Source organism: Speluncibacter jeojiensis, assembly GCF_029589495.1.
GTDB classification, from domain to species: Bacteria; Actinomycetota; Actinomycetes; order Mycobacteriales; family Mycobacteriaceae; genus Speluncibacter; species Speluncibacter jeojiensis.
In genome coordinates this window covers 114167-171642 of the sequence record NZ_JAAIVF010000001.1, presented here as the reverse complement: position 1 = coordinate 171642, position 57476 = coordinate 114167, and the positions used below count along the sequence as shown (strand labels likewise).

Annotated in this window: 51 protein-coding genes and 2 tRNA genes (2 of these 53 running past the window's edge); 31 read left to right on the top strand and 22 right to left on the bottom strand. The window is 70.3% G+C overall.

All coding sequences use genetic code 11. The features are described 5' to 3' along the window. Window positions 1–1257, top strand: partial view of an MFS transporter gene (locus G4X40_RS00820; RefSeq protein ID WP_277829552.1) — the 3' portion only. The gene continues 237 nt to the left of window position 1, outside the view; 1257 of the gene's 1494 nt are visible here — the last part of the coding sequence; its start codon lies beyond the left edge, outside the window; the stop codon is at window positions 1255–1257. A 60-nt stretch (window positions 1258–1317) separates the two neighbouring features. Here G4X40_RS00820 and G4X40_RS00815 read toward each other — a convergent pair whose 3' ends face one another. Together G4X40_RS00815 and G4X40_RS00810 are read right to left on the bottom strand one after the other, a co-directional pair. Continuing rightward, window positions 1318–2529, bottom strand: a complete 1212-nt coding sequence (locus G4X40_RS00815) for a lipase family protein (RefSeq protein WP_408642082.1) — start codon at window positions 2527–2529, stop codon at window positions 1318–1320. A 145-nt stretch (window positions 2530–2674) separates the two neighbouring features. Beyond that, window positions 2675–3925, bottom strand: a complete 1251-nt coding sequence (locus tag G4X40_RS00810) for an Nramp family divalent metal transporter (protein WP_408642081.1) — start codon at window positions 3923–3925, stop codon at window positions 2675–2677. Window positions 3926–4113: 188 nt separating this feature from the next. On the opposite strand from G4X40_RS00810, the gene G4X40_RS00805 reads away from it, so the two are divergent. The 4 genes from G4X40_RS00805 (at window position 4114) to G4X40_RS00790 (ending at window position 6232) form a co-directional block, all read left to right on the top strand. Further along, complete coding sequence (locus tag G4X40_RS00805; protein WP_277829550.1) at window positions 4114–4674, top strand: MauE/DoxX family redox-associated membrane protein; 561 nt, start codon at window positions 4114–4116, stop codon at window positions 4672–4674. Then, window positions 4671–5438, top strand: a complete 768-nt coding sequence (locus G4X40_RS00800; protein WP_277829549.1) for a DsbA family protein — start codon at window positions 4671–4673, stop codon at window positions 5436–5438. Before G4X40_RS00805 ends, G4X40_RS00800 begins: the two co-directional genes overlap by 4 nt. Before the next feature lie 103 nt (window positions 5439–5541). After that, a tRNA-Ala gene (locus tag G4X40_RS00795) sits at window positions 5542–5614 on the top strand. 102 nt (window positions 5615–5716) lie between these two features. Beyond that, entirely contained in the window at window positions 5717–6232 is a 516-nt protein-coding gene (locus tag G4X40_RS00790; RefSeq protein WP_277829548.1) for an ABC transporter ATP-binding protein, read from the top strand. A 492-nt stretch (window positions 6233–6724) separates the two neighbouring features. Here the strand turns inward: G4X40_RS00790 and G4X40_RS00785 are convergent, their stop codons facing one another. From G4X40_RS00785 to nadE, 4 genes are all read right to left on the bottom strand, one after another. After that, the gene (locus G4X40_RS00785; RefSeq protein WP_277829547.1) at window positions 6725–7669 is read right to left on the bottom strand and encodes an aldo/keto reductase; all 945 of its coding nucleotides are present in this window, start codon (window positions 7667–7669) and stop codon (window positions 6725–6727) included. 97 nt (window positions 7670–7766) lie between these two features. Continuing rightward, window positions 7767–9005 (bottom strand): lipase family protein, encoded by a 1239-nt coding sequence (locus G4X40_RS00780; RefSeq protein ID WP_277829546.1) that lies wholly within the window; start codon window positions 9003–9005, stop codon window positions 7767–7769. Window positions 9006–9051: 46 nt separating this feature from the next. Next, window positions 9052–10134 carry a lipase family protein gene (locus tag G4X40_RS00775; RefSeq protein WP_277829545.1) on the bottom strand — a complete coding sequence of 361 codons (1083 nt, stop codon included), beginning with the start codon at window positions 10132–10134 and terminating at the stop codon, window positions 9052–9054. A 122-nt stretch (window positions 10135–10256) separates the two neighbouring features. After that, entirely contained in the window at window positions 10257–11096 is an 840-nt protein-coding gene (gene nadE / locus G4X40_RS00770) for an ammonia-dependent NAD(+) synthetase (protein ID WP_277829544.1), read from the bottom strand. Window positions 11097–11162: 66 nt separating this feature from the next. On the opposite strand from nadE, the gene G4X40_RS00765 reads away from it, so the two are divergent. Continuing rightward, window positions 11163–11639, top strand: coding sequence for a nitroreductase family deazaflavin-dependent oxidoreductase (locus G4X40_RS00765; protein WP_277829543.1), 477 nt, complete (start codon window positions 11163–11165; stop codon window positions 11637–11639). A gap of 7 nt (window positions 11640–11646) precedes the next feature. Continuing rightward, window positions 11647–12231, top strand: coding sequence for a nucleosidase (locus G4X40_RS00760; protein WP_277829542.1), 585 nt, complete (start codon window positions 11647–11649; stop codon window positions 12229–12231). Here G4X40_RS00760 and G4X40_RS00755 read toward each other — a convergent pair. Continuing rightward, window positions 12192–13250, bottom strand: a complete 1059-nt coding sequence (locus G4X40_RS00755; protein WP_277829541.1) for a phosphotransferase family protein — start codon at window positions 13248–13250, stop codon at window positions 12192–12194. The genes G4X40_RS00760 and G4X40_RS00755 overlap by 40 nt on opposite strands. A gap of 123 nt (window positions 13251–13373) precedes the next feature. On the opposite strand from G4X40_RS00755, the gene G4X40_RS00750 reads away from it, so the two are divergent. Next, a complete protein-coding gene (locus tag G4X40_RS00750) occupies window positions 13374–13967 on the top strand; it encodes a TetR/AcrR family transcriptional regulator (protein ID WP_277829540.1) in 594 nt (197 codons plus the stop codon). Here G4X40_RS00750 and G4X40_RS00745 read toward each other — a convergent pair. Next, window positions 13927–14553: a TetR/AcrR family transcriptional regulator gene (locus G4X40_RS00745; RefSeq protein ID WP_277829539.1), complete on the bottom strand. Its 627-nt coding sequence runs from the start codon at window positions 14551–14553 to the stop codon at window positions 13927–13929. The two genes, G4X40_RS00750 and G4X40_RS00745, sit on opposite strands and share 41 nt — an antisense overlap. A 92-nt stretch (window positions 14554–14645) precedes the next feature. Between G4X40_RS00745 and G4X40_RS00740 the strand changes: the two genes are divergently transcribed. Beyond that, a complete protein-coding gene (locus G4X40_RS00740; RefSeq protein WP_277829538.1) occupies window positions 14646–15215 on the top strand; it encodes an NAD(P)H-dependent oxidoreductase in 570 nt (189 codons plus the stop codon). 24 nt (window positions 15216–15239) lie between these two features. On the opposite strand, the gene G4X40_RS00735 is transcribed toward G4X40_RS00740, so the two are convergent. Genes G4X40_RS00735 through G4X40_RS00720 form a run of 4 tightly spaced genes read right to left on the bottom strand, consistent with a single transcriptional unit; the run spans window position 15240 to window position 21302 of the window. Further along, entirely contained in the window at window positions 15240–16673 is a 1434-nt protein-coding gene (locus G4X40_RS00735) for an HAD-IB family hydrolase (protein ID WP_277829537.1), read from the bottom strand. Further along, complete coding sequence (locus tag G4X40_RS00730) at window positions 16670–18949, bottom strand: glycerol-3-phosphate 1-O-acyltransferase (protein ID WP_277829536.1); 2280 nt, start codon at window positions 18947–18949, stop codon at window positions 16670–16672. Before G4X40_RS00730 ends, G4X40_RS00735 begins: the two co-directional genes overlap by 4 nt. After that, window positions 18949–19821 (bottom strand): alpha/beta hydrolase, encoded by an 873-nt coding sequence (locus G4X40_RS00725; RefSeq protein ID WP_277829535.1) that lies wholly within the window; start codon window positions 19819–19821, stop codon window positions 18949–18951. Before G4X40_RS00725 ends, G4X40_RS00730 begins: the two co-directional genes overlap by 1 nt. Beyond that, complete coding sequence (locus G4X40_RS00720; RefSeq protein ID WP_277829534.1) at window positions 19818–21302, bottom strand: wax ester/triacylglycerol synthase domain-containing protein; 1485 nt, start codon at window positions 21300–21302, stop codon at window positions 19818–19820. The genes G4X40_RS00725 and G4X40_RS00720 overlap by 4 nt, the downstream gene beginning before the upstream one ends. A gap of 416 nt (window positions 21303–21718) precedes the next feature. Between G4X40_RS00720 and G4X40_RS00715 the strand changes: the two genes are divergently transcribed. The 7 genes from G4X40_RS00715 (at window position 21719) to G4X40_RS00685 (ending at window position 28663) form a co-directional block, all read left to right on the top strand. After that, on the top strand, window positions 21719–21952 hold the full coding sequence (locus G4X40_RS00715; RefSeq protein WP_277829533.1) for a redoxin NrdH: 234 nt from the start codon (window positions 21719–21721) through the stop codon (window positions 21950–21952). 81 nt (window positions 21953–22033) lie between these two features. Then, window positions 22034–22522, top strand: coding sequence for a class Ib ribonucleoside-diphosphate reductase assembly flavoprotein NrdI (gene nrdI / locus G4X40_RS00710; RefSeq protein ID WP_277829532.1), 489 nt, complete (start codon window positions 22034–22036; stop codon window positions 22520–22522). Next, window positions 22450–24609: a class 1b ribonucleoside-diphosphate reductase subunit alpha gene (gene nrdE / locus G4X40_RS00705; RefSeq protein ID WP_277829531.1), complete on the top strand. Its 2160-nt coding sequence runs from the start codon at window positions 22450–22452 to the stop codon at window positions 24607–24609. Before nrdI ends, nrdE begins: the two co-directional genes overlap by 73 nt. A 35-nt stretch (window positions 24610–24644) precedes the next feature. After that, window positions 24645–25415 carry an NUMOD3 domain-containing DNA-binding protein gene (locus G4X40_RS00700; RefSeq protein WP_277829530.1) on the top strand — a complete coding sequence of 257 codons (771 nt, stop codon included), beginning with the start codon at window positions 24645–24647 and terminating at the stop codon, window positions 25413–25415. A gap of 17 nt (window positions 25416–25432) precedes the next feature. After that, on the top strand, window positions 25433–26407 hold the full coding sequence (gene nrdF / locus G4X40_RS00695; protein WP_277829529.1) for a class 1b ribonucleoside-diphosphate reductase subunit beta: 975 nt from the start codon (window positions 25433–25435) through the stop codon (window positions 26405–26407). Between the two features lie 34 nt (window positions 26408–26441). Further along, window positions 26442–27812 carry a DUF2252 domain-containing protein gene (locus G4X40_RS00690; protein ID WP_277829528.1) on the top strand — a complete coding sequence of 457 codons (1371 nt, stop codon included), beginning with the start codon at window positions 26442–26444 and terminating at the stop codon, window positions 27810–27812. A gap of 143 nt (window positions 27813–27955) precedes the next feature. Beyond that, the gene (locus G4X40_RS00685) at window positions 27956–28663 is read left to right on the top strand and encodes a hypothetical protein (RefSeq protein WP_277829527.1); all 708 of its coding nucleotides are present in this window, start codon (window positions 27956–27958) and stop codon (window positions 28661–28663) included. Between the two features lie 121 nt (window positions 28664–28784). On the opposite strand, the gene G4X40_RS00680 is transcribed toward G4X40_RS00685, so the two are convergent. Continuing rightward, window positions 28785–29900 carry an HtaA domain-containing protein gene (locus tag G4X40_RS00680; protein WP_277829526.1) on the bottom strand — a complete coding sequence of 372 codons (1116 nt, stop codon included), beginning with the start codon at window positions 29898–29900 and terminating at the stop codon, window positions 28785–28787. 89 nt (window positions 29901–29989) lie between these two features. After that, window positions 29990–31030 carry an ABC transporter substrate-binding protein gene (locus G4X40_RS00675; protein ID WP_277829525.1) on the bottom strand — a complete coding sequence of 347 codons (1041 nt, stop codon included), beginning with the start codon at window positions 31028–31030 and terminating at the stop codon, window positions 29990–29992. A gap of 345 nt (window positions 31031–31375) precedes the next feature. Here G4X40_RS00675 and ctaD point away from each other — a divergent pair, with 345 nt between their 5' ends. From ctaD to G4X40_RS00660, 3 genes are all read left to right on the top strand, one after another. Next, the gene (gene ctaD, locus G4X40_RS00670) at window positions 31376–33100 is read left to right on the top strand and encodes an aa3-type cytochrome oxidase subunit I (protein ID WP_277829524.1); all 1725 of its coding nucleotides are present in this window, start codon (window positions 31376–31378) and stop codon (window positions 33098–33100) included. Window positions 33101–33220: 120 nt separating this feature from the next. After that, complete coding sequence (gene serB, locus G4X40_RS00665; protein WP_277829523.1) at window positions 33221–34450, top strand: phosphoserine phosphatase SerB; 1230 nt, start codon at window positions 33221–33223, stop codon at window positions 34448–34450. Beyond that, window positions 34447–35208 (top strand): aminoacyl-tRNA hydrolase, encoded by a 762-nt coding sequence (locus tag G4X40_RS00660; RefSeq protein WP_277829522.1) that lies wholly within the window; start codon window positions 34447–34449, stop codon window positions 35206–35208. The genes serB and G4X40_RS00660 overlap by 4 nt, the downstream gene beginning before the upstream one ends. 299 nt (window positions 35209–35507) lie before the next feature. Here G4X40_RS00660 and G4X40_RS00655 read toward each other — a convergent pair whose 3' ends face one another. Then, window positions 35508–36185 carry a hypothetical protein gene (locus tag G4X40_RS00655; protein ID WP_277829521.1) on the bottom strand — a complete coding sequence of 226 codons (678 nt, stop codon included), beginning with the start codon at window positions 36183–36185 and terminating at the stop codon, window positions 35508–35510. Window positions 36186–36500: 315 nt separating this feature from the next. On the opposite strand from G4X40_RS00655, the gene G4X40_RS00650 reads away from it, so the two are divergent. Both G4X40_RS00650 and G4X40_RS00645 read left to right on the top strand, forming a co-directional pair. Next, window positions 36501–36986, top strand: a complete 486-nt coding sequence (locus G4X40_RS00650; RefSeq protein WP_277829520.1) for a pyridoxamine 5'-phosphate oxidase family protein — start codon at window positions 36501–36503, stop codon at window positions 36984–36986. Next, entirely contained in the window at window positions 36983–37981 is a 999-nt protein-coding gene (locus G4X40_RS00645) for an NADPH:quinone reductase (RefSeq protein ID WP_277829519.1), read from the top strand. The genes G4X40_RS00650 and G4X40_RS00645 overlap by 4 nt, the downstream gene beginning before the upstream one ends. Window positions 37982–37991: 10 nt before the next feature. Here G4X40_RS00645 and G4X40_RS00640 read toward each other — a convergent pair whose 3' ends face one another. The 3 genes from G4X40_RS00640 to G4X40_RS00630 are packed head-to-tail and all read right to left on the bottom strand — an operon-like array spanning window position 37992 to window position 42007. Continuing rightward, on the bottom strand, window positions 37992–40034 hold the full coding sequence (locus G4X40_RS00640; RefSeq protein WP_277829518.1) for an ATP-dependent DNA helicase: 2043 nt from the start codon (window positions 40032–40034) through the stop codon (window positions 37992–37994). Between the two features lie 9 nt (window positions 40035–40043). Beyond that, window positions 40044–40691, bottom strand: coding sequence for an isochorismatase family protein (locus tag G4X40_RS00635; RefSeq protein ID WP_277829517.1), 648 nt, complete (start codon window positions 40689–40691; stop codon window positions 40044–40046). Next, entirely contained in the window at window positions 40688–42007 is a 1320-nt protein-coding gene (locus tag G4X40_RS00630; protein WP_408642080.1) for a nicotinate phosphoribosyltransferase, read from the bottom strand. Before G4X40_RS00630 ends, G4X40_RS00635 begins: the two co-directional genes overlap by 4 nt. Before the next feature lie 100 nt (window positions 42008–42107). On the opposite strand from G4X40_RS00630, the gene clpS reads away from it, so the two are divergent. The 8 genes from clpS (at window position 42108) to rdgB (ending at window position 48081) form a co-directional block, all read left to right on the top strand. Next, entirely contained in the window at window positions 42108–42404 is a 297-nt protein-coding gene (clpS, locus tag G4X40_RS00625; RefSeq protein ID WP_277831183.1) for an ATP-dependent Clp protease adapter ClpS, read from the top strand. A 63-nt stretch (window positions 42405–42467) separates the two neighbouring features. Beyond that, on the top strand, window positions 42468–43082 hold the full coding sequence (aosR, locus tag G4X40_RS00620; protein WP_277829515.1) for an oxidative stress transcriptional regulator AosR: 615 nt from the start codon (window positions 42468–42470) through the stop codon (window positions 43080–43082). A gap of 4 nt (window positions 43083–43086) precedes the next feature. Next, complete coding sequence (locus G4X40_RS00615; RefSeq protein WP_277829514.1) at window positions 43087–44190, top strand: P1 family peptidase; 1104 nt, start codon at window positions 43087–43089, stop codon at window positions 44188–44190. Between the two features lie 45 nt (window positions 44191–44235). Then, window positions 44236–44904, top strand: coding sequence for a rhomboid family intramembrane serine protease (locus tag G4X40_RS00610; RefSeq protein WP_277829513.1), 669 nt, complete (start codon window positions 44236–44238; stop codon window positions 44902–44904). Beyond that, the gene (gene murI, locus G4X40_RS00605; protein ID WP_408642079.1) at window positions 44901–45713 is read left to right on the top strand and encodes a glutamate racemase; all 813 of its coding nucleotides are present in this window, start codon (window positions 44901–44903) and stop codon (window positions 45711–45713) included. Before G4X40_RS00610 ends, murI begins: the two co-directional genes overlap by 4 nt. A gap of 137 nt (window positions 45714–45850) precedes the next feature. Then, the gene (locus tag G4X40_RS00600) at window positions 45851–46645 is read left to right on the top strand and encodes a cyclic nucleotide-degrading phosphodiesterase (protein ID WP_277829512.1); all 795 of its coding nucleotides are present in this window, start codon (window positions 45851–45853) and stop codon (window positions 46643–46645) included. 13 nt (window positions 46646–46658) lie between these two features. Next, on the top strand, window positions 46659–47453 hold the full coding sequence (gene rph / locus G4X40_RS00595; RefSeq protein ID WP_277829511.1) for a ribonuclease PH: 795 nt from the start codon (window positions 46659–46661) through the stop codon (window positions 47451–47453). Between the two features lie 4 nt (window positions 47454–47457). Continuing rightward, window positions 47458–48081 (top strand): RdgB/HAM1 family non-canonical purine NTP pyrophosphatase, encoded by a 624-nt coding sequence (rdgB, locus tag G4X40_RS00590; protein WP_277829510.1) that lies wholly within the window; start codon window positions 47458–47460, stop codon window positions 48079–48081. Between the two features lie 71 nt (window positions 48082–48152). On the opposite strand, the gene G4X40_RS00585 is transcribed toward rdgB, so the two are convergent. After that, window positions 48153–48515, bottom strand: coding sequence for a DUF3817 domain-containing protein (locus G4X40_RS00585; RefSeq protein ID WP_277829509.1), 363 nt, complete (start codon window positions 48513–48515; stop codon window positions 48153–48155). Then, complete coding sequence (locus tag G4X40_RS22905; RefSeq protein WP_277829508.1) at window positions 48512–49033, bottom strand: transcriptional regulator; 522 nt, start codon at window positions 49031–49033, stop codon at window positions 48512–48514. The genes G4X40_RS00585 and G4X40_RS22905 overlap by 4 nt, the downstream gene beginning before the upstream one ends. Before the next feature lie 148 nt (window positions 49034–49181). Between G4X40_RS22905 and G4X40_RS00575 the strand changes: the two genes are divergently transcribed. After that, a tRNA-Leu gene (locus G4X40_RS00575) sits at window positions 49182–49266 on the top strand. Between the two features lie 12 nt (window positions 49267–49278). On the opposite strand, the gene G4X40_RS00570 is transcribed toward G4X40_RS00575, so the two are convergent. Together G4X40_RS00570 and G4X40_RS00565 are read right to left on the bottom strand one after the other, a co-directional pair. Continuing rightward, a complete protein-coding gene (locus tag G4X40_RS00570) occupies window positions 49279–49404 on the bottom strand; it encodes a hypothetical protein (RefSeq protein WP_277829507.1) in 126 nt (41 codons plus the stop codon). 82 nt (window positions 49405–49486) lie between these two features. Then, window positions 49487–49810: a hypothetical protein gene (locus tag G4X40_RS00565; RefSeq protein ID WP_277829506.1), complete on the bottom strand. Its 324-nt coding sequence runs from the start codon at window positions 49808–49810 to the stop codon at window positions 49487–49489. Window positions 49811–50245: 435 nt separating this feature from the next. Between G4X40_RS00565 and G4X40_RS00560 the strand changes: the two genes are divergently transcribed. Beyond that, a protein-coding gene (locus tag G4X40_RS00560; protein ID WP_408642078.1) for a fatty acid synthase subunit beta domain-containing protein crosses the window boundary here: on the top strand, window positions 50246–57476 show its 5' portion. Its footprint extends 2159 nt past the window's final position; only the first 7231 of its 9390 coding nucleotides appear in the window; its start codon is at window positions 50246–50248; its stop codon lies off the right edge, out of view.

Sequence of the window (57476 nt, the reverse complement as noted above, 5' to 3'; positions counted from 1 at the left end):
GGCGGCCGGCTCTCCGACCTGTTCGGCCGGCGCACCACATTCATGATCGGACTGGTCGGCTTCGCGGTGATGTCCGCCGTGGGCGGCGCGGCCGGCAGCTTCGGCATGCTCGTCGCCGCGCGCGCCGGGCAGGGAGCATTCGCCGCGCTGCTCGCGCCGTCGGCGCTGTCGCTGCTCGCCGTCACCTTCACCCGTGCCGACGAAAGGGCCAAGGCGTTCGGCATCTTCGGTGCGATCGCCGGCGGCGGCGGTGCGCTGGGACTGCTGCTCGGCGGCATGCTCACCGAGTGGGCGTCGTGGCGCTGGTGCCTGTACGTCAACCTGGCGTTCGCGCTGCTTGCCCTGATCGGCGCCTATTACCTGCTCGACCGCACGCCGTCGGAACATCGTCCGCGACTGGACATTCCGGGAACCCTCGCGGTGTCGGCGGCGCTGTTCTCGGTCGTCTACGGCTTCTCGCACGCCGAATCGAGCGGATGGGGCAACGCGGTCACGGTCGCGTTCCTGGCTGCCGGTGTGGTGCTGCTCGGGGTGTTCGCCTGGCTGCAGCGGCGCGTCGAGCACCCGTTGCTGCCGCTGCGGATCATCCTCGACCGCACCCGCGGCGGGGCCTACCTCTCGGTGTTCCTCACCGGCTCGGGCATGTTCGCGGTGTTCCTGTTCCTGACGTTCTACCTGCAGACCGTGCTGGGATACACCCCGATCGTCACCGGATTGGCCTTCCTGCCGATGGTCGCCGGGATGATGGTCGCGGCGACGTCGTCGACCGCGGTGTTCCTGCCGCGCATCGGGCCGCGCGTGCTGATGACGGCGGGCATGGTGGTGGCCGCGCTGGGCATGCTGATGCTGACCCGGATCGGGCTGGACAGCACCTACGCCGTGCACATCCTGCCGGGTCTGGTCGTGACCGGGACCGGCATGGGCATGGTCTTCGCGCCGAGCATGCAGAGCGCGATCACCGGTGTGCGGCCGGAGGATTCGGGCGTGGCGTCCGCGACGGTCAACACCATGCAGCAGGTCGGCGGGTCGATCGGCACGGCGCTGCTGAGCACGATCGCCGCGACCGCGATGAGCGACTTCATGGTGGGGCGCGCGCCGACGCCGCACACGGCGGCGCTCGCGGCCGTGCACAGCTACACGACCACGTTCTGGTGGGCCGCAGGAATTTTCGCGGTCGGCGCGGTCGTCGCGGCGGTGCTGGTGCGGCCCGGGCTGCTGCCGGACGCGCCGGAGGGGGCGGTGGCGGCCGCGCACTGACGCGGACGCTGCGGCGGCCGGTCCCGACACGGGGCCGGCCGCCGTCGCTGCGGGTCGGGCTCAGCAGTTGGACGGCGGTGCCGCGCCGTCGAACCGGCCCTCCATGTAGGCGATCGCCTGCGGCAAGCCGATCACCCCGGCCGGGCCGTGGTCGAGCCCGGGCAGTCGCGCGTAGTCGACCCGGTCACCCGCCCGGCACCAGTGCGCGACGGTGCGGTCGACGGCGCCGACCGGGACGAGCACGTCGGCTCCGCCCTGCCAGACGAAGGTCGGGGCGGTGGGCGCGCCGGGGTAGTACTCGAGGCTGTTCTCGGCCAGGACCGCGCGGGCCGACGGGCTCATCAGCGGGTCGGTGGTGGTGGAGAGTTGCTGCGCGTCCTTGTTCGCGCCCACGTCGATGATCTGCTGGGTGCACATGTTGGCCATCTCGTTGCGCAACGCGACGCCCTGCGGGTTGAGCTGGCTGCTCAGCGGCACCTGCTGCGGGTAGGCCCGCTCGAGTCCGATCGCGGCGGCGAAGCCGAGGCCGAACAGCGGGTGCGGGGCGACGCCGAGTCCGCGGGCCATGTCGATCATGTTCGCGGGGATCCCGCCGGCCGCGACCCCGGCGATGCGCAGGTCCGGGGCGTAGGTCGGCGCCAGCGCGTCGGCCCAGGCGGTGGCCATCGCCCCGCCGGAGTACCCGGCCAGCCCGATGGGACTGCCGCCGAGACCGGCCTGCGGCAGCGCCTCGGCCGCGCGGATCCCGTCGAGCACGATCTGCCCGCCGAGTCGCGCGGCGCCGTACTCGCTCTCCGGCCCGAGGTGATCGGGCACGGCGACCGCCCAGCCGCGCAGCAGCATCGCGGTCAGCGCCGGCGCCTCCTGGACTGTGCCGCGGAGCAACTCGTGCGAGGGAGCGCACTCGAGGCCCAGCGAGTTGATCATCGCCTGGTAGGACATCAGCGGCCGGTGCGCGGCGGGCATCAACGGCACCATCAGGGTGGTCATCGCCGCGATCGGTGCGCCCTGGGAGTTGCTGGAGCGGAACAGGATCTGCCACCCGTTGGCCGGTCCGTAGCGGCCCACGTCGACCTGCCGCACGCGCAGGATGTCGCCGTTGTGGTGGGCGGCGAGATCGGGCGGGGCCGAGTAGAACGGATCGGGATCGGGCGCCGGGAGTATCGGGGTGGCCGCGTCGGCCGGCGGGGGACCGCTCACGGTCGAGAGCATCATCGCGAGTGCCGTCGCGACGGCGAACAGAAGTGGTAAACGCCTGATCCTGGTTCTCATCGGTGTCGATCCCCGTCGCTGTTGGACTGATCCGTGCGCGATCGATAAACCCGCCATCGAAAAACCGGAGTGCTGAACTCTCCCCTGATGCGTTCTGCCTTTCCATTGGTAGACCCGTGGCACCGTCTGCGTCAACGGTGCCTGGTCAGCCGCCGGTGATCGTCAACCAGATCAGTGCGGCGTTGAGCAGCACGATCACCGCCGTGGTCGCCCACACCGCGAGCGTGGCGGTCGGGCTGTTGCGCTGCGCGCCCATCAGGGCGGACGACGAGGTCATCCGGGCGAGCGGGACAAGCGCGAACGGGATGCAGAAGCTGAGCACGACCTGGCTCACGACCAGCGCGAGGGTCGGGTCGACGCCGATCCCGAGCACGATCAGCGCGGGGATCAGCGTCAGGGTCCGACGGGCGAGCATCGGGATCCGGGCGCGCAGCAGGCCGTGCATGATCTCGGCGCCGGCCGCGCAACCGACGGCGGTCGAGGCCAGCCCGGACGCCAGCAGTCCGACCGCGAAGACGACACCCACCGCCGGCCCCAGCGTCGCCGAGATCGCCGAGTGCGCCCCGGCGATCGTGTCGGTGCCCTGATGGCCGCGCAGTGCCGCGCCGGCCAGCACCAGCATCGCGATGTTGACGGTGCCCGCGACGGCGAGCGCGGCGACGACATCCCACTTGGTGGCGCGCAGCAGCCGGCGCAGGGCGGGCTCGGTGGAGGGGGAGCCGTGCCGGTCGCGGGTCAGCGCCGAGTGCAGGTAGATCGCGTGCGGCATCACGGTCGCGCCGAGCATGCTGGCCGCCAGCAGCACGGTCTCGCGGCCGGCGAAGCGGGGCACCAGCCCGCCGAGCACGCCGGTGGTGGACACGTGGGTGAAGGCGAGTCCGCTGACGAACCCGAGCGTGATGACCGCCAGCAGGCCGATGACAACGAACTCGAACTGTCGCTGACCGCGGCGGTTCTGCACCGACAGCAGCACCATGGAGACCGCGCCGGTGATCAGGCCGCCGACCACCAGCGGTACCCCGAACAGCAGGTTCAGTGCGATGGCTCCACCGATCACCTCGGCGAGATCCGTTGCTGCGGCGGCGATCTCGGCCTGGGTCCAGAATGCGATCCGACCGGGCTCGCCCAGTCGTTCGCCGAGCAGTTCCGGCAGTGAGCGACCGGTGACCAGCGCGAGCTTCGCGGACAGATACTGCACCAGCACCGCCATGGCGTTGGCCATCACCAGCACCCAGATCAGCAGATAGCCGTACTTCGCTCCGGCGGTGACGTTGGCCGCGACGTTGCCCGGGTCCACGTAGGCGATCGCGGCGACGAAGGCCGGACCGAGCAGTGTCGCCAGGCGCGCGCGGTCGGCGGCCCGGCGCGGTCGGCGAACGGTCTGTGAGGTGGTCACCGCTGCCTTTCGGTCTGATGTGGTGCCGATGGCGCGGCGTGGTGGGGTGGCTCTGCGGTTTGCCTGGCCTCAGACCAGAGTTCGGTTAACCGAACTCTGTGATTCGACCATAACGCTGCCGTCAAGTCGGGGAGGCGGACGGGCCTGGTAGCGGCGGTTCTGCACGGTTCGCCGGTATCCTCGACCCGGTGTGGATCCGGATTGTGAGCGTGCTGGCCCGGCTCGGGCTGGCCGCGGTGTGGCTGACGTCGGGGTGGATCAAGGCGACCGACCCCAACACGACCGAGCTCGCGGTGCGGGCGTATCAGATCCTGCCCGAGTCGCTGGTGCATCCGGTCGCGCTCGGGCTGCCCGCGCTCGAGCTCGCACTGGGCCTGCTGTTGCTGATCGGCCTGGGCACCCGGGTGGCCGCGACGATCTCGGGCGTGGTGCTGCTCGGACTGATCGCGGCGATCGCGTCGTCCTGGGCGCGGGGCCTGTCGATCGACTGCGGCTGCTTCGGCGGCGGCGGCGCGGTCGCCGGGGTCGACGGCTGGGACTACGCCTCCGAGATTGCCCGTGACCTCGGTTTCTTTGCGCTCGCGGTGTGGCTGATGTTCTTCCCGCACGCCCCGTGGTCGCTCGGGCCGCGCTCGCGCCCGCGGGTTCTCGCGACGGACGATCCGGAGGTCGGGGGCTCGGCGGATCCGCAGGCTTTGGCACACTCTGCAGAGCTCGACCCCATCGCTGACGAAGGACGTGAGAATTGAGCGCCAACCAGCCCGGCAAGAAGCCGCCGAAGAAGGTCAAGGCCGCCAAGTACAACCCGCAACCGCAGTCCAGCACCACCACCTACGTTCTCGGTGGACTGGCGATCGTCGTGATCGCGGCGGTGGTGATCGGGCTGGTCGTCTGGCAGGGCAACAAGAACAAGACCCAGAACGCCGGCTACGGCACGGTCCGTAACGCGGCCGTGCAGGTCATGGACCACGGGGTCATCCGGGTCGGCAAGGTCGACGCGAAGACGACGATCGACGCCTACGAGGACTTCATGTGCCCCGCATGTGCGCAGTTCGAGCGGATCTACGGCCAGGCCGTGGCGGAGGCGGTGGACACCGGTCAGATCGCGGTGCGCTACCACATGCTCAACTTCCTCAACTCGCATTCGGCGAGCAAGGACTACTCCGACCGGGCCGCCGGAGCGGCGATCTGCGTCGCCGACACCGGTGACGGTCCCGCCTACTCGAAGTTCCGCACCATGCTGTTCGAGCCGGGCACGCAACCGGAGGAGGGCGGCAGCACCGACCTGAGCAACGCGCAGCTGGCGGACATCGCCAAGAACGCCGGGGCGTCGCCGCAGGCGGTCGAGTGCGTCTCCTCGGGCGCCAAGGTCGACATGGCCCGGCAGTCGGCGGAGTTCGGCATCAACGAGCTGCAGCAGAAGATAGGCACGGTCGGTACGCCGACGATCCTGCACAACGACCAGAAGGTCGACGTCAGCGATCCGAACTGGCTTTCCTCGCTGACCAAGTAGCCGCCACCGGTGCCCGCACCGCCGATTTGGTCGGCGGTGCGGGCATGGTGTAACTTCGTTCCCGCAACGCAAGGCGGTCCGCGAGGCCGCCACAATTGAACACGGGGCTATGGCGCAGCTGGTAGCGCACCACACTGGCAGTGTGGGGGTCAGGGGTTCGAGTCCCCTTAGCTCCACCGACAACGAGGCGATCCCATCATGGGGTCGCCTCGTTTGCTGTGTCCGAACGGCCGCTGTGCCTGGCCCGCCGCCGTGCCGGCCCGGTACCGTCGACGACCATGGATCGCTTGCCCGAACTGCTCTGCGGCAGTGACCTGGTCAAGTCGTTCGGCACCACCCGTGCTCTCGACGGCGTGAGCGTCTCGGTCTGTGACGGCGAGTCGGTGGCGATCGTCAGACCCTCCGGATCGGGCAAGTCCACGCTGCTGCACGTGCTCGCCGGCGTGCTCACCCCGGACGACGGCGACGTCGCCCTGCGCGGCGATTCGCTGGCGCGGATGTCGGACCGGCAACGGACATTGCTGCGCCGGAGCACCTTCGGGTTCGCCTTCCAGTTCGGGCAACTGCTGCCGGAACTGACCGCCGTGGAGAACGCGGCGTTGCCGCTGATGCCGGGCGGCGTCCGGCGCCGTGACGCCGTCGCCCGGGCCGGCGCGCTGTTCGCCCCGCTCGGACTCGACGGGCTGCAGGATCGCCGACCCGGCGAACTCCCCGGCGGTCAGGCCCAGCGGGTGGCCGTGGCGCGCGCCCTGGTGACGGCGCCGCCCTGTCCGATCAGGTGCGCACCGCGATGACCGGTGTGGTGCCGGGGTCCGCGGTGAGCAGTTACGCGGACAGCGGCGAGGCATTGCGCGGGCTGCTCGCCGACCTGCCGGCCGGTGCGCTGCTCACGCTCGCCGTCGCCTTCGTCGTCGCGGCGGTGTCGGCGGGGATCGCGCACGTGGCACACACGCTGGATCTGCGCCGCACCTATGCGCTGCTGCACCCGGCGGGCACGCCGCCCGGGGTGCTCGACCGGGCACGCCGCGCAACACTGTGGCCGCTGCTGCTGACCTGCGGGGTCGCCGCGGGACTCGGGTTGGCTTTCGTCTCGCCGCTGCTCGGGGCCGCGGTCACCGCCGCCCCGCAGGGCCTGCTTTTCTCGCCGCGGCGCTGGCGGTCGGGGTGGTGCTGGTGCTCGCGGCGTCCGAGGCTGCGCTCCCGGTGCTGCGCCGGTTGCTCGCTCGGACGACCGTGCGCCCCGACTGAGCACCTATCCGGCGCGACCGGCTGTCGGCCCCGTTCCGTCAGTGGCCGGCGAGGAACTCGTCGACGAGTGCGACTTCGTCGACGTCGAGCGGGCGCTGCAGGTGGGTCAGGTTCTGCTCGACCTGCGCGGGCGAGGACGAACCGACGAGCACCGACGCGATCTGTGGACGCGAGTCCAGCCAGGCCAGTGCCAGTTCGGAGAGCGGGCGGTCGAGCTTGCGGGCAAGTTCGAGCAGGTTCTCGACTTTCGACAGGGCCTCGTCGGTGGCGGTGGCGGCGAAGTACTCCACCTTGTCGAAGCGCGACCCCGGCGGGAACGGCTGGCCCTTGCGGTACTTGCCGGTGAGCATGCCGGCCGCCAGCGGGTAGAACGGGATCACGGCCATCGCCTGCTTCTCGCAGGCCGGGACCAATGAGTTCTCCACCTCGCGTTCGAGCAGGTTCCACTCGAGTTGGGCGGCGACGAAGCGTGGCAGGTCGCGATCCTGGGCGGTGTGCACCGCCTCGGCGATCTGCTGCGCCGAGCTGTTCGACACTGCGATGTGTCGGACCTTGCCGGCTTGCACCAGCTCGTCGAGGGCGCCGAGGGTGTCCTCGATCGGCACCTCCGGGTCGGCCGCGTGCTGGTAGTAGAGGTCGATGTGGTCGGTGCGCAGTCGGCGCAGGCTCGCCTCGCATGCGCGGCGGACGTACGCGGGAGAGGAGCCGCGGTCGTTCTCGCCCATGGGCAGGCCGAACTTTGTTGCGACGACGGCCTGGTCGCGGCGGCCGGCGAGGGCGAGGCCGAGCAGTTCCTCGGAGGCGCCCTGGCCGTAGGCGTCGGCGGTGTCGAAGAAGTTGATCCCGTTGCCGAGGGCCGCGTCGACCACGCCGCGCGCCCCGTCGGCGTCGAGTCGACCGCCGAAGTTGTTGCAGCCCAGGGATACCCGTGAGACGGAGAGGTCGGTTCCGGGGAGGGTCGCGTACGGCATCGTGGTGGTCATCGTGCTCCTGACGTCGGCGTTCGGGCGGACTGTCGGCCCGCGTGCGGACCGTAGCCGTCATCCGGCACCGGCTGCGAGGGCGAATTCCGCTGGACGGTCACCGCGTGCCGGTCGATCCCGTCCCGGCGGATCCGAGGGAGCCGCTCGGCCCCGGCGCGCCGCCTCCGAACAGCCCGGCCACGAACGCCGCCTCGTCGTTCTCCGCCTGGAACATGCTGCCGATGTGGTCGCCGGGGTAGATCCGGAAGGTGGGATGCGTGCCGGTCGCGTTCATGTCCGCGATCAGTTTGAGTGTGAGCGGGATGGGCACCACCTGGTCGGTCAGGCCTTGGGCGATGAACAGCGGCCGGTCGTAGCCTGAGACCGGTACCTGCAGGTACGACCGCAGCACGGCGAGCACCTGCGGGTTGTTCAGCGACTTCGACAACATCTGCGCGACCGACACGTTCGCACTGAGCTTCTTGAACTCGTTGTAGGGGAGCACCGGCGCGGCGTCGACCAGTTTGCGCCCGATCGGCGTCAAATAGCTGTCGACGTCGAGTTCGGGGTGTACATCGCGTACCCCGGCGAACACGAATGTCATGAAGTTCGTCAGACCCTTGAACAGTCCGCCCGGCGGGAACCACGGCCCGGCCAGGGGTACGAGCGTCTCGATGTTCGACGGAACCCCGTTGGCGACGGTGCCGCGGAAGTCGAGCTCGGGCGCGTATGCGGTGGCGAGGTGCCCGGTGAACACGGCGGCCTGGCCGCCCTCGGACAGGCCGACGACGGCCCACCGTCGGGACAGGTCCGGCTCGATCGCGCGGGCGGCGCGCACCGAGTCGATCACCGCGTGCGCAGCCGCGGTGCCGTCCAGATAGGGCGGGACTCCGGGGGTGCCGAGGCCTATGTAGTCGGTGGCCGCGATCGCGTAGCCGCGGCCGAGCCAACTCGCCACGAAGTCGCGGGTCTCGGGATCGACGCCGGTGCGTGACGGCGCATCGAAGTCGGAGTCGCCGACAGTGCCGTGCGCCCAGGCGATCACCGGCCACCCCCCGGCAGGGGCGGATCCCTTGGGGACGAACACCATGCCGGTGCTCGGGGTGACGCCGCGTGGCCCGGTGGTCAGGTACGTCATCCGGTAGGCGTCCCCGGACCCGGCCAACCACAGTTCGGCGGGTAGCGGTTCGGACGAGACCACAGCGCCGGGCGCACCGGTGGACTGCGTTGCGACGACCGGCCCCGAAGACGGTGAAGCGGCCGGCGGAGCGGCTGTGGCGGCCGTGGCCGGCCCGATCAGCGTGACTGCCGCCGCTGCCAGCACCGCCACCATCTGGACGCTCGTTCGCGTGCGCATGCGGTCAAGTTAACGCAGTGTCGCGCGGCGTCAGACGGCTTTCGGCTTACCGGAACAGAGCCGCGACGAACTGCTGTGCCGCACCCTCGGCCTGGTACATGCTCTCCACGTGCCCGCCGGGATACACCCGGAAGTCGGGGTGCGAACCGGCGCCGTCCATCTCGGTGACCAGTGTGCGGGTCAAGGGCAGCGGCACCTCGTCGTCGCTCGCGCCCTGGACGATCAGCAGCGGCCGGTCGTAACCCGACAGCGGTATCTGTAGATAGCGGCGGATCGCTGCCTGCAGCGCCGGATCGTTCAGCGACCGGGTGAGCATCTGCGCGACCGACACGTGCGCGCTCAGCGGGGCGAACTGCACATACGGCATCGTCGGCGCCGCGTCGACCAGTTTGCGTCCGATCGGCGTCAGGTAGCTGTTCACGTCGATCTCCGGGTGTGCGTCGCGGAAGCCGGCGATCGTGAACGACATGAAATTGGTCAGGCCCGCGAACATGCCGCGCGGAGGGAACCACGGGCCGGCCAGCGCCGAGAGCGTGTCGATGTTCGACGGAACCCCGTTGGCGACGGTGCCGCGGAAGTCGAGCTCGGGGGCGTATGCGGTGGCGAGGTGGCCGGTGAACACGGCGGCCTGGCCGCCCTCGGACAGGCCGACGACGGCCCACCTCCGGGACAGATCCGGCTCGATCGCGCGGGCGGCGCGCACGGAGTCGATCACCGCGTGCGCAGCCGCGGTGCCGTCCAGATAGGGCGGGACTCCGGGGGTGCCGAGGCCTATGTAGTCGGTGGCCGCGATCGCGTAGCCGCGTCGGAGCCAATCATTCACGTAGGGAGCGGAATACGGGTCGACACCGTTGCGGGACGGCGCGTCGGCATCACCGTCGCCGGTGGTGCCGTGCGCCCAGGCGATCACCGGCCAACCTCCTGGCGGAGCCGGACCCTTCGGCACGAAAACCATTCCGGTGCACGGGGTCACGCCGTGCGGACCGGTGGTGTCGTAGGTCATCCGGTGGGCGGCGCCGGCGTCCGCCAACCACAGATCCGACGGCAGCGATGCCGAGGCGAGCACCGCTCCGGGCTGCCCGGCGGGCGCGGTCGCCGCCGGTTCGGCGTGCAGGACCGATGAGTCCAAAACTGTTGCGCCGAAAGGAGTTGCGACAGCCAATGGAGGCGTCGCGAGGAGCGCAGTCGCGGTGGTGCTCACCACGATCGCGGAAAGCAGGCCTTTCCGCCGGCGCATTTGTCCAGGGTAGCTCAGCGCCACCACGGGTCGAGCGGGTTTGCCGGAACGGCCCGCTTGTGCCGGGTGTTCCGGTACATCGTCTCGATCCGCTCGGTGGCCGCGTCGTCGACGGGGTGGCCCTCGAGGTAGTCGTCGATCTGCGCGTAGGTCACCCCGAGGGCGACCTCGTCGGGCAGCGCGGGCCGGTCGTCTTCGAGGTCGGCGGTCGGCACCTTGCGCCAGGTGCTCTCGGGCGCGCCCAGGTGGCGCAGCAGTGCCGCGCCCTGCCGCTTGGTCAGGCCGGTGAGCGGGGTCAGGTCGACGCCGCCGTCGCCGTACTTGGTGAAGAAGCCCGACACCGCCTCGGCCGCGTGGTCGGTGCCGACGACCAGCAGACCGAGCTGTCCGGCGATCGCGTACTGCAGCACCATGCGCTCGCGGGCCTTGATGTTGCCGCGCACGAAGTCGCGCAGCTCGCCGGCGCCGTCGAGCAGGTGCGTGATGGCGTCCGCGGCCTCGGTGGCCACCGCGTCGGCGCCGGGCTTGACGTTGACGGTCACCGAGTGGTCCGGGGCGATGAACTCGAGCGCGATCTGCGCGTCGTGCTCGTCGGCCTGGACGCCGTAGGGGAGGCGGACCGCGAGGAAGGTGGCGTCGCGGCCGTCGGCACGCAGTTCCTCGGCGGCGAGCTGGCACAGCCGTCCGGTCAGTGTGCTGTCCTGTCCGCCGCTGATGCCGAGCACGAAACCCTTTGCGGGAGTGGACAGGAGGTATTCCTTGAGAAAGCCGACGCGGGCGCGCACCTCGGCCGCCGGATCGATGGTCGGCTGGACGCCGAGGTCACGGACGATCTGGGAGCGCAGGTCGGTCATGGTGGAACTGTAGCGGTGCGCGCGCGTTGCGCGACCCGGACCGCCGTCGCCGGTAGGCTCCACCCCATGAGCGTCGCGGATCGGATCGACGAACTGGCCGGGCGGGCGTTGCGCACCAGATGGTTCGTGCGCGCCCCGATCAAGCTCTACCGCGCGCGGCTGGGGTTCCTGCTCGGGCACCGGATGCTGATGCTCGAGCACACCGGCCGCACCAGCGGGCTGCCCCGGCAGGTGGTGCTGGAGGTGGTCGAGCGGCCCGCCCCCGACACCTACGTGATCGTCTCCGGGTTCGGTGAGCGCGCCCAGTGGTATCGCAACATCCTGGCCGACCCCGCGGTCCACGTCAGCGTGGGCGCGCGTCGGCACGTGCCCGCCCGGGCGACGCCGATGTCCGCCGAGGAGTCGGCCGCCGCGCTCGCGCGCTACGCGACCGCGCGGCCGCAGACCTGGAAGCGGCTCAAGGGCAGCATCGAAGCCGCCGTCGGAGCGCCGGTCGATACGCTGCCGATGGTGACGCTGCAACTCGATCCCGGCCGAAAGTGATTTGCGCATGACCGAACGTGACGTACTGGTGGTGTCCGCCACCAAGTCGGAGGCCGCGCATGTGCCGGCTGACTTCGAACTGCTCATCTGCGGGATCGGCAAGGTCGATGCGGCGGTCGCGGTGACTGCGGCCCTGGCCCGGCGCCGGGTCGACCTCGTGGTCAACATCGGCACCGTCGGCGCGTTGCCGCCGGGCCTGTCCGGGCTGCACCTGCCGTCGTCGGTGATCAACCACGACCTCAGCGCGGATGTGCTGCGGGAACTGGGCTATCCGGCTGAGGACAGGATCGAGATACCCGGCGGCGACGGTGTCGTGCTCGCCACCGGGGACAGCTTCATCTCCGACGCGGACGACCGCGATCTGCTGGCGCGGCGCGCACATCTGGTGGACATGGAGGGATTCGCGATCGCCCGCGCCTGCCGGGAGTTCGACGTGCCGTGCCGGCTGGCCAAGTACGTCACCGACGACGCCGACGAGTCCGCACTGGACTGGCCGGCCCGCGTCGATGCCGCCGCGCAGGTACTGGGGAAGTGGCTGGGGGCCTTCGGGGCTCAGAGTCCCGCGACGTCCTTGCATCGCCACTCGAGGTAGTTCACCAGCGACCAGAAGTCCTTGAAGGCCGCGTTGGTGGTCTGGCCGTGGTGGTAGCGGTAGTAGATCTGCTGTGCGATCACCGCCAGCCGGAACAGCCCGAACACCTCGTAGAATGCCCAGTTACCGGTCGTGAAACCCGTTCGCCCGCAATACAGGTCGACGATCTCGGCGCGGGTGAGCATGCCCGGCAGATTGGTCGGCTGGCGGCGGGCGGACTGCATGACAGCGTCGTCGTCGGCCTGCACCCAGTAGGCCAGCGCGCACCCCAGGTCCATCAGCGGATCGCCGACGGTGGCCATCTCCCAGTCGAGCACGCCGGTCACGTTCAGCGTCTCGGGGCCGTCCAGCACGAGGTTGTCCAGCCGGAAATCGCCGTGGATCAGGCGCTGCGCGACATCGTCGGGCCGGTGCTCCTCCAGCCACGACATCACCGCCGCGAAGTCGCCGACGTTGTCGGTGTGCGACTCCCGGAACCGCCGGGACCACCCGGACACCTGACGCTGCACGTATCCGGACCCCCTGCCGAGGGTGTCCAGACCCGCCGCGACCGGATCGACCTGGTGCAGCTCGATCAGCGACTCGACCGCGCGGGTGGTCAGCAGGCGCGCCTGCTGCGCGCTCAGCGTCATGCCCTCGGGCAGGTCCTGGCGCAGGATGATGCCCTCGAGCCGCTCCATCACGTAGAAGTCGCAGCCGATCACCGCCGGGTCCTGGCAGAACGCGACGACCTCGGGGACGTACCGGTACACCGGTGCGAGGTGCTGCTGGACGGTGACCTCGCGGCCCATGTCGTGCGCGGAGGCGGCCTTGTGGCCGGCCGGCGGGCGGCGCAGGATCAGGTCCCGCTCCGGATAGCGCAGCAGGTAGGTGAGGTTCGATGCGCCGCCGGAGTACTGGCGCACCTGCGGCGGACCGGTCAAGCCCGGCACACGCTCCGACAGCCAGGCGTGCATCGCGTCGACGTCGAAGCTGTCCTCGTCGCGCAGCGCGCGGGGCTGGTCGGTCAGGTCGCTCACTTCACGTCCTCCTTCGGGGGCGTACTTGCGCAACTCTTCTCGGGCACCCCCAAGCCGAATTGAGCAATGCTCAATAGGTATCCTTGCATACGACCACGACAGAGCGAAACGGCTGGAGCGCACGTGCCCGAGACGTCCCCCCGTGTCCGGCGCACCGCGGAAGACCGTCGCAAGCAGCTGATCGGCATCGGACTCGAGAAGCTGCGGGACCGCCCGTGGCACCAGATCACCGTCGACTCGGTCGCGGCGGAGGCGGGGATCTCCCGGGGGCTGTTGTTCCACTACTTTCCGACCAAACAGGACTACTACGCCGAGTTGATGCGGGCGGGCGCGCGCCGGCTGTTGCGGGCGACGCGGGTCGACGACGCGGTGCCCGCGGGCGGGCGGGTCCGCGCGATGGTCGACGGCTACGTGCGTTTCCTCGAGCGTCGCCGCGCGGCCTATCTGTCGGTGATGGCAGCGGCCGCGGTCGATCCGGACACCCGCGAGGTGCACGACCAGATCCAGTCCGAGCTGGCCGGTCGGCTGCTCGACGCGCTCCGCGCGGACGGCGTGGTGGTCGAGGGTGCCTGGGTGACGTCGGTGGTGCGGTCCTGGTGGTCGTTCGCCGAGGACCTGACGGTGCGCTCGACGGCCACCGACGACCACGACCGCGACCGGCTGGTGCAGCTGCTGGTCAACGCCCTCGGGGAACTGGTGGCGGTGGCGCGGCGGTGACCGCCCGCACGAGCGTCGTCCAAGCAGCGACCAGACGGTCACGGTCGTAACCCCGGTCCTCGTGCTGGTGCATCAGCAGCGCGGAATCGAGCGTGGCGAGCAGGGAGTCGGTGAGCAGTACGCGATCGCCCGGCGCCCCGGATTCGCGTAGCAGGTTCGCGACATGCGCATGGTGGACCGCCCGGGCACGGTTGCGAAACCGCTGCACCGGTGCGGATTCCGCGGCGCGGAGTACGCTGCCGTGCCGCAATACGAAATCGATCCGCGCTGCGCCGAACGCGGCAAGCCGCTCGGTGGCCGGCACGCCGGGACCCAGCGGCGGCGGACCGAACATGAACGCCTGCTGCTCGAGGTGCTCGTCGCGGTCGACCAGCGCCAGCAACAGTCCGGATCGGCTGCCGAAGCGGCGGAAGACCGTGCCCTTGCCCACACCTGCAGCCCCGGCCAGTGCGTCCATCGTCAACGCGTCCGGTCCGTGCGCGGCGATCAACTCGGCGGCGGCCTGAAGCAGTGCCTGGCGGTTCCGCGCGGCGTCGCAGCGTTCGGCGACGGCGGCGGCATCGGCCAGGGGCAACTCGGCGGGCATGGGCCGATCCTAGCCCGGTGGGAGCAAATCGGACCGCGGTCCGGTTGTGTTGTACCGTCAACGGGACTTATCGATTCGACGAAGGACACCGCATGACGAACACCCGAATCCTGACCCTGGTCGGCAGCCTGCGCGCGGGCTCGGTCAACCGGCAGCTGGCCGCCTCCGCTGTCGCCCTCGCGCCCGAGGGCGTCGAGGCGAGCATCTACGACGGACTCGGGGAGATCCCGTTCTACAACGAGGACATCGACGTCGAAGGTCAGGTCCCCGCGGCGGCTCAGGCCCTGCGCGACGCGGCGGCCGCCGCGGACGGCTTTCTGCTGGTCACCCCGGAGTACAACGGCACCATCCCCGCGGTGCTCAAGAACGCGATCGACTGGCTCTCGCGGCCCTTCGGCGCCGGTGCCATCGTCGGCAAGCCGGTCGCGGTGGTCGGCGGAGCGCACGGGCAGTACGGCGGAGTCTGGGCGCAGGACGAGGCCCGCAAGGCCACCGGGATCGCCGGTGCCCGGGTGCTCGCGGACGTCACGTTCTCGGTGCCCGGTGCCGCGGCACGCTTCGCCGAGTCGGCCCCGCATGACGACGCCGACATGGCTGCCGACATCGTCAAGGTGCTGGCAGGTCTGGCGGCCGCGACGAACGAGCCCGTCGCCGTCGCCTAGTTTTCGTTCCGCGAGGTGGTCGGGTCAGCGGTGGCCGGCGTGCAGGCAGTCCTCGAACAGTCCGCGCACCTGCCGCACCCGGTCGTCGAGCTCGTCGACCGTCCACCCCTCGGTGCGCACCGGGTCGAGCACGGTGACATGCACCGTGCCGGCGTGCGCGACAAGCGAATTGCGCCACATCAGTTCGCCCGCGTCGTGGATGACGATCGGGACGATCGGCACCCCGGCCTGTAAGGCCAGGTGGAAGCCGCCCTTCTTGAACCGGCCCAACCGTGGTGTGGGGGAGCGGGTTCCCTCGGGGGATATCGCCAGTGAGACGCCGGCGCGGAGCTTGTCGACGGCGGGTGCGAGTGCGGCCTTGGCGCGGGTGGTGTCGGACCGGTCGATGTAGGCGACGTCGAGCAGCGCGCCGACGGGGATGAAGCGCGGGTCGCGGGACGCCTCCTGCTTGGCGACCCCGGTGACGTCGCGGCGGATGACGTCGCCGAGCACCAGCAGGTCCAGCGAGCTCTGGTGATTGAACATGAACACCGCCGGTCGCGCCGCGTCCACCTTCTCTCGGCCGGTCACCTCGACGTCGATCCCGCAGATCGTCAGAGCCACTCCCGGTCCGACGGTGCCGACCAGATTCGCCGCGGACTGGCGATTGCGGGACAGTAACCCGAAGGCCGCGCCGGCCGCCGCGGTGGTCATCAGCGCGCCCATGGCGGTGGCGGTGCGCGCCGTCGAGACCGGGGTGGCACCGCGCTGCGGGCGGCGCAGCGAGACGGCGGGCCAGTGCCGCCGGTGAGCGACGGCGCGCAGGGTGCGGTCGGGATTCAGTGCGACCGGGTGGCCCACGGCCTCGAGCATCGGCACGTCCTCGCCCCCGTTCGAGTAGGCGAAGCAGTCCTGCAACGAGGCGTCGCACTCCGCCGCGTGCGTGCGGACGGCGTCGGCCTTCGCGCGGCCCCACAGCGGCGGTGACGACAGGCCGCCGGTGAGCATTCCGTTCTGCACCTCGAGCCGGGTGCAGAGCACGTCGGGGATGTCGAGGTCCTCGGCGACGGACTGCGCCTGGTACGGGGTGGCCGAGGTGGCCATGACCACCCGGTGCCCGGCGCGGCGGTGCGCGGCCAGCAGGCCACGGACCTCCGGGTAGATCATCGACGCGATCTCCTGGCGGAACAGTCGCTGCCCCCATTCCCTCATCTCGTCGTCCATGCGGCCGCGCAGCGACTCGACGCCGATGCGCATCAGCCGGTCCACGTCGGCGCCCCGCAGCCGGGTGTCCAGGGCCGCGCCGGTGGTGCGCAGGAGTTCCGACACGCTGATGTCGAAGCGCCGCAACCGGTCCCGGTAGACCACGCTCGCCGAGTAGCCGCTGATCAAAGTGCCGTCGAGGTCGAAGAAGGCCAGCGTGCCCGGGCCCGGCGGCGCCGCGGCGACGGCCTCGTGGAGTCGGTCGACGGTGCTCATGCGCCGGGCTCGACCCGCAGTCCCTCCACCAGATCGAGCGACTGGTGGGCCAGTGCCCGGATGCGGTGCACCCGGTCGATCAGCACGCGGACCTCGGTGGCGAACTCGACCCGGCGCGCGATCAGGTCGTCGCCGCCCGGGTCGACGAGGTCGCGGTTGCGGGCCACCGCGAGCGCGGTGGCGAACAGTTCGGCCGAGATCGACTCGCTGCTGGCGATCTGCTGACGAAGCCGGCGTTGCTCGGCCAGTGCGAGCGCGCCGGTCATGAAGGCCTTCTCGTCGAACTGCCGATTCGCCGGAACCCGCAGCAATTGGTCCGCGACCACGCCGTAGGCCTCCAGGAACGGCTGCAGCACGCGATGCCCGAGGTACGGCTGCACCTCGGCGAGCATGCGGTCGGCGTGCCGCGGATCGGTCAGCGCCTTGGACCACTGCGGTTCGATCAGGTCCAGTTCCCTGCGCAGTTCCTCGCGGAAGGTGTCCTTGTCGCTGAAGAAGAACTCGAACTTGAGCAGATCCCGGATCCGCAGCGCCTCGGCCCAGCCGTCGACGACGGGGTCGGTGAACCGCTCGTCGACCGCGGCCTGGAGCACCATCTCGGCGATGGCCCGCACGACGAGGAAGTGGATGATGTTGTTGCGGTAGAACGCCGCGACCAGGTGCTGGTCGCTGCCGAGGTAGTAGACCCGCTCGGTGCCCTTGTCGAAACGCCGGAGGACGCCCGAGTCGACATGGGTGATCAGGGCGCTGCGGATCACCTGCGGGTTGGTCAGGTCCACGTCGCCGGCCGTCGGCAGCGAGCGGCTGGTGATGTAGTCGACCATCGGGCCCAGCAGCGCGCCGAGTTCCGGGACCGTCAGCGCGCGGTCCTCGATGCCGAGGAAGGCGAGCATCACCAGTGACGACGCGGTGACCGGGGTGACCTCGTTGATCCGGTGGCAGACCTCGAAGGCTGTCTTCTGGATGGCGAGGCGGAGCCGGTCGTCGTGATCGGATTCGGTGCCGAGCGACTCCGCCAGCGACAGTGGACGTCCGACGGTCACGTGGGCGACGCCGCGTCGGCGGCCCTGCGCGCGAACGTAACCCACCAGCCAGCGCAGGCCCTCCTTCTGCTTGATCTGGCCGTGCGCCTCGGCGGCCATCGCGCTGACCTCGTAGAGCTGGTCGTAGGTGATCGACACCGGCACCAGATAGACATCGGGTACCTGGCTCGAGCGGAAGGCCTTGGCCAGGTAGGTGAGCAGCCCGTAGCGGGGCGGTCGCAGCTTGCCGGTGCGGCTGCGTCCGCCCTCGATGTACCACTCGAGGTTGAACCGCTTGGTCAGCAGATACCGCATGTACTCGCGCAGTGTCCACTTGTAGACCTCGTCGCCCTCCATCTTGCGTCGGATGAACACGGTGCCGCTGCGCTTGCTGATCGGGCCGATCGGCCAGAAGCTGACGTTCAGCCCGCCCATCACGTGGTTGAGCGGGAGGCCGCCCGCGACCAGTGCGGGGCGCAGCACCAGCGGATCCAGGTACGAACGGTGGCTGGGCAGGAACACCAGCGAATGCTCCTTGTTCAGCTCGCGCAACTCGTCGAACCGCTCGGCGTCCAGGTCCAGCCGATAGGCGCGGGAGAAATAGCGGCCGAGCTGATCCCACAGGGCGATCGCGCGGCGGCTCTGGGCGGCGACCATCTCCTCCAGTGCACCCCGCGCCTGCCGGTCCGCGTCCGCCACCGTCATGCCCAGGCGTGCGGCCAGTGCGCGGATGCCCTCGCTGAAACGGTTCGAGTCGGTGATCTCGTCGACGACGAACCGCGACACCTTGTACTGGGTGCCCAGTACCGTGCGTTCGGCGCGTTCGAGCGTGAGTGCCGCCTGCCGCCGGATGTAGTCGGGCAGCGAGCCGCCGCCGGTGTTCTCGAGCCGGCGGCGCAGGTCGCTGAGCCGGGCGGGGGTGCCCTCGAGGACCACGCAGCGGTCCGGTTCGGTGCGCAGCAGCCGGCGTTGGGTGGCGGTGGCCGGGTGCAGCGGATCGCGCGGCGAGAGCAGCTCGCGCAGGTGGCGTGCGCCTCGGCCGTCGTGCTCGCCGGGCAGCCACACCACCCGTAGCGGGGTGATCAGCGGGTCGTCGTCGCGGCGGGCGAGGTCGGCGAACGAGGCGTCGGTGATCTCGACCGATTCGGGCGGGGCGCCCGCAGGATCGGGGTGCTGGGTGAACCAGTGCGCGAGCACCCGCTGCTCGGTGTCGGAGTTCGGCGCGGTCAGGTAGACGCGGGGCAGGACGTCCATCAGCTCACGCCCTGCTCGCCGGCCGTGGCCTTGCCGAGGTGCGCGTCGAGCCAGTCGGTGACGTCGGCGAACACCCGGCTCCGGTCGACCTCGTTGAAGATCTCGTGGTACATCCCGTCGTAGACGATCCGGCGTTTGTCCGAGGAGCGCGCCTTGGCGTGTAGTTCAGCGGAGCCGACCGGCGGCACGATCGCATCCTGCCGGCCGTGCAGGACCAGCAGCGGGATCGTGAGTGTGCTTGCGCGAGCCTGGACTTCGGAGACTCCCGCGGCCAGCTCGCCGACCGTGCGGGCGGGGAGCTTGCCGGAATACACCAGTGGGTCGTCGCGGTAGTCGGGCCCGACTGCCGGGTCGTGGCTGAGCTGGTCCGAGTCGACGCCGACCAGCGGCAGTGTGGGCGCCGTCGCGGACAGCACCCGGGCGACCGCGCGGGTCACCGGGTTGGCCGCCTCGAGCGCGGCGAGCGGTCCGCTGAGCACCAGGCCCGCCAACCGGTCCTGGTGGTCGACGGCGTAGAGGGTGGCGACAAGTCCGCCGAGGCTGTGCCCGAGCAGGAACAGCGGCAGCCCGGGATGGGCGGAGGCCGCGAGGTCGACCACCGTGCCGAGGTCGGCGACGAGGTTGTCCATCCGGTCGATGTACGCGCGCCGGCCGTCCGACCGCCCGTGGCCGCGGTGATCCGCGGCGGTGACCACCAACGCGTGCTCGGTCAGCGCGGCGACGACCTCGTCGTAGCGGCCGATGTGCTCGCCCATGCCGTGTACCAGCACGACCGACCCGCGCGGCGACGGAGGCGTCCACTGCTGCCAGTGCAGACGCATGCCGCCGACGCCGGCGAGCGTGCCCTCGGTCCTGGTGGGGGTTCCGGTCATGGGGTGTCGTCCTCTCCGTTGCCGGGCCCGCCGAGGGCGACGACCTCGTCGAGTCCCTCCTGCAGACAGGTCATGAACAGTGCGGGCTCGGTGACGGCCGCGGTGTCCAGATTGACGCCGATGCAGCAGGTACCGACGTGGGAGATGAGCGTGGCCATCACCGCGCAACCCGGGGCCGGCCCGAACGGGAACATCCGCTCGATGCGCGCGCCTGCCAGATAGACCGGCACAGGCACGCCGGCGACATTGCTGGCCTGCAGATCCAGGCCCGAGGACTGAGACAGGTACCAGCCGGCGAGCGCACGGCTGGGCAGCCGGGACAGCAACGGCGCGGCGAGGTCGATCACGTCCAGGGCGGGTTCCTCGCGCAGGCCGAGGACGATGGCGCGGACCTGCCGCATCCGCTCGGCCGGTTCGAGGTCGCCGGCCGGTCCGGCGAAACGTCCCGCCGCGAAGTGGTTTCCGCCCGAGGCGTCGGCGGCGGTGCGCAGGCTGACCGGCATGCCGACCGGGATGCTGTCGACCTCGAGGCCGTGTGCGGTGTGATAGCGGCGGAACGCGCCGAGCAGTGCGGCCAGATAGGCGTCGTTGACCGAGCACCCGGCGGCGTGCGCGGCCCTCTTCAACTCCGGCAGGCCGACCTCGACCACCCCGAACCAGCGGCCGAGCCCGCGGCCGGCGAGCAGCGGGGACCCGTGTGTCGCGGGGGGAGTCGCGATGCGCCGCACCGAGTTCGCATAGCCGAGGACGTCCTTGGTGGCCTGCACGGGGCTGGCCGTGGCCGTGGTCGCGGCGCCGACCGCATCGCGGATCAGCCCGCCGATCCGGCCGGGCAGTCGCGCGAGCTCCTCGCCGATCCCCTTGCCCAGTGCGGACACCGGCGTGAGCTGTTCGGGCGGCGGTGGCAGGCGGTCCGGTTTGTCTGGCGTGGGTTCCGCGCGGCGGCTGTGCAGCAGCGCCATCAACTGGATGCCGCCGAGCCCGTCGGTCATGCTGTGGTGGGTCTTGACCATGTACAGGGCGCGGCCGTCGTCGAGCCCCTCGATGAGCATCGCGATCCAGGGCGGTCGGGCCCGGTCGAAGGGCTCGGTGGCCAGAGTGCGGCAGATCTGCAGCCCGTGGTCGAAGGTCGCCGGCTCGGGCAATCGGATACGACGCAGATGAAAACCCAGGTCGAACTCCGGATCGACGGCGAAGACCGGGTTGGCCAGCGGTAGCGCCGGCTCCACCACCCGCATCCGGATGCGAGGGACCACGTGGGACGCCCACTCGTGTGCGCGTACGAGCCGGTCCCAGTCCGGCGGCCGGTCCAGCACGTCGACCGCGACGATGGGGGAGCGCAGCCGCGGCTCGGCCTCCTCCATCCGCCACATGCCGGTCTCGAGGTCTGACATGGTGCGGTCGGCACCCCAGGCGACGGCCGAGATGTCGACATCGACGGCGCTGGGTGGAACCCCCGGCACCGCACTTCCGTCGCCCATGCTCGTCTCCCTCGCTCGGTCCCCCAAGTGTGACCCAGCGCACCGACAGCGAGGTCGGGTTTCGGTGGACTCGCAGGGGACGCACGGGGGAGTCGTCGGTGGTGATGGAGAACACCCGACTGGATGCGCTGTTCGCGGCTCCGCTTTGCCCGATTCCGGCCGCCGCGAGGAGTCGCGACCTGGGAATTTCACCCGTGTCACTCACAAATACTGGGGATTCCTCCGGAATCGGCCACAAGGTGTAGTGTCTTGCCTACCGAGAGGCCACCAGGGGAGGGATTGTCCCGAACGGTCCGCTCGGGGTGTCGGAAGCGCGGGATCGCCGCGCTGGTCCACCTTCCGGCACACCCCAGATCCGTCACCCTGTCCATCCCCGCATCGGGCCGTCGCCGGCCACGGAAAGAGGTACTCGCGAGATGAGCATCACCGTCTACACGAAGCCCGCCTGCGTCCAGTGCAACGCCACCTACAAGGCCCTCGACAAGCAGGGGATCGAGTACCGGGTCGTCGACATCACCGAGGACGACGAGGCCCGCGACTACGTGATGGCGCTGGGGTACCTGCAGGCGCCGGTCGTGGTCGCCGGTGACGAGCACTGGTCGGGCTTCCGTCCGGACCGCATCAAGAGCCTGACCGTCACCGCCGCCTGAGGCCGCCCCGAGCCGACGGAACCGACGGAGGAATCGCCGCCGGAGAATCACTGGACGAATCGTCACGGAGGTGAGTTGCCCATGGCCTCGCTGGTCTACTTCTCCAGCGTGTCGGGCAACACCCACCGGTTCGTCGAGCGACTCGGCCTGCCGGCCGCCCGGATCCCGCTGCACGACCCCGACGAGACGTTCGTGGTCGACGAGCCCTATGTGTTGATCCTCCCCACCTACGGCGGGGGGACGACGATCACGGGGCGGGACACCAGGTATGTGCCCCGGCAGGTCATCCGATTCCTGAACAACACACACAACCGATCACTGATCCGCGCCGTCATCGCAGCAGGCAACACCAACTTCGGTGACTCGTATTGCTTTGCGGGGAACGTGATCTCGCAGAAGTGTCAGGTCCCGTACCTGTACCGCTTCGAACTGATGGGAACCCCGGAGGACGTCGCCCGCGTCCGTGCCGGTTTGACTGAATTCTGGGAGAGTGAGCAGTGGCACCGACCATCACCGAGACCGTCCCGCGCGTCGACGCAGCGGACGAGGAGCTCGATTACCACGCACTGAACGCGATGCTCAACCTCTACGGTCCGAACGGGGAGATCCAGTTCGAGAAGGACCGTGAGGCGGCGAACCAGTACTTCCTGCAGCACGTCAACCAGAACACCGTCTTCTTCCACAACCTGGACGAGAAGCTCGACTACCTGATCCAGGAGAACTACTACGAGCGTGAGGTTCTCGACCAGTACACGCGCAACTTCGTCAAGAGCCTGATCGACTTCGCGTACTCGAAGAAGTTCCGCTTCCCGACGTTCCTCGGCGCGTTCAAGTACTACACCTCGTACACGCTCAAGACCTTCGACGGCAAGCGCTACCTGGAGCGGTTCGAGGAGCGCGTCTGCATGGTGGCGCTGACCTTGGCCGCCGGCGACGAGGCCCTGGCCATGCAGCTGGTCGAGGAGATCATCTCCGGCCGCTTCCAGCCGGCGACGCCGACGTTCCTCAACTCGGGCAAAAAGCAGCGCGGCGAGCCGGTGTCCTGCTTCCTGCTGCGCATCGAGGACAACATGGAGTCGATCGGCCGCTCGATCAACTCGGCGCTGCAGCTGTCCAAGCGCGGCGGTGGGGTCGCGCTGCTGCTCAGCAACATTCGTGAGCACGGCGCCCCGATCAAGAAGATCGAGAACCAGTCGTCGGGCGTCATCCCGATCATGAAGCTGCTCGAGGACTCGTTCTCCTACGCCAACCAGCTCGGTGCGCGTCAGGGCGCCGGTGCGGTGTATCTGCACGCGCACCACCCGGACATCTACCGCTTCCTCGACACCAAGCGCGAGAACGCGGACGAGAAGATCCGCATCAAGACGCTCTCGCTCGGTGTGGTCATCCCCGACATCACTTTTGAGCTGGCGAAGAAGAACGAGGACATGTACCTGTTCTCGCCGTACGACGTCGAGCGCGTCTACGGGGTGCCGTTCGCGGACATCAACGTCACCGAGAAGTACTACGAGATGGTCGACGACAAGCGGATCCGCAAGTCGAAGATCAAGGCGCGCCAGTTCTTCCAGACCATCGCCGAGCTGCAGTTCGAGTCGGGCTACCCGTACATCATGTTCGAGGACACGGTGAACCGCGCGAACCCCATCGCCGGCAAGGTGACGCACTCGAACCTGTGCTCGGAGATCCTGCAGGTCTCGACCCCGTCGACGTTCAACGACGACCTGTCCTACAGCCACATCGGCAAGGACATCTCGTGCAACCTCGGCTCGCTCAACATCGCCAAGACGATGGACTCGCCCGACCTCGCGCAGACCATCGAGGTGTCCATCCGCGCGCTGACCGCGGTCGCCGACCAGACCGCCATCGACTCGGTGCCCTCGATCAAGCGCGCCAACGACGAGGGTCACGCGATCGGCCTGGGCCAGATGAACCTGCACGGCTACCTGGCCCGCGAGCGGATCCACTACGGGTCCGACGAGGGCATCGACTTCACGAACATCTACTTCTACACGGTGGTGTTCCATGCGATCCGGGCATCGAACCAGATCGCCCAGGAGCGCGGCTCCTACTTCGCCGGCTTCCCCGAGTCGAAGTACGCCTCGGGTGAGTACTTCGACAAGTACACCGAGCAGGTGTGGGAGCCGACGACCGACAAGGTGCGTCAACTGTTCGTGGACGCCGGCGTGCACATCCCGACCCAGGACGACTGGCGCGAGCTCAAGGCGTCGGTGCAGCAGCACGGCATCTACAACCAGAACCTGCAGGCCGTCCCGCCGACCGGGTCGATCTCGTACATCAACAACTCGACCAGCTCGATCCACCCGGTCGCGTCGCGGATCGAGATCCGCAAGGAGGGCAAGATCGGCCGCGTCTACTACCCGGCCCCGTACCTGACCAACGACAACCTGGACTACTACCAGGATGCCTACGAGATCGGGTACGAGAAGATCATCGACACCTACGCCGCGGCCACCCAGCACGTGGACCAGGGCCTGTCGCTGACGCTGTTCTTCAAGGACACGGTCACCACCCGCGACCTGAACAAGGCGCAGATCTACGCCTGGCGCAAGGGCATCAAGACGCTGTACTACATCCGCCTGCGGCAGCTGGCCCTCGAAGGCACTGAGGTGGAAAACTGCGTCAGCTGCATGTTGTGATTCCGAGCCATAACCTCTGAGTATGGGGAGTGAACGTGACGACGGCGACGGCGACGGGTGGAGTGATCTACGGGGTGCGATTGCGGTCGTCCTATGACTACCGTTACATCGGCCTCACGACGAAGACTGCCGACATACGTCTGCGTCAACACCTCAAAATTGCTGCTGGAGAGCGGAAGACGCCGTTCTACGACTGGCTGCGCAAGCAGGATCGCGCTGAGGTCATCGCCGACACCCTCGATTGGGTGGAGGGCATGGACGAACTCGGTCAGGCCGAAATCGCGTGGATCGCTTATCTCCGGCGAGACGGCCAGCCGCTGCTCAACCTCTCGGACGGCGGACTCGGGCCCACCGGTGTCATCTGGACCGATGCCATGCGGGAAGCGGCACGCCTTCGATCCACCGGAAGGGTGGGCGTAAGTCGGTACGCCGACGAGAATCCATTCCACGGACGCAAGCATTCCGCGGAGCAGAGGATGAAGTGGTCGGCTGAGCGGAGGGGCACCAACCGCGGCGCGGACAACCCGAACTTCGGGAAGTTTGGACCGGACCACCCCGGCTACGGCCACACAATTTCGGAGGAATCACGCGCGCGGTTGTCCGAGCAACGGCGAGGTTCGGGCAATCCGAACTTCGGCAAGAAGGCGAGCGATGAGACGCGTGCGAAGATGTCGGCCGTTCGCAAAGGCCGACCGATGCCGTCCAGCAGGCGCAGCGCCCATACCCGTTACCACACCAACAAGGGTGTCGTGAAGGACACGTGTCAGTACTGCATCGAGGATGCAGGCAAAACCATCGAAGAGTGAAGAAAGCGACAGCAGTCATGAGCCAGAAGATCAAGCTGATCGACCGGGTGTCGGCGATCAACTGGAACCGTGTCCCGGACGAGAAGGACGCCGAGGTGTGGGACCGCCTCACCGGCAACTTCTGGTTGCCCGAGAAGGTCCCGGTGTCCAACGACATCCAGTCCTGGGCCACGCTCACCGAGCACGAGCAGCAGCTCACGATGCGGGTGTTCACCGGGCTGACGCTGCTCGACACCATCCAGGGCACGGTCGGCGCGGTCAGCCTGATCCCCGATGCGGTGACCCCGCACGAGGAGGCGGTGCTCACCAACATCGCGTTCATGGAGTCGGTCCACGCCAAGAGCTACTCGCAGATCTTCTCCACGCTGTGCACCACCCGGGAGATCGACGACGCGTTCCGCTGGTCGGAGGAGAACCCGAACCTGCAGCGCAAGGCGAAGATCGTCCTCGATTACTACAAGGGCGACGACCCGCTCAAGCGCAAGGTCGCCTCGACGCTGCTCGAGTCGTTCCTGTTCTACTCGGGCTTCTACCTGCCGATGTACTGGTCCTCGCGGGCCAAGCTGACCAACACGGCCGACATGATCCGGCTGATCATCCGCGACGAGGCCGTGCACGGCTACTACATCGGCTACAAGTACCAGCGCGGGCTCGAACTGCTCACCGAGGCCGAGCGCGAGGAGCTCAAGAGCTACACCTTCGAGTTGCTCTTCGAGCTCTACGACAACGAGGTCGAGTACACCCAGGACCTCTACGACGAGGTCGGGCTGACCGAGGACGTCAAGAAGTTCTTGCGCTACAACGCGAACAAGGCGCTGATGAACCTCGGCTACGAGGCGCTGTTCCCCAAGGACGAGACCGACGTCAACCCGGCGATCCTCTCGGCGCTCTCACCCAACGCCGACGAGAACCACGACTTCTTCTCCGGGTCGGGGTCGAGCTACGTGATCGGTAAGGCCGTCAACACCGAGGACGAGGACTGGGACTTCTGAAATCGGCCGGAAGGCGGCGGGAGATAATTCCCGCATGACCGCGGAACAGATCGAAGCGAACTCCGAGAAGTCGAGTGGGGCAGTCGAACCCGGGAGGGCGAGTCGCAAGGTGGTCCCGCGGCGTGCGCTGGGGGAGTGGAACCCGGCCACCCGCGGGCACGATGCGCTGCAGACCATCCTGGCGCAGAACGAGATCCGTGACCCGCAGTTGCTGGCGCTGCGGCACGGGCGGATGGCGGCCTCACCCTGGACGTACTACCGGGGCGCGGCGGCGGTGATGGCGGCCGACCTCGCATCAGCCCCGCACACCGGGATCAACGTGCAGCTCTGCGGTGACGCGCATGTGTTGAACTTCGGTCTGTGGAACACGCCCGAACGCAACCTCGCGTTCGACCTGCGCGACTTCGACGAGACCCTGCCCGGACCGTTCGAGTGGGATGTCAAGCGCTTCCTGGTGTCGCTGGTGGTGTTGGCACGCGCGAACAACCTGCCGGCGGACCGTGCTGCCGAGGCGGTGCGGCAGGGCTACCGCGGCTACCGAGAATGGATCGGTACCTACGCGCAGTGGCCCGAGCTCGACATCTGGTACGACCGGATCGACACGGACAAGTTGATCGCCTACACGGCGACCGACGACGATCACCACCTCGATCGGATGGTGGAGAAGCGCGCAACCAAGCGGACCAGTCGGGCCGCTGCGAAGAAGCTGACCACGATGGTCGACGGGTCCACCTCGATCGTCGAGGAGCCGCCGTATCGCACCCATGTGCTGACCGGCCAGGGTGAAGAGCTCGAGGAGATCATCCGCGGTTACCACGCCTCGGTGCCCGACCACGTCGCGAACCTGCTCACGCGGTTCGATCTGGTCGACGCGGTGCAGCAGGTCGTCGGCGTCGGCAGCGTCGGGATGCGCGTGTACCTCGCGCTCTTCGAGGAGCGGCGCACAGGTGACCCGCTCTTCCTTCAGGTCAAGCAGGCCGGCCCCTCGGTCTACGAGCAGTTCCTCGGCGTCAGCGCCTACGACGCCCACGGTGCCCGAGTCATCCAGGGGCAGCGCATGATCCAGAGCGCCACCGACATGTTCGTCGGCTGGACCTCCATCGCCGGGCGCGACTTCTACGTGCGCCAGTTCCGCGACGGCAAGGTCATCCCCACCGGCGACATGATCGCGGGACGGCTGCCGCAGTTCGCGTCGGCCTGCGGACATGTGCTGGCACGGGCGCACGCGCGCAGCGGCGACGCCGCGGCGATCAACGACTATCTCGGCAAGTCGGCCCGGGTCGAGGAGGTGCTCACCGCCTTCGCGTTCGCCTACGCCGATCAGAACGAACGCGACCACGCCCGATTGGCGACCGCGGTTGCGGACGGTTCGGTGCCCTCGACCGAGGGCTGGCCGGGCAAGTAGCCGCAGCGCTCGAACCGCCGGCCCTGTTGTGGGCGGTTCGAGCGTGCTTTGTGGGTGACCACCACCGGCGTCAGAACGGTCGTGGTGACGTGCGGTCGTCTGGTAGAAATTCGGGCTACACCCGGACGATCCTGGAGAACCGCATGAGAAGCACCTTGGCCCGCCGCGCCACCACCGTCGCCGCGGCAGCGGCCCTGATCGCGGGCGGTGTCGGGATCGGCACCGCCGTCGCCGCCCCGACCGTCGGGCTGGTGCCCGCCGCGGGCACCACCACGCCCGCCACGTCGGCGACCAAGACCGTCGACAACATCTCCGTCACCAAGAGCGTCGAGGGCAACGCGGCGCTCAAGCCCGGCGACACCGTCACCTACAAGACGGTGTTCTCTGTGACCAGCATCGTCGACCGCTACGTCAGCGCGATCACCGACGTGGCGCCGGCCGGGTTCACCTACGTGCCGTCCAGCGCCAAGGTCACCGCCTATCACGTCAGCGGCGGCATGCAGACCGACCCGGTGACCGCGACTGTCGACCCGGCCAGCGGCGCGGTGTCGGTGTCGAACCCCGGCGGCTGGATCGTGTCGAAGCCGCTCGGCGGCAGCGCCAAGCAGTTGACACTCGAGGTCAGCTACACGGTGCCGGCCAACGCCACCGCGGGCACCTTCGACAGCGGGGTCACCTTCAAGGTCAACACCTGGACGGGGACGCAGAGCTTCAATCCGATGGGCGTGTTCGTCACCGTGACGGTGCCGACGTCGCCGGGTGGCGGGACGAATCCCGGTGGCGGCACCACTCCGGGCGGCGGCACGACGGGCGGCACCGGGTCGAGCGGCCTGCCCTTCGGATCCTCCTAACCGAATCCTGCTGGGCCGAATCCTGCTGGACCGGCTCCTGTCGGGCCCGATCCCGCAGCAGTACAACCGAAGCCCGCGCGCCCGGCCGGTCATGTGACCGGCCGGGCGCGCGTGTCGTTGCTCAGTACCGGAAGGTCACCGGCGCGGCGGGCTGCCCGGAGTAGGGGAGCAGCACCGTCGGTTGCAGCGGAGCGGTGAACGTCGCCGGGACAGCGGCCCAGTCGTGCCGGGCGCCGTCGGCTCCGGTGTCCAAGCGCGCGACACGGATCCGGGTCAGTGAATCGGTGCCCACCGTGTCGCCGGTGGAGGTCTGTGCCGACAGCCAGGTGCCGTTCGGGGTGAACTCCACCCACGGGTCGCGCAGCGCGATCTCGAGCAGGTGGAACCTGGTGGAGGACACCACGGTTCCGCGATAGCGCACGGTGCCGTAGCCGGTCGCCGGGTTCACTTCCGAGCCCGCCAGCGCGAACGTCAGCTGCCCGTCCTTGCGGACGGCCGCGCCGCCGCTGCCGACGACCGCGCCCTGCGTGGTGCCGGTGACGAGGTCGGTGTAGCCCGGGGCCACGCCCCACACCATGTCCTCGGCCGGCGCCTGCGGCGTGTTCGGTCCGGGCGCCGGGTCGAAGTTGATCGGCACCGACAGCTCCTCGTCCGCGGCGACCGCGCCGGCCGCCGCGTACGTGTAGATGCCGTACCGGCCGTCCGCGGGCACCGCCGGCGGTGCCTTGATGGTCAGCTTCGCGGTGAAGGTGCCGTCGTCGTCGAGCGGGACCCACTGCTGACGGATGGTGCGCTGCAGGTCGAACGGTGCGCTCGGCACCCGATCGAGCGCGCGACGCGACAGCACCCAGGACATGCCGCTACGGGTTACCTCGCGCGAACTCTCCGGGGCGCCCTGCGAGGGTCGCCACTCCGGCGCGAAGGCGCCGAACGCGACGAAGGTGCCGTGCGGCACGCCGGGCGGCACCGGCACCGGCCAGCCTCCGGTGTCGGCGTTCGGATCGAAACCGCGACCCTTCACGACCACCTGGTCGCCGGGGTGCACCGAGGTGTCGCCCAGCGGGGTGACCGCGTCGGCGGCGAAGACCTCGATCGAGGGAGCGGAACCGGCACCGGGCGTGGTCGGCGCGGCGGAGGCGACGGCGGGTGCGGTCAGTGCTGCGGTCGCGGCGATCGCGGCGGCGGCAACCAACCGGAGACCACCGAGGCGTCGTCGGGGGCGTGAATCAACGATCATGGCTCGCATCATCACACCGGCTCGGCAATATTGGCAAGCCTAGCCTAATAATCGGGACCTAGGGCTCTGTGGGCCCCGTCACCCCCGGGTCACCCTACGTAGTTGTTCAGTGACAACCGCAGGTCGTCGACGATGTCGCGGGCGGCGACCAGCCCGACCCCGTGGATCCAGATCTCGTCGCTGACCGCGAAGGTGCGGTTGAGCGAGCCGCCCAGGTCCTTCCAGGCGTCGGTCTCCATCACGTCCTTGCCGTGCGAAAGGCCTTGCGCCCCGGCGAAACTGGTGTAGATGACGTCGCCATCGGCCTCGGACAGCCGGCCGGTGTCGATCTGGACGTCGGGGTGGTCGGTGAAGCGCTGCGGTGCCGGGCGCTGCACGCCGACGTCGGTGAGGACCTGGCCTGCGAAGCTGGCAGGCCCGTACAGCTCGATTGCGTCACCGGTGAACCGCACGATCGACGCCTGGGTCTGGGTGGCGTGCAGGTCCTTGCCCGCCGCGGCGGAGTCCTGATCGAATCGGTCGAGCAGGTCCTGGCCGCTCGCCGCGCGGCCGAGGGCGGCGGCGTCGACCAGCAGGGACTGCCGCCACGCCGTCGGTGAGGTGTCGACGAGCACGGTCGGGGCGATCGCGCTCAGCCGGTCGCGCAGCTGCGGGGTGGCGGACGCGGCGCCGAGGATCAGGTCCGGCTTCAGGTCGGCGATGCGGCCGAGGTCGGGGGCGGCGAGCGTGCCCACCGCCGGGACCTTGCCGATGACCGGCCCCAGGTACTCCGGCTGGCCGCCGCCCGCGTTCAGGGTGGCCGCGCCGACGACCCGGTCCTGCAGGCCCAGTGCGCACGCGGCGTCGAGCTGCGACGGATCGAGCACCACGATCCGGGTGGGATCGGTCGGGACGGCGGTGGTGCCCGCGGCGTCGGTGACCTGGCGGGTCGCGCCCGTCGTTCCGGCTGGGTCGACGGGCGCGGTCGGCCCGCACGCGGTCTCGGGGTGACGCGCGTTGCCGAGCACCTCGGCCCCGGCGACCCGGGTCGTGCTCTTGACGATCGAGCTCTCCTGTTGGTCGATCGTCGCGGTGGTCGAACAGCCCGCGAGTGTCACCGCCGCGAGCAGTGCCACGGCGGTCGTGGACATCGCGACGGCGGCCCGGCCAGGGCCGCGGCGACGCGCGGGAACGCGACGCCCGGGAGATCCGGCGGGGATGTGGGGACGAACGGGCACGGAACTCTCCCAGAGGTGACCGGCGGCGGGGTTGCCGCGCCGAGGTTAACACCCGGTCCCGCGCGGTCGTGATCGTGAACCTGCTGGCACGGACGGTGCCCGCAGACGGGGTCCGCGAGCGGATACCAGCCAAATACGACGTTCCGTAGGACCGGGTCCGAGGGGGTTCGCGACGGGGTTTAAGCTTCTCCGCAGCGCAAGGGAAGAGGACGTTCGCCCGGGTATGCCGGATGCGGACGCACAGTCAGGAGGAGCAGTGTGACCGCGGTAGCGCCCAAGCCGGTACTTGCCAGGCCATACCCGCCCAGGCAGGGTCTCAAAGGCACCTTCATCTACAAGATGATCACGACCACGGACCCGAAGGTCCTGGGCATCATGTACATGTTCACGGCCTTCTCGTTCTTCCTGGTCGGTGGACTCATGGCGCTGCTGATGCGCGCCGAGTTGGCCCGCCCCGGACAGCAGTTCCTGTCCAACGAGCAGTTCAACCAGCTGTTCACCATGCACGGCACGATCATGCTGCTGATGTACGCGACCCCGATCGTGTTCGGTTTCGCCAACTACATCCTTCCGCTGCAGATCGGCGCCCCCGATGTCGCCTTCCCGCGTCTGAATGCGTTCAGCTACTGGCTGTACCTGTTCGGTTCGCTCATCGCGACCGCCGGCTTCATCACCCCCGGTGGTGCCGCCGACTTCGGCTGGACCGCCTACACCCCGCTCTCGGATGCGCTGCACTCCCCGGGTTCCGGTGCCGACATGTGGATCCTGGGCCTGGCCGTCTCCGGTCTCGGCACGATCCTCGGCGGCGTCAACATGATCACCACTGTGATCTGCCTGCGCGCGCCCGGCATGACGATGTTCCGCATGCCGATCTTCACCTGGAACATCTTCGTCACCAGCGTGCTGATCCTGCTGGCCTTCCCGCTGCTAACCGCGGCGCTGATGGGCCTGGAGGTCGACCGCAGATTCGGTGCGCACCTGTTCGACCCCGCCAACGGCGGCGTCATGCTCTATCAGCACATGTTCTGGTTCTTCGGCCACCCCGAGGTGTACATTATCGCGCTGCCCTTCTTCGGCATCGTCTCGGAGATCTTCCCGGTGTTCGCCCGCAAGCCGATCTTCGGCTACAAGGGCCTGGTGTACGCGACCATCTCCATCGCCGCCCTGTCGGTTGCGGTGTGGGCGCACCACATGTACGCCACCGGCGCCGTGCTGCTCCCGTTCTTCAGCTTCATGACCTTCCTGATCGCGGTTCCGACCGGTGTGAAGTTCTTCAACTGGATCGGCACCATGTGGAAGGGCCACATGACGTTCGAAACGCCGATGCTGTTCTCGGTCGGCTTCATCGTCACCTTCCTCTTCGGCGGTCTGACCGGTGTGCTGCTCGCCAGCCCGGCGATCGACTTCCACGTCAGTGACACCTACTTCGTGGTGGCGCACTTCCACTACGTGCTCTTCGGCACGATCGTGTTCGCCACCTACGCCGGCATCTACTTCTGGTTCCCGAAGATGACCGGACGCATGCTCGACGAGAAGCTCGGCAAGTGGCACTTCTGGACCACCTTCCTGGGCTTCCACGCCACCTTCCTGGTGCAGCACTGGCTGGGCAACGAGGGCATGCCGCGGCGTTACGTCGACTACCTGCCCACCGACGGGTTCACCACGCTGAACACGATCTCGACGATCGGTGCGTTCATCCTCGGCGCCTCGACGCTGCCGTTCATCTGGAACGTCTTCCGCAGCTACCGCTACGGCGAGGTCGTCACCGTGGACGACCCGTGGGGCTACGGCAACTCGCTCGAGTGGGCGACCAGCTGCCCGCCGCCGCGGCACAACTTCACCGAACTGCCCCGCATCCGTTCGGAGCGCCCGGCGTTCGAGCTGCACTACCCGCACATGGTCGAGCGCATGCGCGACGAGCTGCATGTCGGCGGCGGCCACGGACACAAGTCCGAGGAACTGGTCGACACCAGCGCCCGCTGACCGGTTCGGCACCGGCAACGAGCTGACGGACATCCGTTCGCACCGGAACGGCCCCACCCGCATTCGTCTGGGTGGGGCCGTTGCGGTTGGATGGGGGAGTACGAGGAGGCGTTTGACCTGATGAAGGCGACTGCGACGACGGTGCTGTTGACCGTCACCGGACCGGACAAGCCCGGTGTCACGTCGGCGATCTTCGCTGCCCTGACCCGGCACGGCGTGAACCTGCTGGACGTCGAGCAGGTCGTGATCCGCGGCCGGCTGACCCTGGGCGTGCTGGTGTCCTGCAAGGACGATCCGGAGGCGCTGCAGGAATCGGTCGAGCAGGCCGCGGCGACGGTCGGGATGAACGTCCACGTCGAGGTCGGCGCCGACCACAGCGCCGCCCACGCGATCCCCACCCACGTCGTGGTTGTGCTCGGCCGGCCCGTCACCGCTCGCGCGTTCACCGCGGTGGCGCGCAAGCTTGCCGAGGTCGGCGCCAACATCGAGACCATCCGCGGGGTGGCGGACTACCCGGTGACCGGGCTCGAGATGCAGGTGACCGCGGCCGGGGCGAGTGTGCGTTCGGACGCGGACCTGCGCTCGGCGCTGGCCGAGGTGGCCGCGCGCGAGGGCGTCGACATCGCCGTCGAGCGGGGCGGACTGGCCCGTCGCGCCAAGCGCCTGATCGTCTTCGACGTCGACTCCACGCTGATCCAGGGCGAGGTGATCGAGATGCTCGCGGCCCGCGCCGGCAAGGAGGCCGAGGTGCGGGCGGTCACCGAGTCGGCGATGCGCGGCGAGATCGACTTCGCCGAGTCGCTGCACCAGCGGGTCGCGGTGCTCGCCGGCCTTCCCGCCTCGATCATCGACGAGGTGGGCGCCGAGATCACGCTGACGCCGGGGGCGCGGACCACCATCCGCACGCTGCGCCGGCTCGGCTACCACTGCGGCGTCGTCTCGGGGGGCTTCCGCCAGGTCATCGACGGCCTGGCGCACGAGCTGGAACTGGACTTCGTCGAGGCGAACACGCTGGAGATCGTCGACGGTGTGCTCACCGGGCGGGTCGTCGGGACCGTCGTGGACCGGGCCGAGAAGGCACTGGCGCTGCGGCGGTTCGCCGCGCAGGCCGGCGTCGGCCTGGAGCAGACGGTCGCGGTCGGCGACGGCGCCAACGACATCGACATGCTCTCGACCGCGGGCCTGGGCGTCGCGTTCAACGCCAAGCCGGCGCTGCGTGAGGTCGCCGACGCGGCCCTGAACTACCCGTTCCTCGACGCGGTGCTGTTCGTACTCGGCATCACCCGCGACGAGGTCGAGGCCGCGGATGCGCTCGACGGCGGTGTCCGCCGGGTGCCGATCCCGGAATGACCCTGCCAGACCCGGACGAGCCGTCCACCAGTTCCCCAGCGACGTTCGGGGAGCGGCACGCGCTGCTCGCAGGCGGCTACGGGCACCGTGAAGATCCGGCGGACCCCGCCGAGGTCCTGGCCATGCCGATCGTGCTGCACCTGCCGAAGGTCGAGCCGCCCGCGCGCAGTGCTCTGCTGGCCGCCGCGGCCGTCGCGGCCGTCGCGCTGTGCCTCGACGAACGCAGCGGTCCGGGCGGGCCGTGGCATCCGGCGCTCCTCGCGTGGACCGACGCGCGTATCCGTAAGGTCACCCGGCGTGCCCGCGGCGCCCAGTGGGACACCGCGCAGCAGGTGGACGGGCTGACCGTCGAGGTCGACGGCGCGCGGGCACGGGCGCTGGTCCCGGGGCCGGTGGGCGAGTTGGACCCGCGTATCCGCAAGATGCAGATCGGTGGCACCGACCTGGCCCCCGACGAACCGGGCGATCCCGAGCCGGGGCTGCCGGTGCTCTGGGTGAACGCGGCGCTGCAGATGACCGTCGGCAAGGCGGCCGCGCAGGTCGGCCACGCGTCGATGCTGCTCGCCGGGGCGATGAGCGTCGACCGGGCGCAGCGATGGTCGGAGCGTGGCTACCGGTGTTCGGTGCGCGATGCCGACGGGGCGCGGTGGATGCAGCTGTGTCGGCTGGTCGCGGACGGACGCGCGGTGGCGGTGCGGGACGCCGGGTTCACCGAGGTGGCGCCGGGCTCGATGACGGTCATCGCCGTGGTCGGCTGACCGCGTGTCCGGGGCCGGCTATGTGCGCCCACGCCGATCGAATCGGTGATCCGAATCGTCGAGAGCGATGGCGACACCTGAGTCGGTTGCACCGATCAGAGCGAGCACGATCGCGCGAATGGGAGAACGGATAGATTTCGCGTACGCGGGCGATGATCCCGAATGGGAGTCCTACGTTGAGCGGAGTCAGATCGCGCTCGCGGTCTTGGAGGGGGATGCTGCGGAAGCCATCGGCGTGGCATTCACGCTTGTCGCGAAGGAGAACCTTCCCGGTGACGGGAACTGGATGGCTGGTCCACTCAACCTGGGTCGTCGGATACGGCCTGATCTACCCCACCGAGCCAGGGTCGTCGTCGACGTCGGCGGCCAAGTACTCTCGAACGTCTTTCCGGTGGATGCGTTTCCGGCAGATCCGCTTCGACCTTGGTTGTCGGGCGGTAGCGGACGGTCAATGCCTCTCCGTCGAGCTGACAGCTTTCCCACACATAGGTTCGATGAGAGAGTTTTGCAGCAAGCGTGAGTTCGTCCGCGAGTGTGCTCAAGACTTGCAGCCCCCATGCCGACAGGCTCACGGGCGAGCACCCGCTGGACACATGTGCGGCAGGGAGGACATCGCCGTCGCTGTCGAGCCTCGAACGGAGCGCGTCATCATTCGTCGGCGCGAGCTTCTGTGGGTACGCGGTGGTTCCGCCGACCCCAGCGCGGACCCAATCGAAGTCATCCGGGGCCGGCCCAGGTCGTCGGATCGAACCGAACTGTGCCGCTTCGCGCACTCCGATGGCCAGATCAAGCTCGATGTCCTCGGCCTCGAAGCTTCGCGCGGAGATGCTCGGCAGGCGCCGAGCGGCCGAAGGCAGCCGGCCGTGCGCACGGAAATCAGCGAGCTGCTCGTTGATCTCGCTGCGGTGCGCGTCGAGCTCCCGGCCGTGACGTTCCGTGATCTGGCGAGCAAGCCTCTCCGCTGGCAGTTCGTTCATGCCCTAACTCTGACGCATAACTGGAGGTCAGGCACGCGACCAACCCGATCAGCTACGGGAGGGTTCCAGCGATCTGTGGATCTTGGTCGCCGTGATCACCTTTGGTCTGGAACCACGACGAAGCACTCACCGCGCTCTGCAATCATCTCGGCCGAGTACGCGTGAAGAGATCCGGCGCATAGTGGATGGCGATGTGGCATGCACGCGGGCTTGCGGCCAGCCCGGACGGTCGCGAGAGCGGCCGGGGCCATTGTGGAAGCGGCGGCCGATGCGTGCCGATGTCGAGAAAGGAAACTGATGGCTGACACAGATCCAGTGACTGATCCGAAGACCGGTCCCGTGATCGACGACGACATGCGGATGATCGTGGAGGATGCCCGGCTGTCCTTCGTGGCGACGGTGTGCCCGGACGGCTCGCCCAACCTGTCGCCGAAGGGTTCGATGCGCGTCCGCGACGACGAGCACATCGCCTTCATGGACATCGCCTCTCCCGGCACCATGGCGAACCTGGCGCACGACAACCGGATCGAGATCAACTCGATCGACTTCATGCGACGGCGCGGCTACCGGTTCAAGGGCACCGCCGAGTTCCGCGAGCCCGGCGACGAGGTGTACGAGTGGCTGCACTCCTGGCTGCTCGACCTCAACGGTCCCGGCTATCCGGCCCATCGTGCGGTGCTGGTGCACGTGGACCGGGTGCTGCCCGTGTTGTCGCCCGCCTACACCTTCGGCGGCGCGGACGAGCGGACGCTGTCGCAGGCGTGGGCCCGCACCTACGGCCTTCCGGGAGCACAGGCTTGAGCCCGGCCGGCGACGTCCCGGCGCAGATGACCGCTGCGTACATCACCGAACCGGGAACGGCCGACGCCATCCGCGTCGGCCCGCTGCCGACACCCCGCCCGGCCGCCGACCAGGTGCTGGTCCGCACCGAGGCGCTCGTCGTCAACCACGTCGACACCTTCGTGCGCTCGGGCGCCTACCGGACCGCGCTGCCGTCGCCGTTCGTGATCGGCCGGGACCTGGTCGGCACGGTCGTGCAGGTGGGCTCCACGGCGACCGGCTTTGCCGTGGGCGACCGGGTCTGGTGCAACAGTCTCGGTCACGGCGGCCGCCAGGGCTCGTTCGCGCAGTACGCCGCCGTCCCCGCGGAGCGGCTCTACCGGCTGCCCGACGGGGTCGATGCGGAGTCGGCGGCCGCGGTGCTGCACACCGCGGCGACCGCGCATCTGGGGCTGTTCCGTGAGGCGGGCCTCCGGGTGGGCGAGACGATCATCGTCGGGGGAGCGGCGGGAGGCGTGGGCAGCTGCGTCGTCCAACTGGCCGCGGCCGCGGGTGCGCGGGTCATCGCCACCGCCCGGCCCGAAGACGCCGATTGGTGCCGGGGTTGCGGCGCAGCGGAAGTGGTGGACTACCGCGACCCGGAGTTGTTCGCGCGGCTGGCCGAACTGGCACCGGACGGCGCGGACGTCTACTGGGACAACGCGGGCGTGCACGACCTCGAGCACGCGGTGCCGCTGCTGGCCCGCCGCGGCCGGATCATCGCGATGGCAGGCATGTCCACCATGCCGACCCTGCCGGTTGGGCAACTGTACGTGCGCGACGCGAGCATCCGCGGGTTCGCGATCAGCAACGCCGGCGTCGACGATCTGGCCGCCGCCGCGAAGGTCGTCAACCATGGCCTGAAGTCGGGAATCCTCAAGGCGCGCATCGCAGACCGGCTGCCGCTGGCTCAGGCGGCGGACGCACACCGGCGGCAGGAAGCCGGACCACACGGCCGGATCCTGGTCGTGCCCTGACGGATTCGTGTCAGGAAGTGCGCAGGCGTTTCAGCGCCCCGCGCACCACGGCCGGATCGCTCGTCTGCCAGAACGGCGGCAGCGACGCCCGCAGGTACCCGCCGTAGCGGGCGGTGCTCAGCCGCGGATCGAGGATCGCGATCACACCCTTGTCGTCGACGCTGCGCAGCAACCGGCCCACGCCCTGCGCCAGCAGCAGTGCGGCGTGGTTCGCAGCGACCGCGAGAAAGCCGTTGCCGCCGCGGGATTCGACTGCGCGCTGTCGTGCGGTCAGCAGTGGATCGTCCGGCCGGGGGAACGGGATGCGGTCGATGATCACCAGCGACAGCGACGGTCCCGGCACATCCACGCCCTGCCACAGCGACAGTGTGCCGAACAGTGAGGTCTGCTCGTCATCGGCGAAACGCTGCACGAGTTGACCGGTTGCGTCCTCGCCCTGGCAGAGCACCGGGGTGTCGAGGCGCTCGCGCATCGCCTCGGCGGCGGCCTTCGCGGCGCGCATCGACGAGAACAACCCGAGGGTGCGCCCGCCGGCGGCGGTGATCAGCTCTGCGATCTCGTCGAGGTAGGCGGGGGAGAGCCCGTCACGTCCGGGCGCGGGCAGGTGTTCGGCGGTGTAGAGGATCCCGGCGCGGGCGTGGTCGAACGGGGAGCCGACGTCCAGCGAGTTCCAGCCGACCTCGTCGGAATCCGACGGGGCCTTCTTGCCGGTCGCCAGCGCCGGGTCGACCACCACACCCGAGGAGGACGGCAGACCCCAGGCCGCGGCGAGGCCGTCGAAGGATCCGCCGACGGTCAGCGTCGCCGAGGTGAGCACCACCGTCGACTCGCCGAACAGCCGGCTGCGCAATAGGCCCGCCACCGACAGCGGCGCGATGCGCACCACCCGCCGGACGGTGCCGCGGATCTCGTCGGCCGACAGCCACACCACGTCCCGGCGCTTGGACGGGTCCGGCTCCTCGAACGCGGTGAGCACCCGCACGGCGGTGTCGTGCACCTCCTCGAGCGCGGCGAGCGCGGTGTTGCGGGCGGCCGCGGCCTCCGGCTCGGCGGTCACCATGCCGGGCTTGACGGGACCGACGGCGGTGTAGGCGGCCCAGGCGGCGTCGCGCACAGCGGCCAGCGCGGGACCGGCGCCGTCGGGCAGAGCCTCCCAGCGTCCCGGTGCGCATTCCTCGAGCAGCAGGCCCCAGTTCTCGGCCGCGGCCTCGAGCCGGTCGACGTCCTGCTCCTCGATCAGCTTGACGCAGCGGCGGGCGGCGACGCTGGCGGTCGACGCGGCCAGTTCCGCGGTCGCGATGCCGGTGACCCGGTCGACCAGCTCGTGGGCCTCGTCGATGACCACGACGTCGTGCTCGGGCAGCACCGACACCTCGGTGATCGCGTCGATCGCGAGCAACGCGTGGTTGGTGACCACGACGTCGACCTTCGACGCGAGCGCGCGGGCCTGCTCGGCGAAGCAGTCCTCGCCGACCGGGCAGCGCGACTTGCCGAGGCACTCGCGGGCGCTGACACTGACCTGCCGCCACGCCTGGTCGCTGACACCGGGCACCAGCTCGTCGCGGTCGCCGGTCTCGGTCTGCGACGACCACTTGGTCAGCCGCTGCACCTCGCGGCCCAGCCGGGAGACGGCGAACGGGTCGAACAGCTCCGCCGGCTCGTCGGGCTCCGGCGCGGCGCCGGTGTGGATCTTGTTCATGCACAGGTAGTTGCCGCGGCCCTTGAGGATCGCGAACTCCGGGGTGCGGTGCAGCGACGACTTCAACGCCTCGGCGAGCCGCGGCAGGTCGCGGTCGACCAGCTGGCGCTGCAGCGCGATGGTCGCGGTGGAGACGATCACGGTCCGTCCCGAGGTGACCGCGTGCGCAATGCTGGGCACCAGATACGCCAGCGACTTGCCGGTGCCGGTCCCCGCCTGCACGGCCAGGTGCTCGCCGGACTCGATCGAGTGGGCGACCGCGGAGGCCATCGTCAGCTGGTTCCGCCGCTCCGCGCCCCCGAGGGAACGCACCGCCACGGCCAGCAGTTCGGGGACGGGTGGGAGTTCGGGCACCCGCACAGACTACTGGCGGTGCCGGTGCCTGCTGCCCGGACCGCGACGGCTCGCACCACGGCGCCGGGTCGGGGCCGTCCACCCGCCGCCGACGAGCTTCACCCCGGCGCCGTGCATCGCGTCCAGTGCCGCGCGCGTGGTGTCCGGCGCCACCGCGGCCGTGTAGTCCAGCAGCACGCGGGTGTCGAAGCCTTCCCGGACCGCATCCATCGCGGTCGCACGCACGCAGTGGTCGGTGGCGATACCGACCACGTCGACGGCGTCGATGCCGGTGTCCTGCAACCAGTCCGAGAGCGAGTCGCCGTCGGAGGACGCGCCCTCGAAGCCTGAATACGCGGCCGCGAATGCGCCCTTGCCGAAGACCTCCTGCACCGCCGAGACGTCCAGGGCCGGATGGAACTCGGTTCCCGGAGTGCCGACCACGCAGTGCGGCGGCCAGCTGTCCCGGTAGTCGGGGCGGTCGGAGAAGTGCGGTCCCGGGTCGATGTGCCGGTCCGCGGTGGCGACGATCGCGGCGTACCGCGGTCGGCCCGGCGTCGCCAGGTACTCGCTGATCGCCTCCGCGACCGCCGCGCCACCGGTGACCGCCAGCGAGCCGCCCTCGCAGAAGTCGTTCTGGACGTCGACGATGATCAGCGCCCGCGCCGGCCCGGTCATGCGCGCTCCTCGGCGACGAAGCGGGTGGGGACGGCGGGTTCACCGTGGGTCAGCCGCAGCCCCTCCCACGGCAGCGTGACCAGCGATCGCAGCAGCAGGTCGCGGGAGTCGTCGAGCGCGGGCCGGTGACCGACCGGCTCGCCGCCGCGCAGCAGCGGAACCTGCAACTCCCGCGCCTCCAGCGTGCCGGTGGCAGGCGGCGTCGAGTCGGCGGGGTAGACGACCTCCTCGACCACGGTGCCGGTGTCGCGGGCGGCGCGCAGCGCACGTTTGACGCCGCCGCGCGAGGCTTTGCTGATGCTCCGCTTGGCGACCGGGATGCCGTCGACCTCGACCAGCTTGTAGACCATCCCTGCGGTGGGGGCGCCGGAGCCGGTGACCAGCGAGGTGCCGACCCCGTAGGCGTCGACCGGCTCGCCGCGCAGCGCCGCGATGGCGAACTCGTCGAGGTCGCCGGAGACCACGATCCGGGTGCGGGTCGCGCCGAGGTCGTCGAGTTGCTTGCGTACCTGCCGGGCCAGCACCCCGAGGTCGCCGGAGTCGATGCGCACCCCGCCGAGGCCGGTTCCGGCCACCTCGATCGCGGTCTGCACGCCGCGGGTGATGTCGTACGTGTCGACGAGCAGCGTGGTGCCGATGCCGTGGGCGGCGACCTGCGCGCGGAACGCTGCGGCCTCGTCGGCGCCGTCGGCGGTGGTGTGCAGCAGCGTGAACGCGTGCGCGCTGGTGCCGGCGCCGGGGATGCCGTGCCGGCGCACCGCCTCGAGGTTGGAGGTGGCGGCGAACCCGCCCAGATAGGCGGCGCGGGCGCTGGCGACGGCGGCCTCCTCGTGGGTGCGCCGTGAGCCCATCTCGATCATCGGCCGATCACCCGCGGCCGAGCGCATCCGCGCCGCCGCCGACGCGATCGCGCTGTCGTGGTTGAGGATCGACAGGATCAGCGTCTCGAGCAGCACGCACTCGGCGAAACTGCCGCGCACCGACAGGATCGGCGAACCCGGGAAGTACAGATCGCCCTCGCGGTAGCCGTCGATGTCGCCGGCGAATCGGAACGCCGCCAGCCAGTCGAGGGTGTCGCGGTCGCAGAACTCGGCGACCGAATCGAGCTCGGCGGGGCCGAACCGGAACCGGGTCAGCTCGTCGAGGAGCCGGCCGACGCCACCGACGACGCCGTAACGGCGACCGTCGGGCAGCCGGCGGGCGAAGACCTCGAAGCCGCAGCGTCGCTGCGCGGTGCCGTCGCGCAGGGCCGCGGCCAGCATCGTCAGCTCGTATTGGTCGGTCAGCAGCGCGGTGCTCGACGCGGGGGTGCTCACCTGTCCCAACTTACGGCGGCACCGGCGAATTCGGCTCGCCTGGACCCGGATGGGGGTCAAGACCGGCCCGACGTCGTACCCTTGATGCATGGCGGTACCCATGCCTGCGACACCGATGGCCACGCCTGAGGTGGAGGAGTTCGTCGACGAACTCGAATCCATCGACAAGCCGTGGGTGACCGTGGTGTGGGACGATCCGGTCAACCTGATGCATTACGTCGCGTTCATCTTCCAGAAGCTGTTCGGCTACAGCAAGGCCAAGGCCAACGAGTTGATGCTGAAGGTGCACAACGAGGGCAAGGCCGTCGTGTCGTCCGGCTCGCGCGACAAGATGGAGAACGACGTGCGTCGTCTGCACGCCGCAGGCCTGTGGGCGACGATGCAGCGCGGTGAATGACGGCGTGGTGAATGACGGCTGATCCGCCGCCTCGACCGATGACCACAGGAGTGGGGGAACGCATTGCGTGCGTGGACCAGGAAGAATTCGCTCGGCGGCGTGAAGCTGCGCACGGAGATGGATGCGCACGAGGCCGCCGTCCTGCGTTCACTGGTGACCTCGCTGGTCGGCCTGCTCGACGCGCGTGAGTCCGAGACGCCGCAGGACGAGCTCGCGGTGCTGACCGGCCTGCGTTCCGGCCCCTCGACCCCGCCCGACGACGCGGTCCTGGCGCGGCTGCTGCCCGACTTCCACCGGCCCGAGTCCGACCTCGGCGACGAGGCACAGTCCCGCACCGCAGACGAGGTCGCCGACGAGCGCCGCGCGGACGCGGCCGATGTCAACGGTGCGCTGCGCAGCCTGCACGAACCGGAGATCATCGACGCCAAGCGGCAGGCCGCGACGATGCTGCTCGACACGCTGCCCGAACGTGGCGGCAAGATCGCGCTGATCCCCGAGCAGGCCCACGGCTGGCTGAACGCGCTCAACGACGTGCGCATCGCGCTCGGGACGATGCTGGGGATCGACGCGGACACCCCCGACGAACTGCCCGAGGACGACCCGCGCCGGGCCGACATGGACGTCTACCACTGGCTGACCTGGGTGCAGGACACCCTGCTGTTGGCCCTGATGGACTGACCACGTGACGGCGGCGACGCGTCACGGGCCGCGCAATGCGATCACCGATGTCTCCGGGGTGCTCGTCGGTCACCATCACCGCCTCGATTCCGACGCGGCCCTGGGCTCGGGCTGGGCCACCGGCTGCACGGTTGTGCTGGTCCCGGGCGGCGGGGTCGCCTCGGTGGACGTGCGCGGGGGAGGCCCGGGCACCCGCGAGACGGACCTGCTCGACCCCAGCCACACCGTGCAGCAGATCGACGCGGTGCTGCTGACCGGCGGCAGCGCCTACGGGCTGGCCGCGGCCGACGGGGTGATGCGCCGGCTCGAGGAGCAGGGCCTGGGCATCCCGATGGGTGGCCCCGAGGCGGTCGTACCGATCGTCCCGGCGGCGGTGATCTTCGACCTCCCGGTCGGCGGTTGGCGCGAGCGCCCCGATGCGGGCTTCGGCTACCGCGCCGCGCAGCAGGCCGGGGAACTGTTCGACAGCGGGTCGGTCGGCGCCGGCGTCGGCGCCCGCGCCGGGTCGCTCAAGGGCGGTGTCGGCACGGCCAGCGCGTTGCTGGACCTGCCCGGCGTCGGCGCGGTCACCGTCGGGGCGTTGGTGGTCGCGAACCCGGTCGGTTCCGTCTTCGACCCGGCGACCGGCCTGCCCTGGGGAGCGTCCGCCGAACTCGACGGCGAGTTCGGGTTGCGCCCGCCGGACCCGGCCGAGGTGGCCGCGGCGAACGGCACCCCCGCGAAGGGGACGGTCCTCAACACCACGATCGGCGTCGTCGCCACGGACGCCGTGCTGACCAAGGCGGGCTGCAAGCGACTCGCGGTCGCCGGACAGGACGGGCTGGCCCGCGCGGTCCGGCCCGCGCACTCGCCACTGGACGGCGACACGATCTTCGCGGTGGCCACCGGCACCGGCGGGTCCGCCCCGGACCGGACGGTCTCCGGGGTGCCCGCGGCCTTCCCGGCGGAGCTGGCACTGCTCGACGCCGTGTGCGCGACCGCCGCGACCTGCGTCGAGCGGGCCATCGTGCACGCGGTGCTGGCGGCGACGTCGGTCGCAGGCATCCCGGCTTACCGCGATGTGCTCCCGTCGGCCGTCGATCCGGTGCGGTCGCGCGGCACCCAGTAGCGTGGAGCCTGATCGCAGGCAGCGAAAGGGCGGTGCGAGACCCTCATGACGACACCTTCCCCGGGCGCCGGACCCGTTCCGCCGTTGCCCGCAGCGTCGGGGCCGCCGGTCTCGCGCAGCCGGTGGCAGATGGCCGCGATGACCATCGGTGTGTTCGTCGCCGTGCTGTACGTGGTCGAACTGATCGACCTCGCCACGGACGAGCGCCTCGACTCGAACGGCATCGTGCCGCGCCGCCTCGACGGCCTCTGGGGCATCCTGTTCGCCCCGCTGCTGCACGACGGCTGGGGACACCTCGCCGCGAACACACTCCCGCTGCTCGTGCTGGGTTTCGTGATGCTGATGGCCGGATTCGGCAAGGCGCTCGCGGCGACCGCGATCATCTGGCTGGTCGGCGGCTTCGGTGCCTGGCTGCTCGGTGGATCCGGCACGGTCGTGGTCGGTGCCTCGGGGCTGGTCTTCGGCTGGCTCGGGTATCTGCTCGCTCGCGGCCTGTTCACCCGGGACCTGCGCGAACTGGCCGTCGGGCTGGTGGTGCTGGTCGTTTACGGCGGACTGCTCTGGGGTGTGCTGCCCTCGGATCCACGGGTGTCCTGGCAGGGACATCTGTGCGGCGCGGCGGCCGGGGTGCTGGCCGCCTGGCTGCTCTCCGCGGACGTGCGGCGGGACCGCCGCCGGCGGGCTGTCGGCGGCGCCGCGGCGGTGGGCCGGTGACGCCGGCGGTGGCGTCGCGGCCGGACCCCTCGGGCGCGATCGGCATCTTCGACTCCGGCGTCGGTGGCCTCACGGTCGCGCGCGCGGTCATCGACCAACTCCCCGGCGAGGACATCCGCTATGTCGGTGACACCGCGAACGGGCCGTACGGCCCGCTGACCATCCCCGAGGTGCGCCGCCACGCGCTGGCCGTCGCCGACGACCTCGTCGAGCAGGGCGTCAAGGCACTGGTCATCGCCTGCAACACGGCGTCTGCCGCGTGCCTGCGCGACGCCCGCGAACGGTATCCGGTGCCGGTGATCGAGGTCGTGCTGCCGGCGGTGCGCCGCGCCGTGGCCACCACCCGGACCGGGCGGATCGGCGTGATCGGCACCCGGGCGACCATCGCGTCGCGCGCCTACGAGGACTGCTTCGCCGCCGCTCGCGACACGACCATCACCACGGTCGCGTGCCCGCGGTTCGTCGACTTCGTCGAGCGCGGCATCACCAGCGGACGCCAGGTGCTCGGGCTCGCGCAGGGATACCTCGAACCGCTGCAGGAGGCCGACGTCGACACGCTGGTGCTCGGCTGCACGCACTATCCGCTGCTGTCCGGGATCCTGCAGTTGGCGATGGGCGATCACGTGACGCTGGTATCGAGCGCGGAGGAGACCGCGAAGGACGTGCTGCGGGTGCTGACGGAGCAGGAGTTGCTGCGCGAACCGGGCGACGCGGCACCGACGCGGTCGTTCCGGTCGACCGGTGATCCGCACATGTTCGCGCGTCTGGCGGCGCGGTTCCTCGGGCCGCAACTGGTGCCGGTCGGCTGAGTCCGCGCGGCCTCGGCCCGCCGGTGGCGACGGGATCGCCGCCGCCTGGGTCACACCGTTCCCGCCATTGTGACCTGACGCGGCAAAATGGCGGGGAAGTTGTTCGGGACCACGACCGTCGTGGCAAAGTGACGGCCATGCGGTTAACCGTCTTGGGATGTTCGGGCAGTGTCACCGGACCGGATTCGCCGGCCTCCGGTTACCTGTTGACCGCGCCCGGCACCTCGCCGATCGTCCTCGATTTCGGGGGTGGAGTGCTGGGTGCGTTGCAGCACTTCGCGGACCCGCGGGACGTGACGGTGCTGCTGTCTCATCTGCACGCCGACCACTGCCTCGACATCCCGGGGCTGCTGGTGTGGCGGCGCTACGGCCCGGGCGAATCGACCGGCCGCGCACCGATGTACGGCCCGGAGGGCACCGCGCACCGCATCGGCGTCGCGTCCGCCGAGGTGCCCGGCGAGATCGACGACATCTCCGACACCATGGACCTGCGCATCTGGGAGGACCGGGTGCAGGTGCAGATCGGCGGCCTGTCGATCACGCCGTACAAGGTGAATCACCCGTCGGAGTCGTTCGGCTTCCGTATCACCGACGCGTCCGGGCGCGTGCTCGTCTACAGCGGTGACACCGCGGTCTGCGACGCGGTTGTCGACATGGCCCGGGGGGCCGACGTGTTCCTCTGCGAGGCGTCGTGGACCCATGCGCCCGAGGAACGGCCCGAGGGCATCCACCTGTCCGGTCTGGAGGCGGGGCAGATCGCGCAGCGCGCCGGCGTCGGCGAACTGCTGCTCACCCACATCCCGCCGTGGACCTCGCGTGCGGCGGTCCTCGCCGAGGCGCAGTCGGCGTTCTCCGGTCCGGTCCATCTCGTCTCGCCCGGCGAGCAGTTCGCCGTCGAGCACGTCGGCGCGCACGAATCCCTCAGCGGTTAGCTAGGCTGCTCGCGTGACCACACGAGCAGACGGCAGGGCGGACGACGAGCTCCGCGAGGTCAAGATCACCCGCGGCTTCACCAGCCACCCGGCAGGGTCGGTGCTGGTGGAGTTCGGCAACACCCGGGTCATGTGCACCGCGAGCGTCGAGGAAGGCGTGCCGCGCTGGCGCAAGGGCTCCGGACTGGGCTGGCTCACCGCCGAGTACGCGATGTTACCGGCGGCCACCCACACCCGCAGCAGCCGCGAATCGGTCAAGGGCAAGGTCGGGGGACGCACCCAGGAGATCAGCCGGTTGGTCGGCCGGTCGCTGCGCGCCTGCATCGACCTCGCCGCGCTCGGCGAGAACACCATCGCACTGGACTGCGACGTGCTGCAGGCCGACGGCGGCACCCGCACCGCAGCGATCACCGGCGCCTATGTGGCGTTGTCCGACGCGGTGACCTACCTGGCGGCCGCCGGCAAGCTGAGCGACCCGCAGCCGCTGTCGTGCATGATCGCCGCGGTCAGCGTCGGAGTCGTCGACGGCCGCGTGCGCCTGGACCTTCCCTACGAGGAGGATTCGCGCGCCGAGGTCGACATGAACGTGGTCGCCACCGACACCGGGACGCTCGTCGAGATCCAGGGCACCGGCGAGGGTGCGACCTTCCCGCGCTCGACGCTCGACAAGCTGCTCGACTCGGCGCTGGCCGGCTGCGAGCAGCTGTTCGCCGTCCAGCGCGAGGCGCTCGCCGCACCGTATCCGGGCGTGCTGCCGGAGCCGGACCCGGACGCGCCGAAGAAGAAGGCCTTCGGCAAGAAGGACTGAACCGGTGAACCGCAAGATCCTCGTCGCGAGCCGCAACGCGAAGAAGCTCGCCGAACTGCGCCGTGTCATCGAAGCAGCCGGCATCACCGGGCTCGAGGTCATCGGCCTCGACGAGGTGCCCGAGTTCCCCGAGACCCCCGAGACCGGGGCGACCTTCGAGGAGAACGCGCTGGTGAAGGCCCGCGACGGCGCCCGCGCAACGAAGCTGGTGTGCGTCGCCGACGACTCCGGGCTCGCGGTCGATGCGCTGAACGGCATGCCGGGCGTGCTCTCGGCCCGGTGGGCCGGTCGTCACGGCGACGACGCGGCCAACACCGAACTGCTACTGGGCCAGCTGGCCGACGTGCCGGACGATCGCCGCGGCGCCGCATTCGTGTCGGCGTGCGCGCTGGTCGTCCCGGGCAACTTCTCGCCGGTCGGCGACGAGGTCGTGGTACGCGGTGAGTGGCGCGGATCGATCACCCGAAAGCCTCTCGGCGACAACGGGTTCGGCTACGATCCGGTGTTCATGCCGGAGGGTGGGGAGCGCACGTCGGCTCAGCTCGAGCCGACGGAGAAGGACGCGCTCTCGCACCGTGGCCGCGCGCTGGCGCAGCTGGTGCCGATGCTGCGCCGCATCGCCGGCTGAGCTTCCCGACGAACCGAGTTTCTCGACGGACCGAGTTTCTCACCGGGCAGGCCCCGGCGAGAAGCGGACGGTCAGAGCTGACGGCCCTCGCGCACCGCCTTGGTGACGTAGTGCTCGGCGACGAACGACATCAGCGGGATGGTGCCGGCGATCAGGATCAGGATCGCGCTGATCGGGCGCCACCGGACCTTGATGGCCATGTCGACGCTGACGAGCAGATACGCCATGTACAGCCAGCCGTGCGCGATGCCCACGTACTCGGTCATCGTGGTCGCCCAGCTGGTGTCTGCTCCGTACTTGAAGATGACCGCGACGGTCAGCAGCAGCAGCATCACACCGGTGACGTAGGCCATCACCCGGTAGCGCAGCAGCGCACTGGAGATCCGTTTGGGGATCTCCGAGACGGGGGCGGCGACATTCGTCGTCTCGGTCATCGCGTGGTCCTCTCCGTGTCGCGAGCGGCAAGCCTCGCGAGGTAATCGTTGTACTCGAGCATCGCGCGATTCTCGGGGTCGTCCGGATCGCGGAGGTCGGCCGCGGCCATCGGCGTCGCGGGGCGCGCCGGCAGCACGCCGGCGGGGATCTCGGTCGCCGGGTGCTTCTGCGCCGGACGCTTCTCGGTGGCTGTCGTGGCCTTCGCCGCGGACGCCGATTCCTGGGCTGCCCGGATGGATGCGAGCTGATCATCGGCCGGCGCGGTGAGCGTGGTGCCGCCGGCCTCCTGCTCGAGGTCCTCCGCGTGCTGGCGTTCGAGTTGCACGAAGCGGCGATAGCCGTAGACGAAGAACACTGCGAACAGCGGCCACTGCAGCGCATAGCCGAGGTTCTGATAGGTGCCGGCAGACGACTCGAAGCGTTGCCACTGCCACCAGCCGAGGCCCAGGCACGTAGCGGCCGCGAGCAGGACGAAAAGGATCAGCGAGATCCGGTGCTGTCGACGGGTACGGGCCACATCTCGACGGTACCTGCTGTGTGGAACCCCAGGTATTGCGACTTCGTCACACGCGCACGGGCGCCGGGGGAGGTGACGGGCACCGCCGACGGGGGTGGGGGCGGGATTGGCACGCGCGCGGGCGTGGACCGTAGGCTGTGACGCGCACGCGCGAGTGGCGGAATTGGCAGACGCGCTGGATTTAGGTTCCAGTGTCTTCGGACGTGGGGGTTCAAGTCCCCCCTCGCGCACCACGGGATCCGCGCTCAGGCGCGGGCCAGGTTCAGCCGCAGTCGCGCGCCCATTGCGCACAGCCGCCCGGACGCGGTCGTCGAGACGACGGAGCCGGCGAGCATCATCGGCAGTCGGTAGCAGGCCCTCAGGTATCCCATGGCGCCACGGTAGCGCCGAGAGTTGGCGCGGCACAGGGCCGAAGGACCCTTTGACAGCTTCCCCGAAGGAGTGGGACCGCGGTCAGCGGGTGGCGGCGCCGACCAGTGCGCGCCGTGCGCCCGTCCCGGTCGCGGCGATGCGGCGGCGCGGAGCGGCCGGCCGTCCGGTGTCGCACAGCCGCTGCGACACGAGCCGTTCGACGGTCTCGAGCTCGCGTGACGCGGCGAGCAGGTCGTCGAGCGCGGCGCGCAGCACGTCGGCCTCCGACCCGGAACCGACGAGGTCGACGTCGAGCCTGCCGAGCGCCTTCTCGACCCTTGCGAGATGGCGGTGCCATCGGGCGGTCAGTGCCGCGGGGACGGGGGAGTTGCCGGGGATCGGGGACGAATCGCGGGTCTCACTCATCGGTTCCGCTCCTGCCTCGTCGGGCTGTGGACCGCCGCCGGGATCACCCTCCGGGATTTCCCGCGCCGCGGGTCGTTACCTGTCGGTGACGCTACGCCGGACCGATGCGCCGAAGGGCATGCCGCGTCGGCGTGTCGTCGGCCGAGTCGGACACCCATTCAGATAACAATTTGATAACTATTGATCGCGAGGGTCGTCCTCGGACGGGCTGTTCGGTGCCCGGTTCTGACCTGCAGGGACTACGTGAGGATTCCCTCATGTAATAACCACGCTGTGGCGGCGATCACACCTACTGCTCGGTATACCCGCTGGTTGTGGAAAGAACGTGAGGGATCCCTCATTTTCGTGTGCCACCCTGGTCTTCGCTCGGCGCCCGCGCGGCGCCCCACATCACTGCGAGCGCCCTGACGGCGTTCACCGAGAGGAGACCGCAGCGTGACGATCGAGGCATTCGGATCGGAACCGTTCGGATCGGAGGGATTCGGTTCGGCGGTGGATGGTGCCAACCGGACGACGGCGACGCTCGCCGATCGTCTGGCCGCGGGGGAGCCGTTCGCGCTCGCGTTCGGCGGGCAGGGTGCCCCGTGGCTGGATTCGCTGACCGAGCTCGTCTCCGACGGTCAACTCGAGGGTGACCTGCAGCAGGTGGTTGCGGCGTCGGAGAGCATGCTGGCCGCGGTCCGCCGCGACCTGGGCGTGGTGCGCCCGGCGGGCTTCGACCCGCTGGGATGGGCCGAACTCGAGGCCGGCGACCGTGCCCGGCCGCACGCCGACAGCCTCACCTCGGCGGCCGTCTCGCTGCCCGGTGTGTTCGTGGTGCACCTGGCCGGCCTGCGCGCGCTGGCGGCCTCCGGGCTCGATCCCCGCAGCACCCGCCCCGCGCTGGTCCTCGGCCACTCGCAGGGACTGTTGGCCGCCGAGGCCGTGCAGGCGCAGGGCCGCGACGACGCGGAACTGCTCGCCATCGCCCAGTTGATCGGTGCGGCCGCGACCCTCGTCGCCCGCCGTCGCGGGCTGGTCGGCACGCCGCAGCGTTCGCCGATGCTCGCCGTCTCCGGCGTCGAGCCGGCCCGCATCGAGGAGATCCTGGCCGAGCTGTTCACCGACCTGAGCGGCGTCGCGGTCCCCGTCCTCGCCATCCGCAACGGCCGGCGCCGCGTCGTGCTGACCGGTGCCCCCGAGCAGTTGGCGCGCTTCCAGGTGCACGCCGAGCAGATCGCCGCCCGGGAGAAGGCAGATCGCGATGCCAAGCGCACCGGTGGTGCGCCGTTCGCCCCGACCTTCGAGGCGGTCGCGGTCGAGGTCGGCTTCCACCACCCGGTGCTGGCCGAGGCGGCCGAGCTGGTGGCCGACTGGGCCGCCCGCTGCGATCTGGACGCAGACCGGGCGGGCCGGCTGGCCCGCGCGCTGCTGGTCGACCCGGTCGACTGGGTCGCCGAGCTGGACCGCGCCGTCGAGTCCGGTGCCCGCTGGGTGCTCGACCTCGGACCCGGCGACCTGCTCACCCGCATGACCAGCAGCGCGCTGCGCGGCAGCGGTATCGGCGTGGTCCCCGCGGCCACCCGCGGGGGCACCCGCAACCTGTTCACCCCCGGCGCGGCGCCCGACGTCGAGCAGCCGTGGTCGGCGTACCGGCCCACGCTGCGCACGCTCCCCGACGGCAGGACCGTCGTCGAGACGTCGTTCACCCGCCTGACCGGTCGCTCGCCGATCCTGCTGGGCGGCATGACCCCCACCACGGTCGACGCCCAGATCGTCGCGGCGGCTGCGAACGCCGGCCACTGGGCCGAGCTGGCCGGCGGCGGCCAGGTGACCGAGAAGATCTTCGCCGACCGCATCGCCGAGCTCGGTGACCTGCTCGAGCCGGGCCGCGCGGTCCAGTTCAACTCGCTGTTCCTCGACCCCTACCTGTGGCAGCTGCAGCTCGGCGGCAAGCGCCTGGTGCAGAAGGCCCGCACCGCGGGTGCCGCGATCGACGGTGTCGTGGTCTCCGCGGGCATCCCCGAACTCGAGGACGCGCTGGCGCTGATCGCCGAGCGCGGCGAGGTCGGCATCCCCTACATCGCGTTCAAGCCGGGCACTGTCGCGCAGATCCGCTCGGTGATCCGCATCGGCGCCGAGGTGCCCGACTTCCCGATCATCGTGCAGATCGAGGGCGGCAAGGCCGGCGGCCACCACTCCTGGGAGGACCTCGACGAGCTGCTTCTCACCACCTACGCCGAGCTGCGCGCCCGACCGAACCTGGTGGTGTGCGTCGGCGGCGGCATCGGCACCCCGGAGCGGGCGGCCGAGTACCTGACCGGCGAGTGGGCCCTGACCCACGGCTACCCGCAGATGCCGCTCGACGGCGTCATCGTCGGCACCGCGGCCATGGCGGCGCTCGAGGCGACCACCGCGCCTGCGGTCAAGCAGCTGCTGGTCGACACCCCCGGCACCGCCGAGTGGGTCGGCGCGGGCACCGCGGCCGGCGGCATGGCCTCCGGTCGCAGCCAGCTCGGCGCGGACATCCACGAGATCGACAACGCGGCCTCGCAGTGCGGCCGTCTGCTCGACGAGGTCGCCGGCGACGCCGACGCGGTCGCCGCGCGGCGTGACGAGATCGTCGAGGCCCTCGCGCGCACCGCGAAGCCCTACTTCGGCGACCTCGCGCGGCTGAGCTATGCGCAGTGGCTGCGCCGCTACCTGGAACTGGCGGTCGGGGAGCCCGAGCAGAATCGCGTCGGCCTCGGCAGCGATTTCGGGTCCGACTTCTCCGACGTGGTGGCGCATGCCCACGCGTCGGTGTGGGTCGACGTCACCTGGCGGGACCGCTTCGGTCAGATGCTGCAGCGCGCCGAGGCGCGGCTGCACCCGCTCGACCGCGGCGCGATCCCGACACTGTTCGACGACGCTGCGGCGCTCGAGGACCCGCGCGCGGCGCTCGAGACGCTGCTGGCCCAGTACCCGGAGGCCGACACGGCGCTGCTCCACCCGGCCGACGTGTCGTTCTTCGTGGAGCTGTGCCGCACCCCGGGCAAGCCGGTCAACTTCGTGCCGGTCGTCGACAAGGACGTGCGCCGTTGGTGGCGGTCCGACTCGCTGTGGCAGGCCCACGACCCGCGCTACGGCGCCGACCAGGTCTGCATCATCCCGGGCACGGTGGCGGTCGCCGGCATCACCCGCGTCGACGAGCCCATCGGCGAGCTGATGGACCGCTTCGAACGCGGCACCGCCGACAAGCTCGCCGAGAGCGGCGAGCAGCCGCTCGCGATCGCGAGCCGTCGCCACACCGGCCGGGCCACCGGTCTGCTCGACGTGGTGCTCGCGGCGCCTGACGTCACCTGGGCCGGTCGGATGACCAAGAACCCCGTGCACCGGCTCGGCGAGGTGGCCGAGTGGTCGATCGCGGCCGGCAACGGCTCCGGCGCGACCGCCACCCACGCGTCGACCGGCGCCACGCTCACCGTCCTCGACGACGAGCACGTGCAGCTGACGGTGCCGCTCCTCGCCGGCGCCCTCGGTACGGGCCGGTCGGTGCAGATCCGCATCACCGTGCCCGCCGGCACGCTCGACGGCGGTGCGCCGATCGTCAGCGAGGACGACGCGAACGCCGCGATGTCCGCGCTCCTCGAGGTGGCCGCCGGCGGCGCGCTGCCGGAGGTCAAGACCGTCGCATCCGGGGACGGCACGGCCCGCCCGGTCGCCCGGATCAACCTGGCCTGGACGCCCGACCTCATCGCCGACCACGCCGGGGTCACCGGCTCCGGCATGACCGCCCCGCTGCGCACCAGCGGCAAGGCGGTGCCCGACGTGCTCGTCGGCGCCTGCTGGCCGGCGGTGTTCGCGGTGCTCGGCGCCGCCCGCACCGACGCGGACACCAGCGTCATCGAGGGCATGCTGGACCTGGTCCACCTCGACCACGGCATCGACCTGCACGACCAGCTGCCGACCGAGACCAGCATCCTGGTGGTCAAGGCCGAGAGCACCTCGGTCGTCGACACCGAGCTCGGCCGCGTGGTCGAGGTGCGCGTCGAGGTCGGCTCGATGCGTGACGAGGGCCTGAAGGCCGCGCCGATCGCCACCCTGGTCGAGCGCTTCGCGATCCGTGGCCGCGCCGGCCGCGGCGAGCTCGCCGACCCGCAGCGCGCGGGCGGTTCGCTCACCGGCGAGGTCGTCGAGACCCCGCGTCGCCGTCGCCGCGAGGCGACCATCGTCGCGCCGGGCGACATGAGCGCGTTCGCCACCGTCTCCGGCGACCACAACCCGATCCACACCTCGGTCGCCGCCGCCAAGCTGGCCGGCCTGGGCGACCCGATCGTGCACGGCATGTGGCTCTCCGCCGCCGCGCAGCAGGTCGCGACCTCCGTCGACGAGCGTGAGAACTCCCGCACCGCAACGCCTCTGGTCGGGTGGACCGCCCGCTTCCTGGGCATGGTCCGGCCGGGTGCCGAGATCGATGTGCGGGTCGAGCGGGTCGGACTGACCGCCGGCGCCGAGGTCGTCGAGGTCGGCTGCCGCGTCGACGGCGAGCTGGTCATGCTGGCGACCGCTCGCACCGCCCCGCCGAAGACCGTCTACGCGTTCCCCGGCCAGGGCATCCAGAGCAAGGGCATGGGCATGGACGGGCGTTCGCGTTCCGCGGCCGCCAAGGAGATCTGGGACCGCGCGGACAAGCACACCCGTGAGGCGCTGGGCTTCTCGATCCTCGCGGTCGTGCGCGACAACCCGACCGTGCTCAAGGCCCGCGGCATCGAGCACAAGCACCCGGACGGCGTGCTGTTCCTGACCCAGTTCACCCAGGTCGCCATGGCCGCGCTCGCGGCCGCTCAGGTCGCCGAGCTGCGCGAGAACCAGGCGTTCGACGACGACGCGCTGTTCGCCGGCCACTCGGTCGGCGAGTACAACGCGCTCGCCGCCGTCGCCCAGGTGATCCCGCTCGAGGCGGTCCTCGAGGTCGTGTTCCAGCGCGGCACCGCCATGCACCACCTCGTCCCCCGCGACGAGGAGGGCCGCAGCGACTACCGGCTCGGCGCGATCCGGCCGTCGCAGGCGGGCATCGCCGACGACGAGGTCGCCGACTTCGTCGCCGAGGTCGCGGCGAGTGCCGATGAGTTCCTGCAGGTCGTCAACTACAACCTGCGCGGCTCGCAGTACGCAATCGCCGGCACGGTCGCCGGTCTCGAGGCTCTCGAGACCGAGATCGACCGGCGTCGCAACGAGGTCGGCGGCAAGCGGGCCTTCATTCTGGTGCCCGGCATCGACGTCCCGTTCCACTCCTCCGTGCTGCGCGGCGGTGTCCCGGACTTCCGCCGCACGCTCGAGGACCTGGTGCCGCACAGCATCGACCCGTCGATCCTGATCGGGCGCTACATCCCGAACCTGGTGCCGCGTCAGTTCTCGCTCGAGCGCGACTTCATCCAAGAGATCGCGGACCTGGTGCCGTCCGAGCCGCTGCAGGAGGTGCTGGCGGACTTCGACACCCACGCGAAGGATCCGCAGGCGCTGTGCCGGCGCGTGCTGATCGAGCTGCTGGCGTGGCAGTTCGCCAGCCCGGTCCGGTGGATCGAGACGCAGGACCTGCTGTTCGCCGACGAGGCGACCGGGGGCCTGGACGTGGACCGCTTCGTCGAGGTCGGCGTCAGCTCGGCCCCGACTGTGGCGAACCTCGCCTCGCAGACGCTCAAGCTGCCCGGCCGGTTCGGGCGCACCCCCGAGGTGCTCAACTCCGAGCGCGACGCGAACCTGGTGCGCGGCACCGACGTCGAGCCCGCGCCGGTCGAGGAAGACGTCATCGAGTCGACGGCGGAAGCGGCGGCCCCCGCCGCAGAGTCGGCCCCCGCCGCAGCCGCGCCGGCAGCCCCCGCTGCCGCGCCCGGCGCCCCGCGACCGGACGACATCGCCTTCACCGCGGCCGACGCGACGGCCACACTGATCGCGCTGTGGACGAAGCTGCGCGGCGATCAGATCACCGCCTCGGACACCATCGAGTCGCTGTGCGACGGTGCGTCCTCGCGGCGCAACCAGCTGCTGGTCGACCTGGGCGCGGAGCTGTCGCTCGGGGCCATCGACGGTGCGGCGGACGCGGACATGCCGACGCTCGGCAAGACCGTCGACACGATGGCCCGCACCTACCGTGCCTTCGGGCCGGTGCTCACCGATGCGATCGGCGACCAGCTGCGGCGGGTCCTCGGCCCGTCCGGCAAGCGTCCGGCGGTCATCGGCGAGCGGGTGCGCGGCGTCTGGGAGCTCGGCGACGGCTGGGCCTCGCACGTGACCGCGGCGGTCGCCCTGGGCAGCCGGGACGGTTCGAGCGTGCGCGGCGGCGACCTCGGCGGACTCGTCGACGGCCCCGTCAGCGACGGTGGTTCGGTCGACGCGCTCATCGACGCGGCGGTGCAGGCGGTCGGTGCGGCGCGCGGCATCGCGGTCAGCAAGCCGGCCGCGGCGGCGGCCTCCGGTGTGGTCGACTCGGCCGCGCTGGGAGAGTTCGCCGACCAGATCGCCGGACCCGACGGTGTGCTGGCCTCGGCGGCCCGCCTGGTACTCGAGAAGCTCGGTCACGCCGACCAGCTGTCGACGGATCCGGCCGACTCGACCGACCGTGAACTGGCCGAGTTGGTCGCCGACGAGCTCGGCGCCGACTGGCCGCGTCAGGTCGCCCCGGTCTTCGACGGCCGCCGTGCCGTGCTGATCGACGACCGGTGGGCCACCGCCCGTGAGGATCTCGCGCGGATATGGACGGCGGAGGACGTCGTCGCGGCGGAGATCGCCGACCGGTTCGCCGGCGTGGACGGAACCGTCGAGGCGCACGCCCGCTGGTGGCAGAAGCGCGCGCTGCTCGACGGCCGTACCAAGCTCGCCGAGCGCTACCGCGAGATCGCGGCGAGCGCCCGCAAGGGTGACGGCGAGGCCGGCGCGTGGAGCGACGAGGTCGCCGTGGTCACCGGCGCCAGCCGCGGATCCATCGCGGCCGCGGTGGTCGGCGAGCTGCTGGCCGGCGGCGCGACGGTGGTCGCGACCACGTCCTCGCTGAACTCGGAGCGGCTCGGCTTCTACCGGGAGCTGTACCGCGCCAACGCCCGCACCGGTGCGGCGCTGTGGGTGGTGCCGGCGAACATGGCGTCGTTCGGTGATGTCGACGCGCTCGTCGACTGGGTCGGCTCGGTGCAGACCGAGTCCGCCGGTGGTGCGAAGACGGTCATCAAGCAGGCCCTGACCCCGACGCTGCTGTTCCCGTTCGCGGCGCCGCGCGTCGGCGGCGACCTGCGCGATGCCGGACCGAAGTCCGAACTGCAGCAGCGTGTGCTGCTGTGGTCGGTCGAGCGGCTGATCGCCGGACTGTCCGTCATCGGCGCCGACCACGACCTCGACAGCCGGCTGCACGTGGTGCTGCCCGGCTCGCCGAACCGCGGCAAGTTCGGCGGTGACGGCGCCTACGGCGAGTCGAAGGCGGCGCTCGACGCGCTGGTCGGCCGCTGGAACGCGGAGAAGGGTTGGGCCGAGCGGGTCACGCTGGTGCACGCGATCATCGGCTGGGTGCGCGGCACCGGGCTGATGGGCGGCAACGATCCGCTGGTGCAGCAGGTCGAGGCGGCCGGGGTGCGTACCTGGTCGACCGACGAGATCGCGGCCGAGCTGCTCGGGCGTTGCGGTGCGGGCGTGCGGCAGAGCGCGCAGGTCGCGCCGG

Bases quoted from the DNA above. Each gene is read 5' to 3' on its own strand.
- G4X40_RS00735 (WP_277829537.1), bottom strand. From the start codon at position 16,673: ATGAGCACCGTCGACCGACTCCACGAGGCCGTCGCCGCGGCGCCGCCG.
- G4X40_RS00635 (WP_277829517.1), bottom strand. From the start codon at position 40,691: ATGACCGGGCCGGCGCGGGCGCTGATCATCGTCGACGTCCAGAACGAC.
- G4X40_RS00730 (WP_277829536.1), bottom strand. From the start codon at position 18,949: ATGGACGTCCTGCCCCGCGTCTACCTGACCGCGCCGAACTCCGACACC.
- G4X40_RS00760 (WP_277829542.1), top strand. From the start codon at position 11,647: ATGACCGAACGTGACGTACTGGTGGTGTCCGCCACCAAGTCGGAGGCC.
- G4X40_RS00600 (WP_277829512.1), top strand. From the start codon at position 45,851: ATGCGGTTAACCGTCTTGGGATGTTCGGGCAGTGTCACCGGACCGGAT.
- G4X40_RS00785 (WP_277829547.1), bottom strand. From the start codon at position 7,669: ATGACCACCACGATGCCGTACGCGACCCTCCCCGGAACCGACCTCTCC.
- G4X40_RS00715 (WP_277829533.1), top strand. From the start codon at position 21,719: ATGAGCATCACCGTCTACACGAAGCCCGCCTGCGTCCAGTGCAACGCC.
- nrdI (WP_277829532.1), top strand. From the start codon at position 22,034: ATGGCCTCGCTGGTCTACTTCTCCAGCGTGTCGGGCAACACCCACCGG.
- G4X40_RS00610 (WP_277829513.1), top strand. From the start codon at position 44,236: ATGACGACACCTTCCCCGGGCGCCGGACCCGTTCCGCCGTTGCCCGCA.
- nrdF (WP_277829529.1), top strand. From the start codon at position 25,433: ATGAGCCAGAAGATCAAGCTGATCGACCGGGTGTCGGCGATCAACTGG.
- G4X40_RS00565 (WP_277829506.1), bottom strand. From the start codon at position 49,810: ATGAGTGAGACCCGCGATTCGTCCCCGATCCCCGGCAACTCCCCCGTC.
- G4X40_RS00780 (WP_277829546.1), bottom strand. From the start codon at position 9,005: ATGCGCACGCGAACGAGCGTCCAGATGGTGGCGGTGCTGGCAGCGGCG.
- G4X40_RS00685 (WP_277829527.1), top strand. From the start codon at position 27,956: ATGAGAAGCACCTTGGCCCGCCGCGCCACCACCGTCGCCGCGGCAGCG.
- G4X40_RS00655 (WP_277829521.1), bottom strand. From the start codon at position 36,185: ATGAACGAACTGCCAGCGGAGAGGCTTGCTCGCCAGATCACGGAACGT.
- G4X40_RS00720 (WP_277829534.1), bottom strand. From the start codon at position 21,302: ATGGGCGACGGAAGTGCGGTGCCGGGGGTTCCACCCAGCGCCGTCGAT.
- G4X40_RS00745 (WP_277829539.1), bottom strand. From the start codon at position 14,553: ATGCCCGCCGAGTTGCCCCTGGCCGATGCCGCCGCCGTCGCCGAACGC.
- G4X40_RS00680 (WP_277829526.1), bottom strand. From the start codon at position 29,900: ATGATCGTTGATTCACGCCCCCGACGACGCCTCGGTGGTCTCCGGTTG.
- G4X40_RS00660 (WP_277829522.1), top strand. From the start codon at position 34,447: ATGACCCTGCCAGACCCGGACGAGCCGTCCACCAGTTCCCCAGCGACG.
- clpS (WP_277831183.1), top strand. From the start codon at position 42,108: ATGCCTGCGACACCGATGGCCACGCCTGAGGTGGAGGAGTTCGTCGAC.
- G4X40_RS00675 (WP_277829525.1), bottom strand. From the start codon at position 31,030: ATGTCCACGACCGCCGTGGCACTGCTCGCGGCGGTGACACTCGCGGGC.
- G4X40_RS00690 (WP_277829528.1), top strand. From the start codon at position 26,442: ATGACCGCGGAACAGATCGAAGCGAACTCCGAGAAGTCGAGTGGGGCA.
- G4X40_RS00585 (WP_277829509.1), bottom strand. From the start codon at position 48,515: ATGACCGAGACGACGAATGTCGCCGCCCCCGTCTCGGAGATCCCCAAA.
- G4X40_RS00570 (WP_277829507.1), bottom strand. From the start codon at position 49,404: ATGGGATACCTGAGGGCCTGCTACCGACTGCCGATGATGCTCGCCGGC.
- G4X40_RS00725 (WP_277829535.1), bottom strand. From the start codon at position 19,821: ATGACCGGAACCCCCACCAGGACCGAGGGCACGCTCGCCGGCGTCGGC.
- G4X40_RS00815 (WP_408642082.1), bottom strand. From the start codon at position 2,529: ATGAGAACCAGGATCAGGCGTTTACCACTTCTGTTCGCCGTCGCGACG.
- serB (WP_277829523.1), top strand. From the start codon at position 33,221: ATGAAGGCGACTGCGACGACGGTGCTGTTGACCGTCACCGGACCGGAC.
- G4X40_RS00765 (WP_277829543.1), top strand. From the start codon at position 11,163: ATGAGCGTCGCGGATCGGATCGACGAACTGGCCGGGCGGGCGTTGCGC.
- G4X40_RS00740 (WP_277829538.1), top strand. From the start codon at position 14,646: ATGACGAACACCCGAATCCTGACCCTGGTCGGCAGCCTGCGCGCGGGC.
- G4X40_RS00790 (WP_277829548.1), top strand. From the start codon at position 5,717: ATGGATCGCTTGCCCGAACTGCTCTGCGGCAGTGACCTGGTCAAGTCG.
- nadE (WP_277829544.1), bottom strand. From the start codon at position 11,096: ATGACCGACCTGCGCTCCCAGATCGTCCGTGACCTCGGCGTCCAGCCG.